Here is a 56,352-nt window from a genome sequence, read left to right as displayed (position 1 = left end):
CGCAATCAGTTCTGGAAGGAAGAGTCGGTGGCCGGCGGAGAGACACCCACCGGGCGCTGGGTGCACCTGGCGGTCACGCTCTCGGGCACTGTGGGCACGCTCTACATGGATGGCGCGCAGGTGGCCACCGCAGACGGCATCTGGATGAATCCTTTCCAGATGGGCAAGACCACCCGGACCTGGCTGGGGCGCTCCCAGTACGGCGGCGATCCGTACTTCAAGGGGCGCATGCAGGACTTCCGCATCTACAGCGGCGCGAAGGACGCAGCCTTCATTGCGGACCTCGCCCGCTGAGTGCCATCGGGCAGCAGCGCTGCCCGGAACACCCGCAACCCGAACCGGCGCGCGCATGCACGGGCGCGCCGGTGCTTGCTCGACTTCGACCTTTCGGATTTCTCTCATGGACATTCTTTCTCGGCGGTGCGCTTCCGCGCTGGTGGCTTCTCTGTTGCTCTTCGGTTGTGGCGGAGGAGGTGGCGGCGGAGGAGGTGGCGGCGGAGGAGGGGCCGGCGTTCCGCTGGTCGGCAGCCCGGCGGGCCAGGGCGGCACGGGCACTCAATCCGATGGCGGCCAGAGCAACGGCGCGCAGAGCGGAGGCGGTCAGAGCAGCGGTGACCAAGCGGCCGGCAACAACTCCGGCAGTGGCACCCAAGGCGGCAATGGAGGCACGAGCGGCGGCTCCGCACCTGTCGCGGCCACCGTCGCCCTGGCGAACAAGCTCGGCAAACCCGCCCGGGTGCTGGTTGGCCTGAGCGCCAATTCCACCGATGACTTGAAGAGCCAGGACATCCACCCCGACATCGTGGAGCACTACCTTGTGGGGATCGTGGGCTACAACGGAGGCTGGCCCGACTGGAACGCGGGCGGCGCCTACGTCACCATCTTTGCGCAGGCTGCGCAGGCCTACGGTGCGGTGCCCATGTTCACGCTCTACCAGATGACGGCGAACGGCGAGGGCAATGTCGGCACGACCGACGATGTGGCCTTCATGGACAAATACTGGGGCCAGGTCCGGCTGATGTATCAGCTCATCGCGAAGCTGGACAAACCCGTTCTGATCAACGTGGAGCCGGACTTTTGGGGCTTCGCTGCAGGGAAGCGGTCCGATCACGATCTGACGAAACTTCCCGCTCGCGTCAGCGGTCAGCCCGAATGCAGCACGCTGCCCGACACCGTCGCGGGCCTCGGCCAGTGCGTCGTGCAGATGGGCCGGAAGATCGCGCCCAAGGCGCTGATCGGGTTCCCGCCCGCGTTCTGGAACGGCACGCCCTCCGAGATCGGCGCGATGATGCAAACCGCCGGCGCGAACCAGGCGGACTTCATCGTCGCCCAGACCAGCGACCGCGACGCGGGCTGCCGGGAGGTGACGCCGAGGCCCGACGGATGCCAGAACGGAAGCGATCGTTACTGGGACGCGAGCAACAAGACCAGCCCGAACTTCCACGATTCGCAGAAGCAGTATTCGGACTATCGCGCAGCCTTGGGCAACGGCCTGCCCATCCTGTGGTGGCAGACGCCGATGGGCGTTCCTTCCGACACGCCCGGCGGCACCGACGGGCACTACCGTGACAACCGCGTCGACTACATGCTGACCAACACGCAGGAATACGGTGACATGCACACCTTCGGGATCGTCTTTGGCGCCGGCTGGGGCAACCAGACCACGATCGCTACCGATGGCGGCCAGTTCGCGCGCCTTTCCGCGCAATACCTCGCACGAGGCGGCGCTGCGCTGAAGTAGCGGATCAGCGCTCTAGCGGCTTCCTGTCTCCCTATCGCGCGGAAGCACCGCCATCGACCGGAATGATCGCCCCGGTCATGTAGCTGGAAGCAGGAGAGGCCAGCAGCAGGGCCAGCCCCTTGATCTCTTCGACCTGGGCCACGCGGCCGAGGGGAATGTGGGTCCGCATGCGCTCGGCCGACTCCGGAAGACGCAGGCGCCCGCCGTTGATGTTGGTGGCGAAGGGGCCGGGTGCGATGGCGTTCACCAGCACGTTGTGCGGTGCGAGCTCCATCGCGGCCTGCCTGACCAGGTTGTTCGCCGCCGCCTTGGACGCGACGTAGGCGTAGCCGGAGAGCGACTCCGAGCGCAGGCCCGCGATCGACGTGGTCACGACGATGCGTCCTTCCCTGCGCGGCTTCATGTGCCGCGCAGCCGCGCGCACCGTGTGCAGCACGCCGTCGAGGTTGATGCGCAGGACCTTGTCCCAGTGCGCGAGGTCGATGTTCTCCAGCTGGCCCGCCTCCACGACGAAGCCTCGCCCTGCGCTGACGCCCGCGTTCGCGAACACGCAGTCGATGGCGCCGTGGCGCGCTGCCATGCCGTCCACCAGCGCGTCGACCGCCGCGGCATCGGCGACGTCCAGCGTTGCGCCTTCGGCCAGCGGGTAGCGCGATTTCAGTCGCTGCAGCTGGGCATCGAGCGCCTGCGCATCCATGTCGGTCATGAGCGTGCGCGCACCGGCTTCCAGCATCGTCTCCGCGAAGGCCAGGCCGAGGCCGCTGGCGGCACCGGTGACCAGGACGCTGCGCCCGGTGAGGTCGAAGAGCGAAGCCAGGCTCATGCCGCCTCCGCGTTCTTCTTCACCGGCAGCAGGGCCTCCCAGTGCTCGGCCGCCTCGACCATGTAGTGGACGGTCAGCACCACCTTCTTGAAGAGCCATCGGCCGTCGATGCGCACGTAGGTGTCGTCGAAGCGCCCCACCACGTAGAAGCTCTTTCCGCCGTGCACGGGGCGGCCGTCCAGGTAGGACTGGCCGGTGCCCGTGTCGCCGTCGACACTCACCTCGTGCTGGTGAATGAACTGCCGCGCGTACTGCACGGGAAAGTTCTCGAAGAAGCTGCGGATGGCCTCGCGTCCGAAGACCTCGGGGCGCCCGTTGTAGATGACGCTCGCGTCTTCCGCGAACAGCTCGTGCAGGCGCGGGCCCTGGTCCTCGTTGACCAGCATGTGGTAGCGGGCGCGCAGCGCGCGGATCGCCTCGACGCTTTCGAGCTGGTCGACGCGGCGCTGCAGGGCCTGCAATTGCTGCGAAATCTGCGCGACCTGCGCGAGCGTGCCGTTGGCTTCGGTATTCATTGGGATTCTCCGGAAGAGGGTGCATGGCCCCGCGGTGGCGCAGGGCCGATATGGCAGTGGAGGAGGCGCGGCAGTCTCATCCCGCCTCGGGATGCTCCTTGCCGAAGTCGTCGAGGATCGCGTTCATGCGTCGCCGGACCGAGCCGCCGGTCTGGCTGTGCGGAATGACGTAGAAGCGCCCCGCGCGAACTGCCGCCAGCGTCGCTGCGGCAACGTCCGTCGCATCGATGGGGGACGCCGCCATGCCTTGGCGCACGCGCTCGTCATAGGCCGCGGCGGGTGCGACGGTGTCGGCGAGGGTGCTCGGCCGATTGCGCTGCGATGCATGGATGCCGGTGGGCAGCAGCGAAGGGCAGACGACGGTCACGCCGATCGGCGCGCCGGCCTGCTCCAGGTCGCGCGCGAGGCACTCCGAGAAGGCAACCACCGCGTGCTTGCTCGCGCTGTACACGGCGGAGCCGGCCAGCGTGGCGAGCCCGGCGGCGGACGCGGTGTTGATCACGTGGGCGGGTCGGCCCCGTGCGCGCATGCGTGGAACGAAGCTGCGCACGCCGTTGGCCACGCCCAGTACGTTCACGCCCAGCACCCACTGCCAGTCCGATTCGGTGGCGGCCCATGCGGGCCCGAGCACGGCCACGCCTGCGTTGTTGAAGAGCCAGTCGACGCCACCGAAGCGGTCGTCGCAGGCCTGCGCGAAGGCCTCGACATCGGCGGCGCGGCTCACGTCGCAACGCTGTGCGAGCGTGGGCACGCCCATCGATCGAACGAGTGCCTCGGTGCCAGCGAGCGCTTCCGTCTCGACGTCGGCGAGCGCCACGGCCATGCCCTCGCCCGCGCAGGCCAGGGCCAGCGCGCGGCCGATGCCGCTGCCGGCGCCGGTGATGGCGGCCACGGCGGGGGCGGCGAGCGTGTGCGGTGCGGTCGGCGCGGTCATTCCAGCGTCACTCCGGCCGTGCGCAGCACTTCCGTCCACTTGACGGCTTCGCGGCTCACGTAGGCCTGGAATTCGGCGTGCGGCATGTCGATGACGAAGCTGCCCGCGGAGTCGAGCGCGCTCCTGACTTCCTGCGACCGCAGCGTTTCCGAGGCTTCCGCCGACAGCCGCTTCACGATGCCGTCCGGCGTCTTCGCGGGCGCGAAGAGACCGCCCCAGCTCAGCGCCTCGACGCCCGCGAAGCCGGCCTCGGCCATGGTCGGAACTTCCGGCAGCATCGGCATGCGCTGGCCGCGCGTGACCGCCAGCGCGCGAAGCTTGCCGCTGCGGATGTGCGGCGCGGAGGTCTGCACGAAGTCGAACATCGCATCGACGTTGCCCGAGACCAGATCGACCAGCGCCGCAGAACTGGCCTTGTACGGAACATGGGTGAAGCGCGTGCCGGTGCGCGTCTGCAGCAGTTCGAGGCACAGATGCCCCGAGGTGCCGTTGCCGCCCGAGCCGAAGTTGAGCTTGCCCGGATTCTTCTTCGCGAGCTCGACCAGTTCGGCCACCGAGCCGATGCCCAGCCTCGGGTTGACCACCAGGACGTTCGCGTTGCCCGACAGGCCGTGGATGGCCACGAAGTCCTTCACCGGGTCATAGCGGATCGTCTTGTACAGCGCGCTGTTGGTGCCCTGGGTGCCTTGCGTGCCCAGCAGCAGCGTGTAGCCGTCGGGCGCGGCGCGCGAGACGAACTCGGCGCCGATCGAGCCGCTCACGCCGACCTTGTTGTCGATCACGATGGGCTGTCCCAGGCGGGTGGCGAGCACGCGTGCGATCACGCGGGCCTGCTGGTCGACGACGCTGCCCGCGGAGAACGGAACCACCAGGGTGACGGGCCTGGAGGGATAGGTCTCTGCACGCAGCACCGGGGCCAGCGAAGCCAGGCCGGTGGCAACGCAGAATTGCCGGCGGTTGAGGGTCATTACTGTGTCTCCCGGTTCAGTTCTGTCTCAGGATCTCGGCCCATGGGGCGTGGCCGGCGAGCACGTCGCTGCCTTCCAGGTCGACCTCGAAGTTCTCGAGCACGCGGCACACCAGCATGTAGTAGCCGATGGTCATCACGATCTCCATCAGCTGCTGTGGCGGCAGTTGCGCGGCCAGCGCGTCGAACATCTCGGGCGGCGCCTTGACCTGGCGCACCACGGCGTCGGTGAAGTCGAGCACGCGGCATTCGAGGCTGTCGAACAGGGTCCTGTCGACGCTGCCTTGCGGATGGTCGAGCACCGCCTCGACCTGGGTGGATGGCACGCCGGCCTGCGCAGCCACGCGGCGGTGCTGGGTCACCTCGTAGCCGGAGCCGCACAGCGCACCCACGCGCAGGATCACCAGCTCGCGCAGCGCCACCGGCAGCGAGGAGTGCCGCAGGATGCTGGAGCCCAGGGCCAGGAAACCCTGCGCGGTGGCGCCGCCGTGGGCGACCATGCGGTAGATGTTCAGCGGTGGGCGCCCGCCCAGCAGTGCGTGGAGTTCCGCGGGCGCCTCGGCGAGGTCGAAGTAGGGGATACGGGCCATGATCTTTCAGTCGAGTCGGATGGCGGCGGCGCGGATCACCTCGCGCCACCGGAGGGTTTCACTGCGCGCGAAGTCGGCCAGGGCCTGTGGCGTGCCGCCCTGGGGCTCGATCGTCAGTTCGCGCATGCGATCGGCCACTGCCGGGGTCTGCAGCGCGCGATTCACTTCCTGGTTGAGCCTGTCGATGAGGGGCGCCGGCGTGCCGCTAGGCGCCCACAGGCCGCCCCAGGCCGCGATCTCGCAGTCGGGCAGGCCCAGTTCCTCGAAGGTCGGCACCTGCGGCAGGAGCGGCAGCCGGCTGCGGGAGGTGACGGCCAGCGGGCGGATCTTCTCGCTGCGGATGTAGGCAAGGTTGCCCGCCACGTTGTCGAAGATCGCCGGCACCTGTCCGCCGAGAACGTCGTTGAGCGCCGGGGCGCTGCCCTTGTACGGGATGTGCGCGAGCCGTACCCTGGCCGCGCGATCGAGCAGCACGAGCGAGAGATGGCCGCTGGTGGCGTTGCCGGGCGTGGCGACGGCGATGCGCTCGGGCTTCGCCTTTGCCATCGTGATGAAGCTCCCGAGGTCGCGCGCCTCGAAGGCCGGGTTGACGCACAGCACGTTGTAGACCTTGCCTTCGAGCGCGATCGGTGCGAAGTCCTTCACCGGGTCGTAGTCCAGCTTCGGATAGAGGCTGACGTTCATCGCATGCGTCGCGTTGGTGCCGTAGAAGAGCGTGTAGCCGTCGGGTGCGCTGCGCGCCGCCACCGCGGCCGCGATGTTTCCGGAGGCACCCGGCCGGTTGTCGACGATCACCGGCTGGCCCAGCTGACGGGCCAGTTGATCGGCAAGGCGGCGCGAGGACTGGTCGGCCGATCCGCCCGCTGGAAAGCCCACGACCAGGCGCAGGGGCCGGCTGGGGTAGGCATCGTCGCGTGCCGCCATCGCGGCACCCAGGTGCGGCGCCGCGACGGTGCAGGCGGCTGCCTGGAGGAATCGGCGTCTCTGCAGTCGCTGCATGGTCGCACTCAGGCCGAGGCGCGCGGTGCCGCGATGCCGCCGGTCAGGCCGCCGTCGACCACCAGCGCGTGGCCGTTCACGTAGGAGGCCTCGTGCGACATCAGGAACAGGGCCGCATAGGCCACTTCCCAGCCCGTGCCCTGGCGGCCGAAGGGCAGCGGCATCGCGAGGCGGTCGGACCTTCGGCGCGTTGCCGCGCGGCCGATGGGCGTGTCCATCAGGCCGGGGAGGATGCTGTTGCAGCGCACCCCCCGCGCCTGCCCCGCCATCGCGATAGAGCGTGCGAGCGATACCTGCGCGGCCTTGGTCGTCTCATAGGCCGGGTTGAAGCTGGAGTTGCGCAGCGCGGCGATCGACGACAGCAGCACGATGGAGCCGCCGGGCGCCATGTGCCGCAATGCCTGCTGGCCGAACAGCATGCACGAGCGCACGTTGGTCGCGTGCTCGCGGTCCCAGGCTTCGGCGGTCTGGTTGTCCAGCGACAGCCCGCTGGCCACGCCCACCACCATCACGAGGCCGTCGAGGCCGCCCATCTTCTGCACCGCGCGTTCCACCGTCGTGGCGGCGGCCTCCGGCTGCGCGACGTCTGCCACCTCGGCATGGGCCGTCGCGCCCGATGCGCGCACCAGGTCGCAGGTCTTCTGCAGCGAGGCGGGGTTGATGTCGACGCAGGTCAGCGTCGCGCCCTCGTGGGCGAACAGCAGCGAGATCGCCCGGCCGTTGCCCACGGGCGGATCAGGGTCGTCGATGTCGCGCTGGCCCGCGCCCACCACCAGGATGCGCCGCTGCACGAGGCGGCCCGCGGAGGGCCGGAGGTCGCCGAGCGCTTCGGCAAAAAGCTGCTGCCCGGGCTGGATGGCTGGCGAGGACATGCGTGTCTCCTTGGTCGTCTTTCGTTGCGTTCATGGTTCAGTTTTGGAAACGTTTCCGAAATGGTGGAAACCCTCGGCCGCTGTCACCTAAGATTCACCCCGTCCCAGTCCCTCGTCTCCTTGTTCGCAAGGGAATCTCCATCCGAATGAATGCAGGAAAACAGAAGATCGATCTGCGCGACGTGGCGCGCCTGGCGGGTGTCTCGCTGGGCAGCGCGTCGCGCGCGATGAACGGCGCCGGCGCCTCGGCGGCCACGCAGGAGAAGGTCAACCAGGCGGCGGCGGCGCTGGGCTACCGCCCCAACCATGCGGCGCGCGTGCTGCGTTCGCGGCTCAGCCGCACCGTCGGCTGCCTGCTGCCCGACATCTCGAACCCGCTGTATGCGCAGGTGTTCCGCGCGCTGGAGGACGAGTTCCTGCGGCACGACTACCTGCTGCTGCTGGCCAACGGCGCCAACGACGTCGACCGCGAGACGAAGGCGTTGGGAACGTTCACGCAGCGCGGCATGGACGGCGTGATCCTCGCGCCCGGCAACGAGCGGAACGCGGCGCTGGTGGAGGCGCTGCGGGTGCTGCCGATGCCGGCCGTGGTGTTCGACCGCGAAGTCAGCGGTGCCCACGATGCCGTGCTCATCGATCACGCGGGCGGGGTGCGGCGCGTGGTCGAGCACCTGCTCGGCCTGGGGCACCGCGACATCGCCCTCGTGCTCTGGCAGGGCGATACGCGCCCAGTGCGCCGCCGCGTGCAGGGCTTCCGCACGGCGTTCCAGGCCGCGGGCCTGCCCGTGCCCGATCTGCTGGTGCAGGCGCGCAGCGTGACGGCCTCGGTCAAGGCGGAGGTCACCGAACTGCTTGCGCGACCGGAGCGACCCACCGCACTCATCGTGCAGGGCACCCACATGCTCAACAGCGCACTGCGCGCGATTGCTGCGCGCGGGCTCCAGGTGCCGCGCGACATCTCGGTGGTCGCCATCGGCGATACGCCCTTCGCCGCGGAGCACGACCCCGCGGTGAGCGTGCTCGACATCGACCAGTCCGAGACCGCGCGCTGCCTGGTCGACCTGCTGCTCACGCGGATCGCCGACAACGGCCTGCCGCAGCGCAAGGCGCGCGTCGGCCTGCGCTACGTGGAGCGCGATTCGGTGGCCAGGCCCGCGTCGGCCTAGGACCGATCAGCCGCCGCAGTGCCACGGTATTCCTCAACGAGCGCATCCACCAGCTCGGCGACCGTCGGCACGGCGCGCACGCCGGACACTGAATGCCCCGCGCTCCAGATGTCGGTCCAGCGCTGGTTGGGCGCCGCATTGGCGCCGCCGCCGTAGCGTCTTCTCGCTTCCTCGACCGAGATGCTCTCGTCGAGCGTCGAGATGTCGATGCCCAGCCGCCGCGCCGACGGCGCAAGAAAGCTGGCGGGCAGCCCGGTGAAGCCGCGCGTGAGAAGCACGTCGTCGATCGAGCTGTCGACCAGCATGTGCCGGTAGTCGTCGCTCGCCAGGCTTTCCTGCGTGGCGATGAAGCGCGTGCCCATGATGCCGAGGTCGCAGCCCAGTTCCCTGGCGGCGCGCAGGGCCACGCCGTCCGACAGCCCGCCCGCCAGCACGATGGGGCCGTCGAACACGCGGCGCACCGCGCGCACGAAGGCGAACGGGTTCGCCCAGCCGGTGTGGCCGCCGGCGCCCGCGGTGAGCAGCACGAGGCCATCGACGCCCGACTCGATGGCGCGCACCGCATGGTGCAGCGAGGCCACGTCGGCGAACACGCGGCAGCTGGCTTCGTGCAGGCGCGGCACCACTGAGGCCGGCGAGCCCACGCTGGTGATCACGAGCTGGGCGCGGTGCCGGGCGATGAGTTCGACCTCGGCCATCACCCTGGCGGGGTCGCGCCGCATGATGAGGTTGGGGCAGCAGGGCGCCGTGCGCTCGGGCGCGGCGGCGGCTTCTTCATCCAGGCGGGTGAGCCAGGCGTCGAATTCGTCGAGCGTCTGGCAGTTGGCCGTCGGAAAGGCGCCGATCACGCCGGCGGCGCAGGCGGCGGACACCAGTTCGATGCCAGAGACACGCAGCATGGGCGCGGCGATCAGCGGCAGAGCCAGTCGGTCGAGGAAGGGAAGGGCGTGGGTCATGGCAGCGCAGTGGATGCGTTCAGGTGCGCCAGGGCGGCGCGCGTTTGCAGGACGAGTTGCTCGACGATCGCGGCGAGCGGCTCGGTGCGCGTGGCGAAGCCGATGGCCGGGCCGAGTGAGAGCATGCCGTTGCGCCAGTCGCCGTCGCCGTAGCAGCGGTCGCGCGCCACGCGGCTGTCGAGCAGGGCGCCGAAGGCGGCGTGGTCGGCCGCGCCGGCGCGCTCGATGGTGTCGACCTGCGCGGCGGTGTCGTTGCGCAGCACGCGCCAGGTGTTGCCCAGCGTGTGCAGCAGGCGCACGGTGCTGTGCTCGTCGCAGTCCACCAGGTGGTTCTTGTAGGCCGCATGGGCCGAGACCTCGTCGCTCACGAGGAAGCGGCTGCCCATCAGCACGCCGTCGGCACCGAGCGCGAGTGCGGCGGCGAGCTGGCTGCCGTGGCCGATGCCGCCGCCCAGCACCAGCGGAACGTGGAGCTGCCCCCGCGCCATGGCCAGCGCGCCCATCAGCATGGTCGGAAGCTCGTTGGCGCCGGGGTGCCCGCCTTCCTCCATGCCGACCAGCGCGACCGCGTCTGCGCCGGCCGCCTGGGCGGCGAGGGCATGCCGCACGCTCGATGCCTTGTGGATCACGATGCCGCCGGCTGCGTGGATGGCCCGGATCAGCGCATCGGGCGCGTAGCCCGCGGTCTCGAAGTGGCGCACGCCGTGCGCCAGCGCGGTCTCCAGCGAAGCCTGCACGCCGGCATTGGCCTGCGGGCGTGCCGACAGCGTGAGGTTGACGCCGAAGGGACGGCCTCCGGTGATCTCGCTGCAGCGCCGCAGCTGCTCGCGCAGCGCGGCCTCGCCGTCGAAGGAGCGTGGGGTGATGAAGCCCATGCACCCTGCGTTGGTCAGCGCGCCCACATAGCGCGCGTCCGAGAGCCACATCAGCCCGCCGCCGAGGATCGGGTAGGCCAGGCCGAAGAGACGCGTCAGGCGGGTGGACAGCGGAGGCTGGCTCACGGCAGCAGCTGGCGTGCGTTGTCGAGGCCGGGCGCATCGCCAAGCGCCGACGGATCGACGCCCGCGAGCGGCACCGGAAAGCGCACCAGCGACAGCGCTTCGGTGCCGTTGACCAGGCCGCGCTGCGCGAACTGCGGCAGCGCAGCGAGCTCGGCGGGCGGCACCACGGGCGCGACGGGCAGGTCGTTGCGCGCCATCGTCTCGAAGGCTTCGGCCGAGTCGCGCGCGGCGAGCTGCTGCGCGATGCGGTCGTTGATGGCCTGGGCCTGCTTCTTGCGCGCGCCCAGCGTGCGGTAGGGCTCGCCCGCGAAGTCGCCCATGTCGAGCACGTCGCAAAGCCGCGCCCAGAAGTGGTCTTCGAGCGCGGCGACGCTCAGGTGCTGCCCGTCGCGGCAGCGGAAGCTGCCGTACGCGGGCTTCAGCTGCGTGGACGTGCGCTGGCGCTCGAGGCTGTTCGCGCCGTCGGCGCGGTAGGCGCCCAGGCGCGGGTTCATCCAGTGCAGCACGCAGTCGGCCAGCGCCACGTCCAGGTGCTGGCCCCGGCCCGTGCGCTCGCGCTGCAGCAGCGCCGCCAGCGTGGACGACAGCGCATACATCGAGCCGCACAGGTCCGCCACCGGCAGGCCGAATTTCTGGGTGGGCGGGCCGCCCGGTTCGCCCGAGACCGCGAGCGCGCCGGCCGCGGCGAGGTAGTTGATGTCGTGGCCGGGCAGCTGCGCCCACGGCCCCTCCTGCCCGTAGCCGCTGAGCGAGACGTACACGAGGCGCGGAAAGCGCTCGCGAAGGCTCGCGTAGTCCAGGCCCAGGCGCGCCATCACGCCGGGGCGGTACGACTCCACCAGCACGTCGGCCTGCGCCACCAGCTCCTGCACGCGGGCGCGCTGCGCCTCGTCCTTCAGGTCCGCCAGCAGGCTGAGCTTGCCGCGGTTCACGGCCTCGAAGCCGCCCGGGCCCATGCGCCGCGCGTTGTCGCCGCCGGGCGGACGCTCGATCTTGATGACGCGCGCGCCCATCTCCGCGAGGTTCTGCGTGAAGAAGGGGCCGGGCAGCAGTTCGCTGAAGTCGAGCACGGTGACGCCCGCCAGCGGGCCGGCGGCGCTCACGCGGCGCCTCGCTCGACGATCACCGCGTCCAGCGGCAGGGCGCCTTCGCCCCGGGCGCCGACCCAGATCGGGTTGAGGTCCATCTCCTCGATGCGCTGCGCATTCGCCGTCACGAACTCGGACACGCCCAGCAGCAGCCGCTCCAGCGCGGGCACGTCGGCCACGGGCCGGCCGCGCGCGCCATCGAGCACGGGGAAGCAGCGCATCTCGCGCACCATGGAGGCGGCGTCCTCGGGGCTCAGCGGCAGCAGGCGGCGCGTGACGTCGCGCAGGATCTCCACGTAGACCCCGCCCAGGCCGAAGGTCATCACATGCCCGAACACCGGATCGCGCGTGACGCCCGCCATCAGCTCCACGCCGCCGCCCGGTGCCATCTTCTCGATCAGCAGGCCGTCGATGGCGGCATCGGGCCTGTGATGCCCCGCCGAGGCCATGATGTCGTCCCATGCCAGCTCCAGCTGCGCGCCGTCGGCGATGCCCACGCGCACGCCGCCGATGTCGGACTTGTGCAGGATGTCGGGGCTGGCGATCTTCGCGACCACCGGGTAGCCCATGCCGTCGGCGAACTGGCGCGCTTCTTCCCGCGTGCGCGCCACTGCCACGGGCAGCAGCGGGATGCCGGCCTTCTCCAGCAGGGCCTTGGCCTGCAGTTCCGAGAGGTTGCGCAAGGCACCGGCCGGCGCTGCCAGCACGGCACTCGGAAGGCGGCGCGCTGGGCGGTCGGCCGCGCTGCGGCGCCAGCGGCCCCATTCCGTCCAGCGCCGGATCGCGGCGATCGCCTTGCCCACCGAGCGCGGCGGCGCGAAGCCTGCCGCGACCAGCATGCGGTATCCCTCGCCCAGCCTGTCGCTCATCCAGATCGGGACGATGGGGCTGCGCACGCGCTTCTGCGCCGCGATGATGGTCTGCGCCATGCGCACGGTGGTCTCGCCGTAGTCCAGCGCGATCGGCGCGATCACGCAGCCGGTGTTGGGGTCGGCGGCGACCGCGCCCAGCGTGCTTTCGACGAGGTCGGCGTCGCTGAGCACGGCGGCCGTCGTGTCGACCGGGTTGTTGACAGCCGCGTAGTCGGGCAGCTTGCTGCGAAGCAGCGCGATGGTCTCGGGTGCGAACTCGGCCAGCGTGAGGCCGGCCGTGCCCACCGCATCGGCCGTCAGCGCGGTGGTGCCGCCCGAGGAGCAGTACACGCCGATCTCCTCGCGCTCGCCGGGCATGGCGCGCGCGAAGAGCCAGGCCGTGTCGACCAGCTCGTCGATGTCGTCGACCTCGATCACGCCGTACTGGCGGAACACCGCGCTGTTGACCTCGGCCGAACCGGTCAGCGAGGCCGTATGCGACTGCGCGGCACGCTGCCCGTACTCCGACTTGCCGACCTTCAGCGCGATGACCGGCTTGCCGTTGTCCGCCGCGCACTGCAGCGCGGCCAGGAAGCGCGGGCCGTCCTTGATGCCTTCGAGCAAGGTCACGATCACCTTGATGTCCGGCGCGGTCGCCATGTAGTGGATGAAGTCCGCCACCTGCAGGTCGACCTCGTTGCCGGTGGAGGCCCACAGGCCGATGCCGATGCCGCGCTCCATCGCCTGCATCACGTTGCGCCCCAGCCCGCCGCCCTGCGTGGCCAGGCCGATCGGGCCCTTGACCAGGTCGTGCGGGAACGACGGCGAGAAGGTCATGCCCAGGCGGGCGTTGACGTTGGTCAGGCCGGGGCAGTTCGGTCCGTAGACGCGCATGCCGGCCTGCTCGGCGATCTCCTTGAGCCGGGCCTGGGCCCGCTCGCCCTCGGCGCCGGCCTCGCCGAAGCCCGAGGTGAGGATGATCGCGAAGGGCACGCCCCTGGCCGCGCATTCCTCCATCACCGCGATGACGCCCGATGCGGGCACGGCGATGACGGCGACGTCGGGCGTCTGCGGCAGCGAGGCGATGCTGGGCCAGCAGCGATGGCCGCGCAGTTCGCTCTTCGTGGGATTGACCAGGTATAGCTCGCCGTCGATCTGCGAATGGTCGAGCAGGTTGCTCAGGGTGCGCCCGCCGATGCTCTGCGGGCGCTCGGAAGCGCCGACGAGGGCGATGGCGCGCGGATGGATGAGGCGTGACAGGTCGGTGCCGAAGGCCGGATGGGTCATGCTGTGCAACTCCTGCGGCGTTCAGGCGATGGCCGAGATGCCGAGGATCTCGCGTCCGACGATCAGCGTCTGCACTTCGGTCGTGCCTTCCGGAATGGTCCCGCCGCGGGTGTCGCGGAAGATGCGCTCGATCGGGTAGTCGGTGGCGTAGCCCAGGCCGCCGTGCACCTGGAGCGCCATGCTGGCCACCTCGTGGGCAGCCTCGGTGGCGTAGAGCTTGGCGATGGACGCGGCGGTGCGCGCGTCGTGGCCCGAGTCGAGTGCGGCGGCGGCGCGCAGGCCCAGCGCGCGTGCGGCCTCCACGCGGATCGTCATGTCGACGATCAGCTTCTGCACCAGCTGGAAGCTGCCGATGGGCTTGCCGAACTGCGTGCGCGTGCGCGCGTAGTCGATGGAGAGGTCGAGCGCCGACTGCGCGGCGCCCACGGCGCCCATGGCGATGTTCACGCGCGCGCTGTCCAGGCCGATCAGCATCTTCTTGAGCGCGCCGCCTTCCTCGCCCAGCAGGTTCTCGCGCGGCACCTTGACGTTGTCGAAGCCCAGCTCGGCCGTGCCGGTGCTGCGCAGCACCATCGTGTCGACGCGTCGCATCTCGTAAGGGGACACGTCCCGCTCCACGAGGAAGGTGGAGAGCTGGCCCTGGCAGTCGGGGCTGAAGGTCCGCGCCACGACGATGCCGAAGTCGCCGAAGGCACCGTTCGTGATCCACAGCTTGCGGCCGTTGAGCACGTAGTGGTCGCCCTGCAGGTCGGCGCGCGTCTGCACCTGCGCGATGTTGGAGCCCGTGCCCGGCTCGCTGATGGCGCTGAAGCAGCGCCGCTCGTTGTTCAGCAGCGGCTTGAGGAAGCGCTCCTTCTGCGCGGGCGTGGCCTCGGCCGCGAGCTTGTTGATCGCCGCGTTGGTGATGTTGAGGATCGTGCGCAGCGAGAGCCAGGCGTAGCCCGCTTCCTCCATCAGCATCGCCCAGGTGAGCTGGTCCAGGCCCATGCCGCCTTCTTCCTCGGAGAGCCGCCCGCCCAGGTAGCCGAACTCCGACAGTGGCTTGAGCAGTTCGAAGGGAAAGGTCTTCTCCTGGTCGTGGCGCGCGACGATGGGAGCGACCTCGCTCTTCATGAAGCGGCGGATGCTGTCGCGCAGCATGGCTTGTTCTGCAGTCTGGGTGTACACGTTGTCTCCTGTTTGTTGGTGATGAGGATGGGCCGCGCTCAAGGCTCTGCGGGAGGCGAGGCCTTGGTGCCGCGGCGGGAAGAGGAAGAAGAAGCGGGGGAGGAAGATTGCGAGGAAGAGGCCGCTGCCGTTGCCGGCTGCTCGCGCGTCGCGCCCTCGGCGGCCTGCTTGCGAAAGACGATGGCCTTGACCTCCTGCAGCGCCTCCAGGCAGCGCTCGCGCTGGTCGCGCATGCGATGGGTGAGTCCGGCCACCGACAGGGCCAGCGTCTCGCCGCCGATCTGGCCGGCCACGGCCACCGCGGTCAGTCCTTCGCTGCCTTCGTTCTCGACCCAGATCCAGCCCTGTTCGCGCGCACGTTCCACCTGCGCCTCGAGCTGGGCCAGGTCCGTGAGCGTGCCGGAGGCCAGCACGCGCAGCGGCTTCAGGCGCAGCTGGCGCGCCGCCTCTTCCGGCGTGCCGGCCGCAAGGATCGCCTTGCCGAGTGCGGAGACGTGCAGCGCGAGCTTGTCGCCCACGTGCTGCATGTAGCGCAGCGCATGCCGGCCCTCGCTCAGCGCGATGACTTTCACGACGCCGTTCTCCAGCCTCCCGCACAGGCCGGTTTCCCCCGTGCGGTCGCGCAGCAGTTCGCACGCTTCCGCGCCCACGGCGTAGAGCGGGTCGCTCGCGGAGATCTCCTTGGCCACCGTGAGCAGGCGCGCGGTTGGATAGAAGCGCCGGCTGCGCGCGGTGCGCAGCAGATAGCCGAGCTCGTGCAGCGTGTGCAGCAGGTCGGAGCAGCTGCTCTCGGGCAGGTCCATGAGGCGGGCCAGGTCCGAGTTGGACAGCTCGCGCTTCTCGCGCGCAAAGACTTCGAGCAGGGTCATCGTGCGGGCGGCTGCAGGGACGATGGTTGGCATGAATCCTCCGATAGGTCGTAGAAGTTATCGATCATAGCGACGGGATTCATGCGTTTGCAGAAGATTCAGGTTGAAAAATCGCCTTCAGAGGGCAGAAAACACGGTTGTCAAACAACGACTGGTTGAAGTAGTCTACGTCTATTCGTAGAAAAAAGGCAATCGAACCGCGTTGCAAAAACCAGGAGACAACCCTTGAACACCTTCTTCAAAGCCATCGCCGCATGCGGCTGCGCGCTCTTCCTCTCCGCCGGCGGCCACGCCGCCGACGAGGCCCAGGGCTGGCCTTCCAGGCCGCTGACCTTCGTCGTGCCGTTTCCGCCCGGCGGCATCACCGACAACACCTCCCGCCTTCTTGCGCTGAAGCTGGGCGAGAAGCTCGGCCAACAGGTGGTCGTCGACAACCGGCCCGGTGCCGGCGGCTCCATCGGCGTGGAATACGCGGTGCGCCAACCGGCGGACGGCTACACGCTGATCTACGGCACGCAGGGCACGCATGCGGCCAACCTCGCGCTCTACAAGAACGTGCGCTACGACCCGGTCAAGGACTTCACGGCCGTGCACGGCATGTCGGAGTCGCCGCTGATCTTGGTCATCAACCCGAACAAGCCGTTCAAGACGGTGCCGGAGCTGGTGGCATACGCAAGGCAGAACCCCGGCAAGCTCAACTTCGGCTCCGCGGGCGCAGGCACGGCCACGCACCTGACGGCGGAGCTCTTCCAGACCACCGCGGGCGTCAAGATGACGCACGTGCCCTACAAGGGCAGCAGCCCCGCGTTGACCGACCTGATCTCCGGCAACCTCGACCTGGCCTTCGACTACGCCGCGGTGGTGCTGCCCTTCGTGCAGTCGGGAAAGCTCAAGGCGCTGGCCGTCACCGGCAAGTCGCGCCTGAGCAGCGCGCCCGACCTGCCGACCGTGGCCGAGCTGGGCTACCCCGGCGCCGAGTCCAGCGCGTGGGGCGCGATGTTCGTCTCGTCGAAGACGCCTGCGCCCATCGTCAAGCGGCTCGCCGACGCCATGGCGGAAGTCATCGTGAACCCGGAGCTCCTGGCCGCCACCGAGAAGTTCGGCAGCGTGCCGATGCGCGGCATGCGCGGCGAGAAGCTCGACGCCTTCGTCAAGTCCGAGATGACGCGCTGGCGCGAGGTGGTGCAGAGCTCCGGCGCCAGGCTGGAGTAGCGCACGCACCGCATCCCCCTCTTTTTTTCGACAACCGGGAAATCCGTTTCTATGACCACTGACCTGCGTGGCCTGCAGCCACAGCATCCGACGCTCTACCAGCTCGCGCCCGACGGCGAGTCGCTGGAGTTCCTCTTCGCGCAATGTCCGGCGTGCCGCAAGCTCGTCTTTCCCGCCAACGTTCCCGGCTGCAGCCACTGCGGCGATCCGCTGCACGGTGCCGAGAAAGTGGCGCGCCCCGGCGGCGGCAAGCTGCTGGAGTACGTCACCCTGCACGTGCCGCTGCTGCCCGGCATGGAGGTGCCGCGCATCGCCGCCGACATCCTCATCGAGGACGGGCTCATCGAGGACGGGCTCATCGAGGAGGGCGTGATCGCCGGAACCGACGAGTCGGCCCTGCGGGTGGGCATGGCGCTGCGCGCCGTCGGCGTGGCGCAGCCCGGCGGCGAGACCTTCGCCTGCCGCTTCGTTCCGGTTGAAGGAGGGGCGCGATGAGCAACTGGATCGATGACAACGAAGGCGTGTACGTGGCCGGCATCGGCATGCATGCGTACCAGTTCCCGAGCGAGACGCCCTACACGCACCTGGGCCTGACCGCGGTGCGCGCCGCACTGGCGGATGCGGGGCTGGCCTGGCCGCAGGTGAACAGCGCCTATGTGGGCACCACCTCCATCGGCATGGCGGCCGGGCGCGTGATGCTGCGGCATCTCGGCTCGAGCGGGCTCGCGGTCACCCAGGTCGAGAACGCATCGGCATCGGGCTCGTTCGCCTTCCGGCAGGCATGCATGGAGGTGGCGGGCGGCGTCAGCGACGTGGTGCTGGCGGTGGGCGTGGACAAGCACGGCGATGGCCGGCGCGCGGCCGACAAGGAAGGCCTCGCCCGCTTCAGCGAGACGGCCAACGTTCCTGCCGTGAAGTTCGCGATGATGGCCCGCACCTACCTGCGCGAACGCGGCGCGGACCCCGCGTCGATGGCGCAGGTGGCGGTGAAAAACCACGGCAATGCATCGCGCAACCCGTTCGCGCAGTTCCACAAGCCGCGCACCCTCGAACAGGTGCTCGCGTCGCCGCTCGTCGCGGGCGACCTGACGGTGCAGCAATGCTGCCCGCGCGGCGAGGGCGCTGCGGCCGTCATCGTCGTGTCGGGCCGCGCGCTGCGCCGGCTCGGCCTGGATCCAGCGCGCTGCGTGCGCGTGCGCGCGTCGGCCGCGTGCAGCGAAACCCCGGAGACTTCCTACGGCGCCGCGGCGGTCGACCTCGTGCGTGCCAGCGCCCGCGCGGCGCTCGAGCAGGCGGCGATTCCCGCCAGCCGGCTGGACCTGCTGGAACTGCACGACGCCTTCTCGGTGGAGGAGCTGCTCTACAGCGAAGCCATCGGCGTGTGCGAGCCGGGCGAGGGCGCCGCCTACCTGCTGCGCGGCGACTCGCGGATCGGCGGGCGCTGCGCGATCAACGCATCCGGCGGCCTCATCGGCATGGGCCATCCGCTGGGCCCCACCGGCATCGGCCAGATCGCGGAGATCACGCGGCAGCTTCGCGGCGAGGCCGGCGACCGGCAGCACGAGGGTGCCAGCTGGGGCATGGCCCACATGATCGGGCTCGGGTCGGTGGCCATCGCGCACGTCCTCTCCCGCGCCACGGCATGACAGAGCAAGAACTTGCAAGGAGACACCATGCCTGAAAACAGCTGCCTCGATCACGTCGAACTCTCGACGCTCACCTACCGCGTCGAGGGCCACGTGGCCATCGTGACGCTCAACCGGCCCGACCGCATGAACACGCTGGGCGGCACGATGAAGCCCGACCTCGCCCGCGCGTTCTTCGAACTGGCCCGCGACGACCAGCGCGTGCGCGCGGTGGTGCTCACGGGCGCCGGCGAGCGCGCCTTCTGCGCCGGCGCCGACATCAAGGAACGCGCCGATCACCAGATCTGCGCCACCGACTTCTTCGTCGCGCAGAAGGCGACGCACGACCTGTTCCGCGGCATCGAGGAATTCGAGAAGCCCACCCTCGCGGCGATCAACGGTGTCGCGCTCGGCGGCGGCCTGGAGCTGGCCCTGTGCTGCGACCTGCGGCTGGCGGCCGACCACGCACGGCTGGGCCTTCCGGAAGTGCGCCTGGGCGTGATCCCCGCAGCCGGCGGCACGCAGCGGCTGCCGCGCCTGATCGGCGAGGCGCGCGCCAAGGCGCTGATGCTGACGGCCGCGCAGATCGATGCGGCGCGCGCGCTCGACTACGGCCTGGTCACGCAGGTATTGCCGGGTGCCGAGCTGCTGCCGGCGGCCGTCGCGCTCGCACAGCAGATCGGCGAGATGCCGCCGCTGGCGGTGCGCTTCGCCAAGCGCGCGGTGAACCGCGGCATGCAGACCGACCTCGACAGCGGCCTCGAGTACGAGCGCTATGCCGCGGCCCTGCTGGTGGACAGCGAGGACCGCAAGGAAGGCATGCGCGCCTTCGTCGAGAAGCGCAAGCCCGTGTTCCAGGGGCGCTGAACCCACCCGCATCTCCATCCATTCAAAAGACAAGCAAGCAAGGAAACACACACATGAAACTCGGTTTGGAATCCCAGGTTGCCCTGGTGACCGGCGGCGGCCAGGGCGTCGGCCGGCAGATCTGCATCGAACTCGCACGCGAAGGCGCGCGCGTCGTCGTCAACGACCTGTTCCCCGAGCGGGCGCAGGCCGTGGCGCGCGAGATCGAGGCGCAGGGCGGCAAGGCGCTGGCCGCACCCGCCGACATCACGCAGGCCGACCAGGTGCAGGCCATGATCGAAGCGGCCACGCGGCACTTCGATGCGCCGGTGCAGATCCTGGTGAACAACGCCGGCATCATCCCCGAGCGCCGCGAGAAGGGCGGGCGCACCCCGGCCTTCGTCGACATGCCGGTGGCCGACTGGGCCAAGATCGTCAACCTCAACGTGTACGGCACCTTCCACTGCTGCCACGCTGTGCTGCCCGGCATGGTGGCGGCCAAGCGGGGGCGAATCGTCAACATCATTTCGGAGGCCGGCCGCATCGGCGAGGCCAACATGGCCGTGTACTCCGGAGCGAAGGCCGCCATCGCGGGCTTTGCCAAGGCCCTGGCGCGAGAGCATGGCCGGCATGCCATCACCGTCAATTCGATCGCCCTCGGCGCGGTCTCGCACGAAGGCATCAAGGACGGCCCGCTGCATCCCGACGCGACTGTCCAGAACAACGAACTGCTCGCGAAGATGGTGAACCTCTATCCCATCTCCAAGGGCGTGGGGCGGCTGTCGCGGCCGGACGATGTCTCGGGGCTCGTGGCGTTCCTCGCATCGGACCGCGCCTTGTTCGTCACCGGCCAGACGATCGGCGCGTCGGGTGGATTCGCGATGATCTGACGAGGCGGGCTGTGCCGCGGCGCCGAGCGGCTGCGCGGCGCTAGAGATTCACCACGATCCGATGGATCTGGATCCGCTGGGGCAGCTCGATCAGCAACTCCTTGTCGCGCGGCAGGTGGTGCACCGCCTGCGGGTCGCCCTTCGTGAAGGCGGTCATCGACGCCATGTCGGGCCAGTAGGAGATCGTGGTGAACCAGGTTTCGTTTTCCCGGTCTTCGCGAAGGAGCTGGACGGCGAGCGCGGTCTTTTCGAGCGGAGGGACGCCTTCGGCTCGGTTGTAGGTCTCGTACTCGTCGGCGAGCTCGGGACGCGTGCGGCCTCGCCAGATGCGGGCAATGGTGGCTTCGGTGTTCATGATTGCCTGGTCCTTCGTCGATGCAGATTTGGGAACAAGGGCGTGCGCCATCGGCATTCTTGGAGATGTTTCTGCTGGCGATTGCACAGTCGCGGGTTTGAGCATCTTGGCGTTTTTGAGAGCCTTGGGTAGGAGGACCGGGCCTTCCGGTGACAGAACTTCGACCGCCTCGATGCGCGCTCCCCCACGCTGCAGATCGTGAAGGGCTTATGCCTCCCTGTCCGTCCTGCAGGGCTGCTCCAGCGAGTCTGATCTGAAAGAAAAAGTAAGATGCGCGCTTCCGCCCCGTGCCGCAGAATCCATCCCAACCGGCCGCGGGAGCCGGCGAGTCGATGGTGTCCAGGGGCATGGAACCCGAGTGCGACGAGGAGGAGCGATGAACGACGGTCATTCCAAGCACCCCGGCGTGCGAGCGCATGCGATGCCGCGAAGCCTCCCATGAGCGCGAGGGCTCGGACGGCTCATTGCACGGCGCCCGACTGAGGCGTCACCCAGCCCACAGCGCGTGCACGTGGCCAGCCCGTTCCCGTTCGTCGAGTGTCTCGTCGCGATTCGCGCACGCATTGCCGCTGTCTTCATCCTGTTGACGTGCCTTGCACTCGCGAGCCATGCGCAGCAGCAACAGCAGCCGCACCCCCTGACACTCGATGCCCGATCGACCCTTGCAGAGCGCAGCTTCATCGGACGCATACAGGCCTATTACGACGAAAGCGGAAAGCTCACGCGCGAGCAGGTGGATTCGCCTGCCTTCCGGCAGCAGTTCAAGACGGTCGAGGGCACCTTCAACGGCGGCTATGTCAGGGGCGCCTGGTGGGTGCGGTTCCAGGTCCGGGCCTCGCCCGAACAGGTCGCCCGTCCGCTGGAGAACGGCTGGTGGCTGCGGCTGAACGCGCCTTACGCCGACTACATCGACGTGTGGTGGCGCGGCGCCGACGGCGGGTTCGAGCATCGCGCCCTCGGCGGGATGCGGGCGGGTTCCAAGCGCGAACTGCCCTGGTCGATGCCCACGGTGCGGCTGCCGGAGTGGCCCGATACCGAGCCGCGCTGGATCTGGGTGCGCCTGGCGGGCGACCGTACCCTGAGCCTGGTCGGCGGCGTGTCGCCGCTGCGCGAGCAGGCCGAGGTTCAGCAGGAACTCAATTTCGTCGATGCGGGCGTCACCGGGATGGCCCTGCTGATGGCGGTGGTCAGCCTGATGATGGGCATCGCTTTGCCCGACCGCCGGTTTGTCGCCTACGCCGGCTACCTGGTCACGCTCGGCATGGTGTTCGCGAGCTCCGAGGGCCTGCCGGCGTCGTTCTGGCTGCGCGACAGCCCTCTGGCGGCGGTCCGGCTGCACAACTTCTCGGTCTGCCTGCATACGGCCGCGGCCTTCGCTTTCGCACGCGTCCTCCTCGACATGGAGCGGCAGTTCCCGCGCATGAACCGTGTCTTCCAGGTGATGACGCTCGCCTGCCTCGCGGCCTGCGCGGCGGCCATGGCGGGCTTGTACGGCCGTGTCGCCCGGCCGCTGAACCTGGCGTGGGTGCTTTTCGCGGCCTGCATCGTGCCCATGTGCATCGTGGCGCTGCGCCGCAACATGCAGGCCTGGCCGGGGCTGGTGGGCTATGCGGTCTACCTGATGATGGGATCGGTGCACTTCGCCAAGAACCTGCAGTGGCTGCCCTTCACGCTGGCGGCCCAGGCGAGCTATGCGATCGGCAGCATCCTCCACATCATGGCTTTCTTCTTCGCGCTGGGCTGGCGCGTGCGCCAGCGCGAGCGGCGTGCGCTGGCGCTGTCGCTTCGGCATCGTGCGCGGCTCTCACGGCGCGTGAACGAGCGCACCCGCGATCTGCGTCAGGAGATCGAACAGCACCACCGTACGCACGACCAGCTCGCGCTGGCGCTGCGCGAGCAGCGCGGCCTGCTGGCCATGGTCTCGCACGAGTTCCGCACGCCGCTGGGAACGATCGGCGGCGCGGCGCAGCTCCTCACCGACGACCGGCTCGGCCTGGCGCCCGAGGAGGTCAAGAAGGAGGCCGAGAAGATCGGCCGCACGGTGCTTCGCATGCGCGACCTGGTCGACACCCTGCTGGCCGACGAATGGCTCGATGCGTCGAGCGGCAACGTGCATCCGGTGCCCATCGATCTGGCGGTATTCCTGCGCGAGAAGATCGAGGAGCACAACGAAGGCAGCGGCGGCGGACGCATCGCCCTGCAGCTCGATGCGAGCGCGCTGCCGGCGCTGGTGGACGAGATGCTGCTGCACATCGCCATGGACAACCTGCTGAGCAATGCCATCAAGTACGCGCCATCTGATTCGCCGATCCGGGTCCGCGCAGGCATCCGCGCCCGGCCGTCCGAAGACCTTGCGCCGGGTGCAGCGGGGCCTTGCATCTGCATCCAGGTATGCGACAAGGGGCCAGGCTTCGCCTCGGACGACCTGCCGCATGTCTTCGAGCGCTTTTATCGCTCGGCCGGCACGCGGCGCATTCCGGGCATCGGGCTCGGCCTGCACATGGTGCACCGCATCGCCGCGGTCCATGGCGGCAGCGTGGCCGCCGCCAACGGGCCCGGGGGCGGTGCCGTGCTGACCCTGACCCTGCCGCTCCACGCAGGCAGCACGCCGGCGGAACATCCCGGGCACGAAACACGCACTGCGCTCGCCGGCCCGGGAGGCGTCCGATGAGCGGCCTCGCCCGCGTGCTGGTCATCGAGGACGATGACGACCTGCGCGACACCGTGGTGCGCTACCTGCGCGGCGTGGGCATGCTCGTCAGCGGCCTGGAGAGCGCCGAGCAGCTCGACGGGGAACTGGCACGGCAGGACTTCGATGCCGCGGTTTGCGACGTCAACCTGCCGGGCGAAGATGGATTCAGCGTGCTGGCGCGGCTGCGTGCGCGCGGCGCGATGCGCGTCGTGATGCTGACGGCGCGCGGCATGTTGAACGACCGCCTGCACGGACTGGGACTGGGCGCCGACTACTACCTCGTCAAGCCGGTCAACCTGCGCGAGCTCGAGATGGTCCTGCACAACCTGCTGCAGCGCAGCCAGGAGGTCCAGGCCCCATCCCCGGCCCCAGCCGCGCAAGAGCCGTCGGCGATGGACGCTGGCGACGCCTCCGCCCAGGCCCCCTGGCGCTATCAACTGACCTCCTGGCTGCTGCTGTCGCCCGGCGGCGAGCGCGTGCAGCTCTCGAACGCGGAAGCACGGCTGCTGCAGTGCCTGATCGAACAACCGCGCGAAGTGGTCGGCCGGGCCGCGCTGCTCGCGGCGATGGGGCGTCCGGGCCTGGAGGCGTACGAGCGCAACCTCGACGTGACGGTTTCGCGCCTGCGCCGCAAGGTGGAGCAGGCCAGCGGCGAGAAGCTGCCGGTCGTCGCGGTGCGCGGCGAAGGCTACAGCTTCCAGGGCCAGGTGCGCATCGAACTCTGAGCACTTCGGACTGCGGTGTGGCGCCGCACGAACACCAATGCATTCATTCGGTGGCGTAGACCTACCGATTTCCGTAGGTGCCCACTGTGCATTGCAAGAAAACGCAAGGTGCAAATTCGATAGCGCCATTTGAGAATTTCCCTCCGAAGCGGCACCACGGTGATGCCGCTCTCCGCCACGGCGGGACAGGAGGAGAACTCATGAAGAACGACGCGAAGACCACCATCGATCAAGGGGCGCCAGCCCCACGGACCGCCGCAGGCCCAGGCTCTTCGCCAGGTCGCTAGCCGGGCTTCCCCGCGCCCGGCGCGGGAACGGACCGCCCAGGTCCCACCGCTTCCATTCCATTTTCAGACGCAGCGTCGCCCATGCGCGCTGCGCAGGGAGAACCGTTGCCATGAATACCGCCTACAAGACCATCTGGAACGCCGCGCTCGGTGCATGGGTGGCCGTCTGCGAAACGACGCGCGCCCGCGGCAAGCGCAGCAGCGGCCGGCGCACACCGAGCGGCGCCCGCCTGTTGATTCCGTTGGTGGGCGTGCCGGTCTTCATGCTGAGCGGAACGGCCTGGGCGGCCTGCACCGCTGCGGGCAACACGCTCACCTGCACCGGCGACACGCCCGGCTGGGTCGGCGTCGCGGACGGCGGCACGATCAACAACACCGGGAACATCGCCACTTTCGGCGATGGCACCTGGGGCATCTATGTCGGGCCCAACGTCACGATCAACAACTCCGGCACGATCAGCGGCACGTCGGGCGTGGTGGCCGGGGCCAACGCGGTGATCAACAACGACGGCGGCACGATCCAGAGCCCCGATCGCGCGATCCAGGTGACGGGCGGGCCACTCACGCTGACCAACTCGAACGGCGGCGTCATCGAGGGCCTCGCCGGCGCGCTTCTGTATGGGGGCGGCACGATCGTCAACACCGGCAACAGTCGCATCAGCAGCACGGGCAACTACCTGGGTCTGGGCTTCGGCGGCGGCAATGCGAGCGTCACCAACACGGCCGGCTCCACCATCTCGGGCGCCGTCAGCATCTACGGTCAGGCCACCTCGATCACGCTCGACAACGGCGGCCTGCTGCAAGGCAGCGTTGCCCTCGACGGCGGGCTGGTGCAACGGGTGACGCTGCGCACCGGCAGCAGGATCGCCGGCGACCTCGGCATCGGCTCCGCGGTGGGATCGACGCTGACGCTCGCGGGCGCGGGCAGCCAGATCTACTCGCAGGCTGCGACGGGCACCACCAGCTTCGGCGGCGACCTGATCAAGAACGACAGCGGCGACTGGCTGATCAACCGCGCCATGGCGCCACGGACGGCGGTGGTCAACGAGGGCGCGCTGGGCTTCGCGTCGGGCGGCACCTTCGGCACCGGGACGGCGCTCAGCCTGGATGCTTCGGGCACGCTGCTGTACACGGCGTCGGGCACCCCTGTCATCGGCAACCTGAGCGGCGTGGCGGGCAGCAAGATCTCGCTTGCGGCGGGCTCCTCGCTGACGATGGCCGACGACAGCAGCACCACGGTGGCCAGCGACTTCAGCGGCGGCGGCACGCTGATCAAGAACGGCGACGGCGTGCTCACGCTCAGCGGCAACAACAGCGCCTTCGCCGGCAGCTTCACGGCCTATGCGGGCACCTTGCAGGCAGCGAGCGCGCAGGCCATCGGCGGGGCCGCGCTCGGCGTCGGCGGGCCGGTCGCACTCGCGAGCCCGTTCGCGCTCTCGCTCAACGATGTCTCCTTTCTGTCGAACGCCGGCGCCCTTGCGGTGCAGACACCCGGCGCGGTGAGCTTCAACGGCGTGGTCTCGGGCGGCGGCTCGTTGGACCTGCGCGCCGTCGGCGGCACCGTCGCGCTGCTCAACAACAACGGCTACGCGGGCGGCACGCGCTTCGCGAACAACACGGTCGTGCTCGCCAGCAATACCGCGCTGGGCAGCGGCGTGGTCTCGATCGAGGGAAACACCGCGATGTCGGCCACGACGGCGCTGACACTGGGCAACGCCTTCGCCATCGGCAAGTCGAACACGCTGACCGTTTCCGGCCCGGCACTCGCGTTCAACGGCCAGATCTCGGGCGATGGCAGCATCGTGAAGCTGGGCGCCAACGCGCTCACGCTGACTGGCGCCAGCACCTACACGGGCGGCACGCAGGTGGCCCAGGGCACGCTGCGAATCGCCAACAGTTCGGGCAGCGCCACCGGCCAGGGCGCAGTCAGCGTGCTCGGCGGTGCCACGCTCGCAGGCAACGGCGCGATCGCCGGTCCGGTGAACGTGGCGGCGGGCGCGCGCCTGTCGATCGGCAACAGCGGCGTGGGTGCGCTGAGCACCGGCTCGCTCACGCTCGCCGCGGGTTCGACGCTCGAGATGGAACTCGGCAAGGCGGGCGTGGTCGGCGGCGCGTTCAACGACTTGCTCACCGTCAACGGCGATCTCTCATTGGGCGGCACACTCGATCTCGCACCATCGGCTGGCGGTACCTTCGGCGCGGGCCTCTACCGGCTCATCAACTACACGGGCGCGCTGACGGCCAACGCGATGACCATCGGCAACGCCTCGGTGCCGCTGAGTTACTTGTCGCTGCAGACCGGTGTGGCCAACCAGATCAACCTGGTGAACACCGGCGGGCTCGCGCTCAACATGTGGGACGGCGGCAACGCCTCGGCCTTCAACAATTCCACGGTCGAAGGCGGCAGCGGCACTTGGCGCGCAGGCTCGCCGGGCGACAACTGGACCGACGCCAACGGCATCGTCAATGCGGGCTGGATCCAGGACGGCTTCGCTGTCTTCACCGGAAAGGCAGGCACCGTCACAGTCGACAACAGCGGCGTGGGCGGTCCGGTGCGCATCGGCGGCGCGCAGTTCGCGGTGGACGGCTATGCGGTCAACGGCGACGCACTGACCATCGGTTCGCCCGCCACGGCAGTGCGCGTGGGCGATGGCACCGGCGCGAGCGCCGGCATGACCGCCAGCATCGCCGCTGCCATCGGCGGTGCAGGCGGGCTGGTCAAGGAAGACGGCGGCACGCTGATCCTCAGCGGCAAGAACACCTACCTGGGTGGCACGACGGTCAAGGGCGGCATCCTGCAGATTTCGGCCGACAACAACCTCGGCGCGGCGGGCACGGGCCTGGCGCTGGACGGCGGCACGCTGCGCATCGCGGCGGGCAGTGCACCGTTCTTCAGTGCGCGTGCGATCGCACTGGGCGCGGGCGGCGGCACCATCGACCTGAGCAACGCCCTCTGGGGCCTGAGCGGCTCCATCAGCGGAGCCGGTTCGCTCACCGTCACAGGCAACGGCGGCTCGATCAACCTGGTGGCGGCCAGCAGCTACAAGGGCGGCACGGTGGTGCAGGGCGGCGCGACGATCACTGCCGGTGTCGGCTCGGCCTTCGGCAGCGGCGCGGTGCAGCAGCAGGGCAGCGGCACGCGCGTGACGCTCTACGACACGGCCAGCGCAGGCGGTAACACCTACACCGTCGGGCGCGCCGGCATGGCCGACAACGACAATCGCCTGGGCTTCATCCAGAACGCGACGGCTGACAGCGCGAGCATCACCGTCAACGGTTCGGGCTGGAATTCGCCAACGGCGAACGCGCTGCAGTTCGGCGACAGCGCTACCGCTGGCAGCGCCGTCATCACCAACCAGGGCGGCGCGGTGTACTTCCAGCAGGGGTCGAACGCGGCCAGCGCAACGATCGGCAACGGTACCGACAGCCTGCTGAGCTTCCTCGGCTCGGCGAATGCGGGCAGCTCGAAGATCGTCAATGCCTCCGGCGGCATCGTGCACTTCGCGGAAGCCTCCAGCGGCGCGAACGCGACAGTGAGCAACGCAGCGGGCGGCGTGGTCGACGTCTCGGGCTCGACCGCCAAGGGTGGCGTCGAACTGGGCTCGCTCTCGGGCGAAGGCAATGTGGTGCTGGGTGCCACGCGGCTCACGCTGGGCGGACTGAACGCGAGCGACACGATCTCCGGCGTCGTGAGCGACAAGGGCAGCGTCTTCACGCAGCCCGGCGCAGGCACCGGGGGCTCGGTCGTCAAGGTCGGCAGCGGCACGCTGGTGCTGAGCGGAGCCAACACCTACACCGGTGGCACGACGGTGTCGGCCGGCACGCTGCGCGTGAACAACATCGTGGGCAGCGCCACCGGCACCGGCGCAGTCCTGATCCAGTCGGGCGCCACGCTGGGCGGCTCGGGCACGATCGCAGGCGCAGTCACCGTCGCCAACGGCGCCTCGGTGAACCCGGGCAACAGCCCCGGCACGCTGACCGTCGGGAGCTTGAGCCTGAATGCGGGCTCGGTGCTCAACTACGAACTTGGCCAGGCCGGTGTGGCAGGCGGACCGCTCAACGACCTGATCAACGTCAACGGCAACCTGCAGCTCGACGGGACGCTCAACGTGGCGCAGTCGGCCGGCGGCACGTTCGGCGCGGGCGTCTACCGCCTGATGAATTACGGCGGCACGCTGACCGACAACGGTCTGGACGTCGGCACCGCGCCCACCGACGCGAGCCAGATGTTCGTGCAGACCTCGGTGGCCAATCAGGTCAACCTGGTGAACAGCAACGGGCTGGTGCTCAACCTGTGGGACGGCGTCGATCCCGCCAGCTTCAACGACGGCACGATCGCCGGCGGTTCGGGCACGTGGCGCGCGGGCACGCCGGGCGACAGCTGGACCGATGCCAACGGCATTGCCAACGGCAGGTGGGTGCAGGACGGGTTCGCGATCTTCGGCGGCAAGGCGGGCACCGTCACCGTGGACGGCACGGGCTCGGGGGGACCGGTGCGCATCGGCGGCGCGCAGTTCGCCGTCGATGGCTACACCGTCGTGGGTGACGCGCTGACCGTGAACGCCGCAGGCTCCGTCATCCGCGTCGGTGACGGCAGTGCCGCTGGCGCCGGGATGACCGCAACCATCAACGCCGAGATCGCCGGCACGGGAAGCATCGTGAAGGACGACCTGGGCACGCTCGTGCTCGGCGGCAGCAACAGCTACGCGGGCGGCACGACAGTCCGAAGCGGCATCCTGCAGATCTCGTCCGACGCCAACCTCGGCGCGGCCACGGGCAAGCTCGCGTTGCAGAACGGCGCCACGCTGCGCGTGACCGGCGACGCCACCAGTGCGCGCGCGGTGAGCGTGGGCGCCGGCAGCAACAGCTTCGAGATCGCCGCAGTGCGCACGCTCACGCTGAACGGCTCCATCAGCGGTGCCGGCAGCCTGCGCAAGACCGGCGCAGGCACCCTGCGGCTCGGCGCGGCCAACGACTACTCTGGCGGTACTTTCGTCGATGCGGGCACGCTCTCGACCGATGTCACCGGCGCGCTCGGCAGCGGCCCGGCGAGCGTGGCCTCCGGCGCCACGCTGCAGCTCGGAGGCAGTTTCGATGCCGGCACCGTGGCCATCGCGAATCAGGGCACCGTGCGGCTGCAGGGCACGGCGAGCGCGGGCAGCACGACGCTCACCAACTCAGCGGGCGGCGTTCTGGCTTTCGCGGACAGCGCATCCGCCGACAAGGCCACGGTGCTCAATCAGGCGGGCGCGCAGTTGCGCATCGACCAGGCAACCACTGGCGTCAGCGTCGGCGCCCTCGCGGGCGAAGGCGATGTGGTGCTGGGTTCCAAGGCGCTGACCACCGGCGGCTTGAACACGAGCACCATGCTTTCGGGTCTGGTCAGCGGCACGGGCGGCTCGCTCGTCAAGGTGGGCGGCGGTACGCTCACGCTGACCGGCGCCAACACCTACACGGGCGGCACCACCGTCAGCGGCGGCACGCTCAGCGTCGACAACCAGAGCGGCAGCGCCACGGGCACGGGGGCGGTGCAGGTCCAGAGCGGCGGAACGCTCGCGGGCAGCGGCAGTATCGCGGGGGCGGTCACCATCGGCAAGGGCGGCGTCCTGTCCGCTGGCAACAGCCCCGGCACGCTGACGCTCGGCGCGCTCACCCTCGCCGGCGGTTCCACCTTGAACTACGAACTCGGCCAGGCGGGCGTGCCCGGCGGTGCGCTCAACGACCTGATCAACGTCACGGGCAATCTGCAGCTCGACGGCACGCTGAACGTCGCGCAGTCGGCTGGCGGCAGTTTCGGCCCTGGGCTGTACCGGCTCATGAACTACGGCGGCAGCATGGTCGACAACGGCGTGGACATCGGCACCGTGCCCACGGGTGCCAAGGCAGCCGACCTGCAGCTGCAGACCTCGGTGGCGAACCAGGTGAACCTGGTCAACCGCGCGGGCCTGTCGCTGAACTTCTGGGACGGTGGGGACAGCAGCAAATACAACGACGGCCAAGTGGCCGGCGGCTCGGGCATCTGGCGCGCGGGCAACCCGCAGCCTTCGCTGGACGGCTGGACCGACATGGACGGCAAGCTCAACGCCAACTGGGCGCAGGGCGAGTTCGCCGTCTTCGGCGGCAAGGCCGGCACCGTGACGGTCGACGGAGCCGGCGGCGCGGTGCGCATCGCCGGGGCGCAGTTCGCGGTCGACGGCTACGTGGTTCAGGGCGACGGCCTCACGCTGGACAACCCGGGTTCGGTGGTGCGCGTGGGCGACGGCACCGCCGCGGGCGCGGCCATGACGGCCAGGCTCGATGTCGCGCTCTCGGGTGCGGGCGGGCTGTCCAAGGAGGACGCGGGCCGGCTGATCCTGGGCGGCGTCAACAGCTATACGGGCGGCACCATCGTGAAAGGCGGCGTGCTGCAGGGCGCCTCCGCCAGCCTGCAGGGCAACATCGTGAACAACGCCGAGGTCGCGTTCGACCAGGACAAGACCGCCGGCACTTATGCAGGCGTGATGAGCGGCACCGGCAGGCTGCGCAAGATCGGCAGCGGCACGCTGACACTGGCAGGCGCCAACAGCTACAGCGGCGGCACGCTGGTGGATGCGGGCACGCTCGCCACCAATGCGAGCGGCGCACTCGGCACCGGTGCGGTGAGCATCGCGTCGGGCGCGACGCTGCAGTTCGGCGGCAAGGCGGACGCGGGCCCGCTCGCCATGGCGAACCAGGGCACGTTGCGGCTGCAGGACGGCGCGAACGCCGCGGGCGCCAGCGTGACCAACGCGGCCGGCGCACAGGTGCGCATCGACCTGGCCACGACCGGTGCGAGCATCGGCGCACTGGGCGGCGCGGGCGATGTGGTGCTCGGCGCGAAGACGCTCACTACGGGCGCAGTCGGCAGCGACACGACGATCTCGGGCGCCATCACCGGCACCGGCGGCTCGCTGGTCAAGGTGGGCGCAGGCACGCTCACGCTCGCGGGCACCGCCAGCTACAGCGGCGAGACCCGCGTCGCCGCGGGCACGCTCAAGGCAGGCGCCGCCAACGCATTCAGCGCGGCCTCCAGCACCGTGGTGGCCGGCGGCACCACGCTCGACCTGGCGGGCTTCAGCCAGACGGTGGCGAGCCTGAGCAACAGCGGCACCGTCACGCTCGCAGGCGCCGCAGCCGGCACCACGCTCACGGTCAACGGCAACTACGTCGGCAACAACGGCGTGCTGAAACTGGCCACCGTGCTCAACTATGGCGCGGGGCCCTCGGACCGGCTGGTGATCAAGGGCGGCGCGGCCAGCGGCATGACCACCGTGCAGGTCACCAACCTCGGCGGCTTGGGCGCGCTCACATCGGGCAACGGCATCGAGGTGATCAGCGCGATCGACGGCGCGACCACCACTGCGCAGACCACGAAGGACGCGTTCACCCTCGCAGGCGGCCATGTCGACGCCGGCGCCTTCGAGTACCGGCTGCATGCGGGCGATGCAGGCGGTGCCGGCGAGAACTGGTACCTGCGCAGCGAGACGGACGCCGCCACCCCAGGCGCGGCCAGCCCCGGTCTGCCGACCTACCGCGCCGAGGCCTCGTTGTTCGCCGCACTGCCAAACCAGCTGCGCCAGGGCAACCTGGCCATGCTCTCGAGCCTGAGCCAGCGCGTGGGCGACGACGACGTGCGCGGCAGTGCCGCAGCGACCGCGCGGGCCGACGGCAACAACCGCCGCGCCTGGGGCCGCGTGATCTCCACCGACATGGACATCCGCCAGGGCGGCACCGTCTCGCCGCGCGCCGAGGGCCGGCTCAACGGACTGCAGGCCGGCACCGATCTGCTGGCCACGCCGGACTGGCGCGCCGGTCTCTACGTGGGCCAGCTCGAAGGCCATACCCGCGTGAGCGGCTTCGGCAGCGGCATCCTGAACAACGCAGCTGGCGGCAGCGACCTGCGCAGCCAGTACCTGGGCCTGTACGGCACCTACGCCGATGACTCCGGCTTCTATGCCGATGTGGTGCTGCAGGCGGGCCGGCATCGCTACACGGTGCAGCCGGTTCTCAGCGCGGGCTACTCGGGCAAGGGCAACAGCCTGCTGGCTTCGCTCGAGGTGGGCAAGGCCTTCGCGATCGGCGCGAGCGGCTGGTCGATCGAGCCGCAATTGCAGCTGATCCACCAGCGGCTGCGGCTGGACGACGTGTCCATCCCGGGCGCGCTCGTCAAGCAGGATGCCGACAGCGGCTGGATCGGCCGCGCGGGCGTGCGCGTCAAGGGCAGCTTCGCGACCGGCGCCGGCACGCTGCAGCCCTATGCACGCGTGAACGTCTATCGCAGCGCCAAGGGCAACGACGTCGCGCGCTTCGTGAACCCCGCGGCGATCACACCGATCGGTACGCCCATCGGCGGCACCAGCACAGAACTGGCTTCGGGCTTCACGCTGGATGTGAGTCCGAGCACGAGCCTGTACGGCGAACTCGGCAAGCTGTGGGCCTCGGGCGGCGCGGCGCGCGTGGGCAGTTCGATCAACGCGGGTCTGGGGGTGAGGGTGAAGTGGTGAGGCTTCATGCGCTCGCCTTCCAGCATCTCGAAGGAGGCCAAGGTGCCCCGCACGAGCGGCCGAGCGCGGACCGATTGACTCTTACTAGCGCCTACCGGCTCTGACGAGCGCGCCGCCCCGGCGTCCCGTTCCGGTCCGCACCTTCGTCGCTGGAGACGAGGCGCTCGCATCGCCAGGTCCATCCAGCCGCACCTGAGACAGGACGCGTCTGGCGTTGGCGTCGCACGCCATGTCATCCGGCTTGGCCTCGATCTGCGCGATCAAATCGACGAGCTGGCTCTTGCTCTGGGCGAGTTGTGCCTGGAGCGCTTCGATGTCCTGCACCTTGCGTTCCAACGCTTCCATGAGCGTGCCGTGCTGCCATTGCGCGAGATCGCCCGGGAGCAGGGCGCGCAGCTCGTCGAGGCTGAAGCCGGCGCGCTGTCCTGCGGTGATCAGCTGGAGCACCAGTACCGCGTCGGCGGGATAGCTGCGGTAGCCGTTCGCCTCGCGCTCGACCATCCTGAGCAGGCCGATGCGCTCGTAGAAGCGGATGCGCGAGGACGCGAGGCCCGTGCGCTGAGCGAGTTCTCCAATCTTCATGTTCACCTTGCCCGGAGCGGAATTGGAGTTTGACATTGAAGTTGACTTCAAGGTCAAACTCCTGCGGCATGGCCATGCGGAACTTCTATGGGGCGAACGTAATGCAGACGATATTGGGCGCGAACGGGCAGATCGCCATCGAACTGGCGCGAGAACTGCGGCGCAACCACACGAACGACGTGCGGCTCGTGAGCCGCAATCCCCGCAAGGTCAACGACACCGATGTGCTGGTGTCCGCCGATCTTCTCGATGCGAGGCAGACCCTGGATGCGGTCAAGGGCAGCCGCATCGTCTACTTCACTGCAGGCCTGCCGCCGGATACCGAACTGTGGGAACGGCAGTTTCCCGTGATGCTCAAGAACGCGCTGGATGCGTGCCGGGCGAAGGGCGCAAGCTTTGCCTACTTCGACAACACCTACATGTACCCCCAGGACGACCGGGTGCAGACGGAGGACACGCCCTTCGCGCCGGTGGGCCGCAAGGGCAAGGTGCGTGCGGCCATGGCGTCGATGGTGCTCGAGGAGATGGCGCGGGGAGACATCCCGGTGTTGATCGGCAGGGCGCCCGAGTTCTACGGGCCGGGCAAGACGCAGAGCTTCACCAACGCACTCGTCATCGAGAAGCTCCAGAAGCAGGCGACGCCCCTGGTGCCCGTGCGTGACGACACGCGCAGAACCCTCATCTGGACGCCCGATGCAAGCCGCGCACTGGCAACGCTGGGCAACGCATCGGATGCCTTCGGACACACCTGGCACCTGCCGTGCTGCGACGAACGGCCGACGTACAAGGAGTTCGTCGAGATGGCCTGCCGGGCATTCGGGCGAGAGACCTCCTATCGGGTCATCGGGAAGTGGGCTTTTTCCGCAGCAGGCCTCTTCTCGCGGCAGGTACGCGAGATCAGGGAGCTGCTGCCCCGGTACGCGCACGACAACCTGTTCGATTCGACGAAGTTCAAGCAGAGGTTTCCTGGCTTCGAGGTGACGAGCTATCGGCAGGGTATTCAGAGAATTCGACAGGAGAGATGAAGACGGCTTGGTCGCGTGCATGTTCTCTTCGCTCTAGCGTTGATGAAACAAGCCGCAAGAGATCTCTGCCGGCTGCCCGCCAAACCTTTCCGTGTCGCGGTCGACGACCGTAGAAGGTCAGCTTGCTGAGTAGACCGGCGCCGTGGTCATCAGGCATTGAGCTTGTCTATATCGCCGGTGTGGAGGCTGCGTGTCTGAAGGGGGCCTGCGGAAGTCTCAAGCAACTCTTCTCCTTGCTCGGCTTCGAGGAGGCGTCGAACGCGTCCCACGTGAAGCGGCGCGTCGTCAGGAACACTCAGGTCGGGCGTATCAGTTGGCCGCGTACTGTGGCATGTGCGTCGCGATCAGTTCCTCGACGAGTTCTGCCTGGAGACGATCCTTGGAGCGCTTCAAAGGATCTCGCGCCGGATACTCAGCCAACTTTCTCTTGATTCTTGCAAAGTCCGGCGGCGCCATGGTGTGCATGATCGCCATGGCGCCGTTGGTCGCGACCACCATCTGGCTGAAGCGTGGCGCGTTGAGAATACTGTCCCCCGTGGAGGCTTGGACCGCCCAGACGTCGTCCTCGCCGTCACTCAGCTGCATCGGGTAAGGGTCGCCATCCTTGGCCGTCCGGCGAATCACGTCAACTTCGAAGCCGGTTGCATTTCGCACGGTTTCTTTCCTGTCCTCGAGGCGTTCGAAGGTCTTGTCGGCCTTTTTCAGCAGTCCAACGAAGGAGGCGTCGGACTCCCTCATGCGCGAGAAAAAAGCCAGGCGCTTGCGCGTATCGAACAGGAGGTCGATGTCGCGTGTCGCCATCGCAGACGGGGTGAAACGCACACCGCATGCGCTTTCGTAGGCATACAGCGAATGCGTGCCCACCACCATGAAGTGCTCGGCCAGGCCGGCCGCATCGAGCGCGTTCAGCACATCGATCACTATCGTCGGTTCGCGCCCGACGCGTAGAGCCCGATTCAGCCGCCGTTGTTCATCGAACGTGGCCTCGATCGCTGCGAGCCGTTGTGCGATCTGGGTCTTGCGTTCGGTGAAGCTGGCATATATGCGCTGCGTCTCGTCGCTCTTCGGTCCCAGCGACTTATGGGTGCCCTTGGGGCTGGTTCGGATCAGATAGGTTCGGCCCTTGATCTCCCGCCAGATCATTCCCCCACGAGTCTGCGCGGCCTCTTTGCGTACACGGCGCAACTCATCGAACACGCTCTCGGCGTCGATGTATTGACGCTTTTGGCTGTCGTTGTTTTCGATGAATCCGGGCATTTCACTGCCTTTTTGGGATTTTATATTTTATGGTGAAAATGCATTAAAAACAATGACTTAGATGATGATAGAGGGTGTTGGTTGTAGGGAGGCAGCCTCACGGCGATGTGCTTTCAGCGGACGATTACCAACACATTCCAAGTGTGCGTGCGCGATCTCCATCCTGTCTCGTCAACGGCCAAGCGCGGCAATGCCGCACCGACGCCAAGGGCGCGTGCGAAGCGAGCGTTCAAGCTCGACGCGGTGCAGAGGCCGCTCGCAGCGTTTAGGCGTACGAGAGTTCGCCTGCCCGCCGCTCGCCCGCACGCCGCGCGCGAAACTCCCCAGGCGTCATCCCCTGGATCCGCCGGAAGTGCCGGTTGAAGTTCGAGATGTTGTTGAAGCCGACCTCGTAGCAGATGCTGCTCACCTGCTGGCGCGTGGACACCAGCAGGCGGCAGGCCTCGGCCACGCGCAGCCCGATCACGAAGTCGGTGAAGGTCTGGCCGGTGGCGCGGCGGAAGCTGCGCGAGAAGGTGTTCTCGCGCATGCCCACGATCGCGCCGACCTCGGGCAGCGACAGCGCGTCGGCAAAGTGTTCGCGGATGTGATCGAGCGCCTTGTCGATGCGCAGGCTGCGGGCGTCCTCGCCGAGGTCTTCGCCGGACGGGGCCACGCCGCAGAGCAGCCGGTAGTCGGGCCACTGCGCCAGTTCGTTCAGCAGCGCGGTGAATTCGGAGAAGCGTGCAAGCCCGTGCAGCGTCGCGATGCGCCGCAGGCGTGCGAGCGTGTCGGCCTCCAGGCCGATGAACTGCACGCCCAGCCGTGCCCGGGTCAGCATCGGCCCGGCATCGGCGAGTTCGGGGAAGAGCGCCATGCCGCGTTTCAGCGGCTCGTCGCCGAAGCGCAGCACCAGTCCCTGCGTATCGCCGCCGCCGGGCTGCATGCGGTACTCGAAGGCGAGGCTGCGCGGCAGGTGGGGCCCGAGCAGCACGACGGTATGGGGCGCGAAGCTGTGCGTTCTTTCGTCGTCGCCGCTGCCGATGCGAAGCCGCCCCGGCGCCGCGCCGATCAGGTGCAGTTCGTGATCGTGCAGGCAGCGCGCGGGGCTCGCCTGGGAAGACGCGGTGGCGACTTCACAGCGGACGGTGGTGGACGCCGCGCACGCTTCGAAGGGCGCCGGTGCATGCCACGTGCGCGGCTCCATGCGACGCGGAGCCTGCCGCGTCACCTGCGGCACGGGAGGCAGGGGCCGCGGGGGCACGCGGGGAGCGAAGGCCGGGGACATCGTATTCAGCAAGACCGGGTTTCCTCCAGCAAATCTTCGATGGACGACGGCGACCCTCGGGTCGTCAGCTTCGACGTGCCGGCGGCGGCACGGCTGTCTGCTGCTGGAACGCGGCAAGCAGCTTGTATTCCTCGCTCAGCTTGCGCGGCAGCGACAGATATACCGGCAGCAGTTGGCGGTAGAGGGCCGCGTTCTTGGTGTTGGGCGTGTGGCGATGGGTGGCGCCGACCATGCCCGCGACCGCGTCGAGCGAGTCGACGTGGCCCAGCGCGTAGAGCCCGAGCACTGCAGCGCCGAGGCAGGAGCTCTCGAAGCTCTCGGGCACGACCACCTCGCGGTCGAACACGTCGGCCATCATCTGGCGCCACATGCCCGAGCGCGCGAAGCCGCCGGTGGCCTTGATGCGGGCGCTGCGCCCGGCAATGGATTCGACCGCCGGCAGGATGCTGTGCAGGTTGAAGATCACGCCCTCCAGCACCGCGCGGATCATGTGCTCCTTGCGGTGGTGGATGCCCAGCCCGAAGAAGGAGCCGCGCAGGTCGGCGTTCCAGTAGGGCGCGCGCTCGCCGGTGAGGAAGGGGTGGAACACCAGCCCTTCGGAGCCTGCCGACACGCGCTCGGCGATGCGCGTGAGCACCTCGTAGGTGTCGATGCCCAGGCGCTTGGCGGTCTCGGCCTCGGCCGACGCGAACTCGTCGCGCACCCAGCGCAGGATGATGCCGCCGTTGTTCACCGGGCCGCCCACCACCCAGCGGCCCTCGGCGAGCGCGTAGCAGAAGGTGCGGCCCTCGGGGTCGGTCATGGGGTGGTCGACCACGGTGCGCATGGCGCCGCTGGTGCCGATGGTCACGGCCACCTCGCCGGGCGCCATCGCGTTCACGCCGAGGTTGGAGAGCACGCCGTCGTTGGCGCCGATGACGAAGGGCGTATCGCGCGACAGGCCCAGCCGCGCGGCCACGTCGGGCGCGAGACCCTCGACGTGCCAGGTGGTCGGCACCGGCTGCGAGAGCTGCCCGGCGCGCACGCCCGCGAGCGCGAGCGCGCCCTCGTCCCAGTCGAGCCGCTCGATGTTGAAAAGCCCCGTGGCCGACGCGATCGAGTGGTCGACCTGCCACTGGCCGAAGAGCCTGAAGAAGACGTACTCCTTGATGCCGACGAAGCGCGCGGCGCGCGAGAAGAGCTCGGCGCGCTCGTGGCGCAGCCACACCAGCTTGCCCAGCGGCGACATCGGATGGATCGGCGTGCCCGTGCGGCGGTAGATCGCGAGGCCGTCCCACTCGTCGCGGATGCGCGTGGCCCAGGCCGAGGCGCGGTGGTCGGCCCAGGTGATGCTGTTCGTGAGCGGCACGCCTTCGTCGTCGACCAGGATCAGGCTGTGCATCGCCGCGCTGAAGGACACGGCGAGCACGTCGCCAGGCGCGGCCTTGGTCTGCTTCACGCAGCTGGCGATGGCCGAGAGCACGGCCTCGAAGATCTGCTGCGGGTCCTGCTCGGCGGCGGCAGCCTCGGGCTGCAGGAGCGGGTATTCGGTCGCGTCGTGCGCCAGCACCCGGCCCGCGGGCGTGAAGGCCACGGCCTTCGTGCTGGTGGTTCCGATGTCGACGCCGATGACGATGCGACCCATGCTTTTTTCTCCTCAGACAACCATGCTCAGCAGCATGATGAAGATGATGGCCACGACCGAGATCAGCGTTTCCATCACGGTCCAGGTCTTGAAGGTCTCGGCCACGCTCATGTTGAAGTATTGCTTCACCAGCCAGAAGCCCGCGTCGTTGACGTGCGAAAGAATCAGTGAACCCGCGCCGGTGGCCAGCACCAGCAGCTCGCGGTTCACGCCCGGCACCATGGTCGCCAGCGGCGCGACGATGCCCGCGCCGGTGATGGTCGCGACGGTGGCCGAACCGGTGGCGATGCGGATCAAGCCCGCCACCAGCCAGGCCAGGAGGATCGGCGAGACCTGCGCATGCAGCGCCATCTGCCCGATCGCGTTGCCCACGCCGCTGGCCACCAGCATCTGCTTGAAGCCGCCGCCCGCACCGATGATCAGCACGATGGCCGCGGTGGGTGCGAGGCTGTCGTCGACGAACTTCATGATCTGCTTGGCCGTGAAGCCGCGCGCGGTGCCGAAGGTGTAGAGCGACAGCAGCAGCGCCGCCAGCAGCGCGGTGATCGGGTGGCCGATGAAGTCCATCCACTGGCGCACGATGTTCTTCTCGTCGAGCGCCACGTCGGCGAAGGTCTTCAGCAGCATCAGCGCCACCGGCAGCAGCACGGTGATGAGCGTGATGCCGAAGCCGGGCAGCTCGCGCGCCTCGGGTTCGCGCGCCAGTTGCTCCATCAGCTCGGGCGAGGCCTCGCCGGGGACGTACTTCGAGATGAACTTGCCGAAGATCGGGCCCGCGATCATCGCGGTGGGCAGGCCGACGATCAGGCCGTAGAAGATGGTCTTGCCGATGTCGGCGTTGAACACGCCGATCGCCAGGAGCGGCCCCGGATGCGGCGGCACCAGGCCGTGCACCACCGACAGGCCCGCCAGCAGCGGGATGCCGATGCGGATGAGCGACACGCCGGTACGCCGCGCCACGATGAACACCAGCGGGATCAGCAGCACGAAGCCGATCTCGAAGAACAGCGGGATGCCCACCAGGAAGGCCGCGAACATCATCGCCCAGTGCACGCGCTCGCGGCCGAAGGCGTCGATCAGCGTACGTGCGATGCGGTCGGCGCCGCCCGACTCCGCCATCATCTTGCCGAGCATGGTGCCCAGGCCGAGCACGATGCCCACGAAGCCCAGCACGCCGCCGAAGCCGTCCTGGAAGGACTTCATCACCTTGTCCACCGGCATGCCCGAGGTCAGGCCCAGGAAGCCGGCGGCCAGCGTCAGCGCGATGAAGGGGTGCACGCGCCAGCGCGTGATCAGAAGGATCAGCCCGACGATCGCCACCAGGGCGTCGACGAGCAGGAAGATCTCTTGGCTCATTCCGAACATGGTTGTCTCCTGGAACCGGGCCTTCCGGCAAAGAAAGGAAGGCGAGCAAGGCGGTGGCCCGGCGATGCGGGAAGCGTTTGGATAGCGCTGTCCCACACAATTCAAAAAATGCCAGCTCGACATGCGCTCGGGTTTTTCCGAACCTGCCCTGGGCTGGGATAGCGCTATCCTAGGACAGCGCTATCCAAAGCCGGATTGGTATTAACCCTGAGAAAAATTCACCATGGCCGACACACCCGACCGCCCGCGATCCCGCTCCTCGAGCCACGTCACCCTCGACGACGTGGCCCGCGCCTGCGGCGTGAGCCCGATCACCGTGTCGCGCGCCCTGCGGGGTGCGCGCAACGTGGCGCCCGAACTGCGCGCCCGCGTGCAGGCGGCGGTCGACCAGCTCGGCTACGTGCCCAACGTGGCGGCGCGCGCGCTGGCCTCCGCGCGCAGTTCGCATGTGGCGGTGCTGATCCCCTCGCTGACCAACCAGCTTTTCGTGGAACTGCTCGAGGCGGTGCAGGACGCGTTGTCGCCGCACGGCTTCCAGTCGCTGATCGGCGTGACGCATTACGACCCGGCGCAGGAAGAGGCGCTGCTGCGCAGCTATCTGTCGCAGCGGCCCGCGGGCCTGCTGCTGGCGGGTTTCGACCGCAGCGCGGCCGCCAGGCAGATGCTCGAGCAGAGCAGGGCGCCCTGCGTCTACCTGATGGAAAACTCGAACGAGCCCGGGGTGCACAGCGTGGGCTTCTCGCAGCAGGACGCCGGCCGTGCCATCGTCGAGCATCTGCTGCAGGGCGGCCGCCGCCGCATCGCGTATGCCGCCGGCCAGCTCGATCCGCGCGTGATGATGCGACTGGAAGGCTACCGCGAGGCGCTGCGCGCGGCCGGCTGCCACGATCCGGCGCTCGAACTGCTGGAACCCGGCCCGACATCCCTGGCGCTGGGCGGCCGCCAGTTCGAGGACCTGCTCGCGCGCCACCCCGACGTGGACGCCATCTTCTATTGCAACGACGACCTCGCCCAGGGCGGGCTGCTGGCCGCGCTGCGTACCGGCGTGCCCGTGCCGCAGCGCGTGGCGATCGCCGGCTTCAACGATCTCGGCGGCAGCGACCAGATGCTGCCGCCGCTGACCACCGTGCGCACCCCGCGCCGCGAGATCGGCGAGCGTGCCGCCGCCATGCTGCTGGCGCTGATGCGCGGAGAGACGCTCGCGCAGCGCCGCGTCGACCTGGGTTTCGAACTGATGGTTCGGCAAAGCAGCTGAAGTGCGGCGCCGGCCACGCGCGACACCGGCGCAGCCTTCGAGCGCCAGGGCAATCGACTGCAGCAACGCCGCCGCACGGCGCCGGGAGCGTCGCGCCTGGTTCATGAAGCGCAGGCCTCAGCGAGAGCGCCCGTCGATCCGCGCCTCGGCCTGCAGCCAGTCCTGTTCGGCGTCGCCGGGTCCATCGCCGCGGCGCACGTAGGCGTCGTAGGCGGCACGGCGGATGCGTTCTTCGCGCGAGGCGGCGTCTTCGCGCCCATCCTGTGCCGACTGCTCCGACCGTTGCTCCTGTTGCGGTGCGGGCGTGTCGGTCGGGGGGGGCGGCGTCTGTTCTTGCGCGGCGCCGACGGCAGTCGCCGCTGCTTCGCCGCTGTTCCTGCGCAGGTTCGTTCTCGGCATGGTCGTCTCCATGGAAGTCGTCGCTGGACGGTTGATGAGAAAGAGAAGGGCCACGCTAGGCAATGTGCGAAGCGGCGGTGTCGGACGGACGCCCGAACTCGCGCGGATTCGCAGGAAGAACGAAGAGGAAAGGAATGAAAAAGGCGAAGGACTGTTCGGGCACATCGATCAGTTCCTTCTCCTACACCGGCCGCGATGCACGGCGGGGAGCGTCGAAGACTCGATCCACCCAGCCAGGAGTGCACCCCATGACACGCTCACAACGCCGATTCGCAGCCAGCCTCGCCATCGTTTCCTCCTTGCTCGCAGTGCCTGCCGCGTGGGCCGCCGACAAGCTCGCGGGCGCGGACGCGTCGATGCTCAAGGACATCGCCCAGGCCAACATCGCCGAGGTCGAGAGCGGCAAGATGGCCCTCGAAAAGAGTTCCAATGCCGAGGTCAAGAAGTTCGCGCAGATGATGGTCGACGACCATTCCAAGGGGCTGGCCGACGTGAAGACGCTGGCTTCCGCCAAGGGCACCGAGCTGCCCGACAGCCCCGATGCGAAGCACAAGGCCGTCGCGCTGGAGTTCAAGGCCCTGTCGGGCGGCATGTTCGACAGCCGCTACGTGAAGCAGGCCGGCGTCGGCGACCACGAGGCCACCGAGAAGCTGCTGAAGAAGACCCAGGCCGAGGCGAAGGACGCAGACCTCAAGGCCCTTGCCGGCAAGATGCTGCCGGTCGTGCAGACGCACTTGCAGCACGCCCGCACGCTCGAAGCCGGCCTGGCGAAGAAGTAAGGCGGACATCGTCGTGCAACCGCCAAAGGAAATCCGATGAGCGATTCGGTGAACAGGGCTGGCCGGCCAGGCCGCAGGCTGATGGCCGCGCTGGTGACTCTTATCGCGGTCCTCGTGGTCGGCACGCTGTTCTTCTACGGCCTGCGCAGGCCCGAGCAGGGGCCGGGCAACGTGCCGGCCCAGGGCGAGGCGCCGCCGCTGCGGGACAACGGAAGTCCGCCCGCATCGAAATAGCGAAATCGCGCAGGCAGCCCTGGCTCTCCGACGCCGCGCAGCTGTGCAAACGGCTCGCGAAGCGAGTGCCGCAGGGCCACCCGTGCGGGGCGGCGCCCTCAGCGCGCAGGCGGTGGAGGCACCGGCCGCAGCAGGTGCGTGAGGATGTCGGCCAGCCGCTCCACGTCCACCGGCTTGGTGAGGTGGCTGTGGAATCCGGCCTCGTAGCTCGTCTCCCGGTCGCTCGCCTGCCCGTAGCCCGTCACTGCGATGGCCACGGGCGGGTCGACCAGTTCGGCGCGCAGCCGGCGCACCACCGCATGGCCGTCGAGGTCGGGCATGCCGATGTCGATCAGCATCACCTCGGGCCGCAGCTCCTTCGCCGCCTCCAGGGCCGCGACGCCGCCGTGGACCACCCTGGTGTCGTAGCCGAGGGCCTGCACGAGCAATGACAGCGTCTCGGCCGCGTCCTTGTTGTCGTCCACCACCAGCACCAGGCTGTCGCCGGCCGAGCGCAGCGCGCCGCCGCCGGGCTCGGGCTTCGCTGCGGAGGGCAGCTGCACCAGGAATTCGCTGCCCTCGCCGGGGCGCCCGCTGGAGAACACGCTCACGCGTCCGCCGTGGAGCGCCACCAGCTGCTGCACCAGGCTCAGCCCCAGGCCGAGCCCGCCGCTGCTGCGCGCGACGTCCTGCTCGCCCTGCACGAAGAGGTCGAAGATGCGCTGCAGGTCCTGCGGCTGCACGCCCATGCCGTTGTCGCGCACGGTGATCTCCGCCTCCGGCAGCCCGGACGCGGCGTTGGTGGCGCCAAGGCCCAGCGAGACGCAGACCTCTCCGCCGATGGGCGTGAACTTGCAGGCGTTGTGCAGCAGGTTGCTCACCACCTGCACGATGCGCGCGCGGTCGCCGGTGATCCACGGGTCCGCGGCGTCGACCTGCACGTCGAGCCGCTGCTCCTTCTGCGCCGCCAGCGCGCGCACCGCGTCGGCCGCGTCCATCACCGCATCGCGCAGCCGCACCGGCTTGGCCTCCAGCTGGATCTTGCCGCTGGTGATGCGGCCCACGTCGAGCAGGTCGTCGATCAGCCGCGTCATCTGCTTGAGCTGGCGGTCGATGATGTCGCGCGTCATGCGCAGCACGCGCGACTCGGTCTGCTCGCGCTTGAGCAGCTCCACCGCATTGGAGATCGGTGCGAGCGGGTTGCGCAGCTCGTGGCCCAGCATGGCCAGGAAGGTGGTCATGCGCCGCCCCTCGTCCTCCAGCGTGGTGATGCGGCGGCGCTCGGTGAGGTCGCGCGTGACCTTCGCGAAGCCCCTGTGGCGGCCTGCGCGGTCGTACACCGCCGTGATGACCACGCTGGCCCAGAAGCGGCTGCCGTCCTTGCGCACGCGCCAGCCTTCGTCCTCGAAGCGCCCGTCGCGCAAGGCGTTGCGCAGCTCCTCGGCAGGCCATCCGCGCGCGGCGACCTCGGGCGGGTAGAACTTCGAGAAGTGCTGGCCGATGATCTCCTCGGCCGTGTAGCCCTTGTTGTGCTGCGCGCCGAGGTTCCAGCTCACGATGTGGCCGCCGGGGTCGAGCATGAAGATCGCGTAGTCCTTCACCCCCTCGATGATCAGGCGGAAGCGCTCCTCGCTCGCGCGCAGCAGTTCCTCCTGCTGGCGACGCTCGGTGAAGTCGCGCGTGATCTGGGCGAAGCCCCGCAGCGTGCCGTCGGCGCCGTGCAAGCGCGTGAGCGTCGTCTCGCCCCAGAAGCGCGTGGCGTCGTGCCGCGCGAGCCAGCCTTCGCCGCGAAAGCGGCCGCTGTCGCGCGCCTGTTGCAGCTCCTTCGGGAGATTGCCCTCGTCGAGCGCCTCGACCGGATGGAAGCGCGAGAAGTGCTGCCCGACGATGTCGTCGCTTTCGCAGCCGTACAGAAGCTGCGCCGCCCGGTTGCCTTCCACGATGGCGCCCTCGGGGTCGAGCAGCAGAATGGCGTGGTCGTCGAGGGTTTCCACCAGCAGGCGGAAGTCGGCGTCGGTCAGTGTCGCGGGAGAGAGCGGCGCTCCGGACGGGGACCGGGGAGCCGAAGCAGAGGGCTCACCGGCCATGGCGCATGGCCTCGGGGACGGTGCTGGCGGGGCGCTCGGGCAGGTGATCGGGCATGGTAGAAAAATGTAGCAAAGCAAGCCCCGGGCGTGTGTCGTCTTTCTTCCCGCGCTTGATCCGCCGGGCCAGGGGCCGCTGCCGCGGCCTGGACGTTCTTGCCGCAGCGCCTGCTCGCGGCTGCGGGTCGAAATCTGTGCGGCCCCTCCTACAAGCGAAGTGGCGTTGCTTACCGTGGCGTCAGGCGTGCGGGTGTCCCACGATGAACATCGATGGAGTCATCCATCCCCGCCTTCCTCCCTGAGCGGGACCTGGTGCGTGACAGCACGAGGTTTGAAGCCCGGCACCTTGCCGGGTTCTTTTTTTGCTCCGCATCGTGCGGCAAGACGGGCCTGCGCTCTGCGCCACGTCCTACCCGGTGCGGCCACGATCGATCGCGAAATCCGGTGTCATGGCGAACCGATTGACCCACGCCTTGCTGCTTCTGCAGCGGCTGGCCTATGCGCGCATCCTCTGCGAATTCCATCGCCAGAGGCAGATGCATGGGGGCGGTGCGATGTCGCCGCCCGAGGCGGTGATCGCCTGCCGCCGGCTGAGGTCGTGCGAGGCCAACTGGGAGCACTGCCGTACGGAACTGGTCGATTCGCCGCTGGCTGCGTCGGTGCGCGTGGCGCGTGCCCTGCATCTGCAGCGGATGCTCGGCAGCGCCGCAGCCCGCCTCGCGCCATGGAACGACCGCAGCGACCTGGCGAGCAGTCCTCCATCGCACCTCTTCGAGTGGGTCTCCCACGACTACGAACGACTGGAACTCGCCGAGCTCGAGGACGCGATGACGCCCGAGGAGACGGCGCTGTATGCGCAATCGCTGGAGAGCCTGCTGCGTTGACCGCGCACGGCGGCGGCTACGAAGCGCGAGCGTCTCAACCACCGCATCACTGCGGAGAGTCCTACAAGCGCTGCATTGACAACGGCCTAGCTTGAACACATCGAGACGCCGGCTCAAGACAAGCCAAGCTCATCCCGACCCTGGCCGGTTCTCCCTTCATTTCCGGCCCTGCCTTGTTCGAAGCCTCCACCAAGTCCGCCATGCCCAAGACCCTCAGGACCCGCCCATCGGCTGCTGCCAGAAGCCGGCAGCGCGATCTGCCCGCGCGCAAGGCGATCGAGTCCCATGATGCGTAAGAGACCCACGGCACGTCAGTTGCGTGCGGCGAACTATCTGAATCTGCTCGAAGCGCTGTCGACGCAGACGCTGCCCGCGGTGTGCTCGAAGCCTGAAGACATCGATTGCATCCTGGCGCTGAGAAGTGCCTCCTTGCTGGAGGCCCAGACCGAGCCGCCGGTGATCCTTCGCACGGGCGAGCGCTTCATTCCGCGTGCGGTCGTCACCGGCATCACGCCGGAGGGACGCATGGCGCTTCTGAAAGGCCGGCGTGGCATGCCGCGCGAGATGCCGCTGACGCCTCGGCGCTGAAGCCCCGCCTGGCTGGTCGCATGCCCTCTGCCATGCATACCCGGATCAGCATGGTCCGTCAGTTCGAGGGCGGAGGTTTCAGTCGCTCGGCGGAGCCTCGAGTTCCCGGTGGGCCATCTCGATCAGCTCGGGCTGCGCCGCGGATCGCGCAGTGACGACCGGGGCAGCAACGGTGGCTTGGCGAAAGACGGCTTGCATGCTCGTGCCGGATGGCCCGACCGCGGCCTCCTGGAGCGCCACTTCGAGCATGCTGCCGCCGCCGCAATCGAGCAGCACCGCGTCGCGCGAGATCGATGCGATCGTGGCGCCCGGTTCCACGTCCTGCCCTTTCTGCAGCGGCATCGCGCTCCCGCCGTCGAGCGACACGAGCGCGATGCCGTAGCTGCGGTCCCGCGACTGGACCACGCCGGAAAGCCGGATGTTCCCTGCGCACGACGAAGGCTTCGCAGCGGAAGCCGGCGACGCTGCCGTCCTGGACTGTTCTCCAGCGTAGGGGGCAAGGGGCGGTGTCGGCGTTCGGTGGTCCTCCTGCCCGCAGCCGTTCATCAGGCATGACGCACATGCCGACAAGACGAGAAGAAGACGACGCATGACCTGAAGAGTGCGAAAGCAGTGGCTGGGACGGGACGAGTCTGCGTCGGCGGCGAAGGGGCACGCGCGTGGGTTTTCCCTCGTCGGAATTGACAGCCAACTGACAGCACCACGCAAGTAGCCTCCACGCGCCATGCGAGTTCCTTCGCATGCAGCAGCCAAAAGACGGAGACAACAGATGAAATATTCCAAACGCGTTCTTGCGATCGCGGCCGGCGTCGTGTGCGCATCCTTGCTGGGGTGCGGCGGAAGCAGCGGCGGCGGGTCGGGGGGCTTTCTGGGCGTTCCTCCCAGCAGCAGCGGCGGTGGCGCAACGCAAGGCCCCGACGCTTCGAATCCGCCGCCACCCGCCCCGCCCGAAGACCCCTTGAAGGGCGCACCCGAGTTCGCGCGGATGACCTGGTTCGGCATCACCAACTGGCACTACCAGATCGGCGACAAGGGCGTGCTGCTCGATGGCGAAGTGGTCAACAGCGGCAGGGACGCCAACCCGGCCGCAGTGACGAAGGCTCTCGATGCACTCGTCGCTTCTCCCGTTCCCCCGCTGGGCAAGGATGCCGACGCCGCCTCGAAGCTCTCCGTCGACGTGATCCTGCTCGGCCACATCCACCCTGACCACTCGGTGCAGCTTCCGGAGTGGGCGAAGCAGACGGGGAAGATGGTCTACGCGCCTCCTGCCGAATGCGCGACGCTGGTGAGCAAGGGCATTCCCGCGGAGCAATGCGTGGGCCTGAAGGGCGGCGAGGTGATCAAGCTCGGCGAGTTCGCCTCCGTGCGCGCGGTTCGATGGGTGCACAGCGTGGACTGCGACGAGTACAGCAACGGCACGGGCGGCCCGGAGACCTTCGGCTTTCTCTTCACCGTCAAGACCCGAAGCGGCAAGGTCCTGAGCTGGTACACCTCCGACAGCGGTGCGGGCGGGCCCGACCTGACGACGCCGCGCAAGGTGACGACCGTCGACGGGCAGGGGGTCAGCACCACGACGACCTACGGTTCACCGCTGGCCAATCTCAAGTCCGCGATCAAGGACGCGGGCCTCGACGGCTTCGACATCTGGCAGGGCGGCCCGGAGTCCCGCATGGTCTACCAGGCCCGCACGGTGATACCGGCGTTCGGTGTGAAGACCTTCATGCCGCACCACCTCAACTCGCGTGCAGCCAACGGCCAGTCCTTCGCGCTGACCTACGGGATGCACTACGCCTATTCGGTCGACGATCAACCGAAGCTCAAGGAACTGCTGTCGACCCTGGATGTTCCGCAGATCTACCCGACCAACTATTTCGATGCGTGGGTCTACGACAAGGATGGCGTCCGGCCTGTCGACAACGCGGCGATGAAGGCTGTCTACGGCCTGCCGGCGCAAGGGGCCGGTCCGGGGCAGCAATATCCCAATCCTCGCGCGGGCAGCCTCGAATGTCCGGCCGATTGAGCACATGAGCGCAGCGGCCGATCGCATGCGGCGGATCGCCGCGTCCGTGCGGGCGCCGGGCCGGGGGCTTCGAATGCCACTGGCTCAGGGCGTCTTCGCGGTCGTCCTCGTTCTTCTCCCGGGCGTCGTCGGCCGCACGGCCTGGGCGCACGGCGATTGGCCGCCGCGGCATGGCGGAATCATGAACGAGGGAGGGGAGACCTCCTTCGAGCTGGTGCAGGGCGCCAGAGGCGTGTACTTCTACCCCAGCGACCATGGAGAGCCGCTGTCCGCGCAAGGCGCGGTCGGCAAGCTCACCCGGGTTCATGGGGGTGCGGCACTCACCCATGACGCGAAGGCCGACGGCAAGGAGCGGCTGCTCGTGCAAGGGATTCGCGTGAAGGCAGGAGAAAGACTCACCTTGCGTGTCGTCTTCGCCGCAGGGAACATCGCCGTCGGGCGGTTCGTGGTTCCCCAGCCGGGGTTGAGCGTCCGCGAGGTGTCTACATCCTCAGCATCTTCCCGGGGTTCATGATGCCGAGCGGATCGAGTGCGCGCTTGATGTCGCGCATGAGATCGATGGCTTCGCCATGCTCGATCTCGATCTGCCCGATGCGATGCAGGCCGACGCCGTGCTCGCCGGTGCAGGTGCCGCCAAGGCGGATCGCGCGCAGCGCCACGTCCTCGGCCAGGGCCTCCGCCTTGCGCCGTGCCGCAGGATCGGTGTCGTCGTAGATGATGCCCAGATGGAAGTTGCCGTCGCCCACGTGGCCGACGATGGGCGCGTACAGGCCGCTTTCACGGATGGCGGCCTCGGTCTCGGTGATGCATTCCACCAGCGCGGAGATGGGCACGCATGCGTCCGTACCCATGGAGCTCCAGCCGGGGTGCATCGCAAGGTTGGCGTGATAGCAGGAGTGCCGCGCCTTCCACAGTCTGGAGCGGTCCTCGGGCCGGTGGGCGTAGCGAAAACCGCTGCCGCCGTTGTCGAGCGCGAGCGATTCCACGGTCGCGACCTGTTCCGCCACGGCGCTCTCGCTGCCGTGGAACTCGATGAACAGGGTGGGGCGGGGCTCGAATTCGTCGAGCTTCGAGTAGCGGATGCAGGCGTCCATCTGCACGTCGTTGAGAAGCTCGATGCGCGCGACCGGCACGCCCAGCTGCAGGGTGGCGATCACGGTGTCCATGGCCGCGCGCAGGCTGTCGAACTGGCACACGGCCGCCACCACGTGCTCCGGCAGGCCGAACAGGCGAAGCTGCACCTCGGTGATGATCCCCAGCGAGCCTTCGCTTCCGACGTACAGCCGTGTCAGGTCGAGCCCCGAGGCCGACTTGCGCGCGCGCGTGCCGGTACGCACGATGCGCCCGTCGGGTGTGACCACCGTCAGGCCCATGACGGTTTCACGCATGGTGCCGTAGCGCACCGCGGCAGTGCCGGAGGCCCGCGTCGAGGCCATGCCGCCCAGCGACGCGTTGGCGCCGGGGTCCACCGCGAAGAAAAGTCCGCTGGCGCGCAGGTGCTCGTTGAGCTGCTCGCGCGTCACGCCCGCCTGCACGCGGCAGTCCATCGATTCGGTGGAGACTTCGAGCACGCGGTCCATGCGCGATACGTCGATGCAGACGCCGCCGTGGATCGCCGCGACGTGGCCCTCCATCGATGTGCCGCTGCCGAAGGCGATGACCGGCACCGCCTCGCGGTGGCACAGCTTCAGGGCTGCCGCCACTTCCTCGTTGCTCAGCGGGAACAGGACCACGTCGGGCTGGCCGGGGTCCGGCAGGCCCTCTCCATGGCTGTGGTGCGCCCGCACCGCCGCGGACGTGACGGCGCGATCTCCGAAGATCGCGCGGAACTCGGGCATGAGGGACTCGACTGCGGCTGCAGTCTGGGCGAGTGTCTGGTGAAAGGCCATGGTCTCTGATGGGTGGTCGTGTCAGGCCCCGAGGTAGGCGTCCCGCACATGGTCGTCGTGCAGCAGCTGCGCGGCGGAGCCTTCGAGGGCGATCCGCCCGCCCTCGAGCACGTAGCCCTGGTCGGCCACGCTCAGCGCCGCGAATGCGTTCTGCTCGACGATCACGACAGTGCGGCCGGCGCGCGCGATACGGCGGATGTCGAGGAACATCTCGGTCGTGAGCTTGGGCGACAGGCCCATCGACGGTTCGTCCAGCAGCAGGATGCGGGGACCGGCCATCAGGCCGCGCGCGATCGCCAGCATCTGCTGTTCTCCGCCGGACAGCACCCCGCCCATTTCGCCGGCCTTGCGCTTGAGCACCGGGAACAGCTCGTAGATCTCGTCCAGCGTGGCGCTGACCGCGCCCTTGTCGCGCCGGCGCACATAGGCGCCGACCTCCAGGTTCTCCCTGACGCTCAGGGTGGAGAAGATGCGCCGGCGCTGCGGCACGCAGGCGATGCCCGATGCCACGATCTGCTCCACCGAAAGCCCGCCGATGTCCCGGCCTGCGAATTCCACGCGCCCCGCACCGGCCTTGAGCCGGCCAACGATCAGGTTCAGGGTGGTCGACTTGCCCGCGCCGTTCGCGCCGATGACCGCGACGATCTGGCCCGCATAGGCGCGGATCGACAGGTCGAACAGGATCTGCACCTTGCCGTAGAACACGTCGACGTGCGAGAGCTCGAGTTCGGGCCGTTCGGTGACCATGGCACGCGGCAGGTCTGCTTGCATCATGGGGTTCCTCGCTGCGCCGGGGCTCAGAACTTCACCGCCGAGCGAACGACCGGCTGACCGCCCTTGATCTCCACGATGTTGACCTGACGGTTGCAGTCGCCGGCCTTGTCGCACTTGTAGTCCGCGAGCAGGCCGCTGTAGCTCACCCTGGAGAACGCTTCGCGGATCTTCTCCACGTCGGGGGACCGTGCTTCGTTGATGGCCCTGGCGGCGAGGATGGTCGCGTCGTAGTAGGTGGCGGACCAGACGTCGGGCGCCATCCTGTACTTCGCCTCGTACTTCTTCACGAAGGCCTGCACGGCGGGGTTGGGATCCGTCGGCACGAAGTAGGAGGCGCTCATCGAGCCTTCCGCGGCACTGCCGGCCAGCTTGAGGAACGCTTCCTCGGACAGCACGGCGCCCGCGAACTTGAAGGGCAGGCCGAACTGCTTGGCCTGGCGCAGGATCAGCGCCGCATCCGTGTCGTGCGCCCACAGGATGACCAGCTCCGCGCCGGCCTTCTGCAGCTTGGCGAGCTGCGCCGAGCAGTCCTTGTCGCTGGGGTTGTGGCTTTCCACGGCGACGGGCTTCAGCCCCAGCGAAGCCATCTGGGCGACCACGCGCGCCTGCCCCGACTTTCCGAAGTCGTCGTTGGCATAGAAGATGGCCGTCTTCTCCCCGGCCTTGAGTTCCTTCTGGGCATAGGCGATCAGCGCCTTGGCCTGCACGTCGTCGTCGGAGCGCGTGCGGATCACGTAGTTGCAGCCGCTGTGCGTGATGGCCACCGAGGTACCGCCGGTGAGCGACACCACCTTGCCGTTGCAGTAGGTCTTCTGCGTGGCCATCTGGGTGACCGAGTAGTGGGGGCCGATCATCACCGGCACCTTGCTGACCTGCATCAGCTTGTTCACCGCGTTGATCGCGCCGTTCGGGTTGTCGCCCTGGTCATCCTCGAACACGACCTCCAGCGGCTTGCCCAGCACGCCGCCCGCGGCATTGATCTCCGCGACCGCGAGCTCCACGCCCTGCTTGAAGTTGCGCCCGACGAGCGCCTTGGGGCCCGTCTGCGGCAGAGAGACGCCGATGAGCGCATCGGCCATCGCGGGCAGCGAGAGCGCGAGCGACGCTGCGGCGATCCATGCGCGGCGTGACGAGGGAACGGTGGTCTTCTTCATGCTTTTGTCTCCAGTGGATGGCGCGGTGCGCATTGATCTGAGAGGGAACGAAAACGGGAAGGGCGCGGGGCCGGCGGCTCAGCCCGCCACCGGCTGGGCGGCGAGCGGGGGCGAGGTCTCGTCGGGCACGCGTTCGCCCAGGTAGGCCTCGATGACTGCCGGCGTGTTCATGACCTCGGCCGGCGCGCCGTCCGCGATCTTGTGGCCCAGGTTGAGCACCACGACGCGGTCGCACATGTTCATGACCAGCTTGATGCGGTGCTCCACCACGAGGATCGACATGCCCTGCGCGCGCAGGTGCTGCAGGATCTGCGCGAGTTCGAGGATCAGCCCGCCGCGCAGTCCCGCGGCAGGCTCGTCGAGCAGCAGCAGGCGGGGCCTGTTGACGATCGCGCGCGCCATCTCCACCAGCCGGCTCTGCCCGAAGGACAGGTCGCCGCCGCGCCGGTATGCGAGGTGCGCGACGCCCATGCTGTCCAGGGCTTCGAGCGCCGCCGTGCGGCAGAGCGCTTCGCGCGGGCCGGACGCGCCCTTCGGCGGCTGCCACGCGACCATGACGTTCTCCAGCACCGTCATCGATTCCCACAGCCGCACGTTCTGGAAGATGCGGGCCACGCCTTTCGCGTGGATCGCCCATGGCGCATGGTTGTCGATGCGCTCGCCTGCGAGTTCGATGCCGCCTTCCACGCCCACGGTGCCCGAGCAGGCGTTGATCATGGTCGACTTGCCCGATCCGTTCGGGCCGATCAGACCGAGAATCTCGCCGCGGCGCACGTCGAAGGCGACGTCGTCGAGGGCCTTGACGCCGCCGAAGCTGCGCGACACGCGGCGCACCTGGAGCAGGGGTTCGCCGCTCACGGGCACCGGCGTGCGGCCGGCCAAGGCCGCGCTCGCGGCGGAGGCGGCCGCACCGAGGTTCAGCGGCGCGGCGGGCGTTTCGCCCACCGGCTCGCGCCGGCCCGTCAGGAATGCGCCGAGCAGCCAGTCGCCGACCACGCCGAGGCCGCGCGGCGCAAGCAGCAGGATCGCCACCACGCCGATGCCGAACGCGGCCAGGTAGTAGCTCTGGAGGCCGCGCAGTGCCTCGGGCAGCACGGTGATCACCACCGCGCCAAGGAAGGTGCCGGCGATCGAACCGAGGCCGCCGAGCACCACCATCAGCATCATCTTGATGCTCTCGAAGACCGTGAAGTTGTTCGGTGCCGCGAACCCGACCAGCAGGACGTAGAGGCCGCCTGCGAGCGATGCCCAGACGCTGCACACCGCGAAGGCGATGGTCTTCACGCGGCGCGAATCGACCCCCATGGCCTCGGCGGCGATCTCGTCGTCGCGCACCGCACGCATGTCGCGGCCGATGCGCGAGCGCTGGAGCCAGACCATCGCGGCGTAGGCCGCCAGGCTCAGCACGAGCAGCGGAAAGTACAGCTGCTTGTCGATGTGATCGCCCAGCGCGGGGATGTTCAGCGTCGGGATGTCGCGCATGCCCATCGGCCCGCCGGTGAGGGCTTCCTCGTTGAGCGCGACCATGCGGAAGATCTCGTTGAGCGCGAGCGTCACGATGGCGAGGTAGTGGCCCTTGATGCGCGTGCTCACCGCGCCCAGCAGCACGCCCACGGCGGCGCTCAGCAGCATGGCGGCGGGAAGCGCCACGAACCAGGGCAGCGACAGGCGCATCATGAGCAGCGCCGTCGCATACGCGCCGAAGCCCACGAGCGCGGCCTGCCCGAGCACGATCTGCCCGGTGATGCCGGTTGCCACCTGCAGGCCCAGTGCGGCGATCGCGAAGATCCACGCCAGGTTGAGCACGTGCAGGTAGTAGATGTTGAGATCGAGTGTGATCGGCAGCGCCAGTGCGGCGAGCACGGCGACCCACGCCAGGGGGCGCATCCAGGTGTTGTGCATGGTGGAGTCCTCAGGCGCGGTCGGCGTTGCGTTCCGGAAGAATCCCCTGCGGGCGCAGCAGCAGGAAGATCAGCAGCACGCCGAACGCGATCGCATCCTTGTAGGTGGAGGAGATGGTGAACGCGCCGACGTTCTCGATCACCCCGAGCAGGACGCCGCCGAGGATGGCCCCCGGCACGCTGCCGAAGCCGCCGATGATCATCGCGACGAATCCCTTCAGCCCCACGAGCGTGCCCATCTCGGTCGTCACGTAGAACAGCGGCGCAAGCAGGATGCCCGCGAGCGCGGCCAGCACCGAGGAGAACGCGAACGTGCCGGCCAGCACGCGGTTGACCGGAATGCCCATGAGCTGGGCGGTCTCGCGATCCAGCGCGGTGGCGCGCATGACCTTGCCGATGGTGGTGTAGCGCAGGGCCAGGTATTGCAGCACCATCACCAGCACCACGATGACCATGATTACGAGCTGCTGCACCGGAATGCGCAGGCCGCCCACGTCGATCACGCCGTCGCCGAACGGGCTGGCGTACAGCAGCGGCTCGGGCCCGTAGATGATGCGGGCCATCTCCTTGAGGAAGATGCCGAAGCCCACGGTCGCGATGATGGCCACCAGCGCCTTCTGGCGCTGCAGCCGGGCGAACACGAGCCGCGAGAACAGCGCCCCCAGCAACGCCATCACCGCGGCGGTCAGCAGCGCAGCGAGCCAGAAGGGCAGGTGCATGCTCGTCGTGAAGGTGGCGACGAAGACGAACGCGGAAAAGGTCAGGAACTCGCCGGCCGCGAAGTTCACGATCGCCATCGTGTTCCAGACGTAGGCGTAGCCGAGCGCGATCAGCGCGTAGATGCAGCCCATGGCGAGGCCGCTGACGATCACTTGTCCGAGCATGTCGTTCTGTCTCCGTGTTCGTTTTTCTTTGGCGAGGGGCGCGGGCGGGTGCCGTCAGAGCGCCTCGACCATGCGCAGCAGCGCGACCATGCCGGGGTCGTCCAGGCCGATGGTCTTGTCCGCGAACATGCGGGCACGGCCCATGCGGTTGGGCTTGTCGCGGAATGCATCGAGCGATTCGCGCACCGCCGCGCCGGCGAGCGCGAGGGCGGGAGCATCGGCCGCGGCACCGGACAGGGCGCGCTGGATCGCATCCAGCCCGTCGAGCACGGTCTTGTCGCCGAGGGCGGCGCCGCCGCGCGCGGACAGCGTCGCGATCACTTCGGACAGCAGCGCCGCGACGTCCGGCGTCGAGAGCGACTCCCTGCCGGCACAGTGCTTGCCGGCCGTCATGAGCGCGACGGTCAGCAGCGTGCCGAAGCTCGAGCCGGAGGCCTTCGCCGAGGCCTGCGCGCAGCGCTTGAAGATGCCTTCGAGCGAGTCGGGCAGCTCGGGCAGCGCCTGCTCCATCAGCGTGGCGCACTTGTCGAGCGTGGCGCCGAGATCGGCGTCGCCGAGGCGGCCGTCGAGGGCATTGAGTTCCGGGGCGGCGGCATGCATGGCGGCGCACCAGCGCGGCACCGCGCGGGCCAGGACGATGGCATCGAGCATCAGCGCACGCTCCAGAACGGGCAGGTTGCGGGCGCCGCCAGCAGCGCCTCGAGGTCGGGGTCCAGCTTCATCACGCTGAGGGAGGCGCCGGCCATTTCCATCGACGTGGCGTAGCGGCCCACGAGCGAGAAGGCGATGTCGACGCCGCGCCCGGCGAGCACGGTCGCGATGCGGCGATAGAGGATGTAGAGCTCCTCGGACGGTGTGGCGCCCAGGCTGTTGACCAGCACTGCCAGGCGGTCGCCGCGCGAGACCGCCAGTTCGGGCAGCACCCGCTCGAGCATCTCGTCGGCCAGGGCGTCGGCGGTCTTGAGCGGACCGCGCCAGATGCCCGGTTCGCCGTGGATGCCCATGCCGAACTCCACTTCGTCGTCGGCGATCTCGAACGAGGGCTTGCCGGACTCCGGCACCACGCAAGGCGTGAGCGCGACGCCGATCGTGCGGCAGGCGTCGTTGGCCTTGCGCGCCGTGGCAGCCACCTCCTCCAGCGTCGCGCCCGCGGCCGCCCTGGCGCCGGCGGCCTTGTAGACGAGCACCAGGCCTGCCACCCCGCGGCGCTTCTCGCGCTGCTCGGGCGGCGCGCTCGCGACGTCGTCCGACACGCGCACCGAGGCCGTCTTCATGCCTTCGAGTTCGAGCATCTCGGCGGCCATCTCGAAGTTCATGCGGTCGCCGCCATAGTTCCCGTACAGCTGCAGCACGCCGGCACCGCCGTCGGCCGCACGCATCGCCTCGATGCAGTCGTCCATGCGCGGTCCGGCGAACACGTTGCCGACG

Annotated in this window: 48 protein-coding genes (2 of these 48 running past the window's edge); 19 read left to right on the top strand and 29 right to left on the bottom strand. The window is 68.9% G+C overall.

Annotated elements, in window-relative coordinates:
• Both ACTJLF_RS09130 and ACTJLF_RS09125 read left to right on the top strand, forming a co-directional pair.
• Window positions 1-294, top strand: the end of a protein-coding gene (locus ACTJLF_RS09130) for a LamG-like jellyroll fold domain-containing protein (protein WP_019655230.1). 1,923 nt of this gene lie to the left of the window's left edge; the window shows 294 of its 2,217 coding nt (coding positions 1,924-2,217); the start codon falls outside the window, past its left edge; its stop codon occupies window positions 292-294.
• 106 nt (window positions 295-400) lie between these two features.
• Window positions 401-1,741 carry a hypothetical protein gene (locus ACTJLF_RS09125; RefSeq protein WP_440882934.1) on the top strand — a complete coding sequence of 447 codons (1,341 nt, stop codon included), beginning with the start codon at window positions 401-403 and terminating at the stop codon, window positions 1,739-1,741.
• Window positions 1,742-1,772: 31 nt separating this feature from the next.
• On the opposite strand, the gene ACTJLF_RS09120 is transcribed toward ACTJLF_RS09125, so the two are convergent.
• The 7 genes from ACTJLF_RS09120 to ACTJLF_RS09090 all read right to left on the bottom strand — a co-directional run bounded on the left by ACTJLF_RS09120 (window position 1,773) and on the right by ACTJLF_RS09090 (window position 7,441).
• Window positions 1,773-2,564, bottom strand: coding sequence for an SDR family NAD(P)-dependent oxidoreductase (locus ACTJLF_RS09120; protein ID WP_019655232.1), 792 nt, complete (start codon window positions 2,562-2,564; stop codon window positions 1,773-1,775).
• The gene (locus tag ACTJLF_RS09115) at window positions 2,561-3,079 is read right to left on the bottom strand and encodes a nuclear transport factor 2 family protein (protein ID WP_019655233.1); all 519 of its coding nucleotides are present in this window, start codon (window positions 3,077-3,079) and stop codon (window positions 2,561-2,563) included. Before ACTJLF_RS09115 ends, ACTJLF_RS09120 begins: the two co-directional genes overlap by 4 nt.
• Window positions 3,080-3,155: 76 nt before the next feature.
• A complete protein-coding gene (locus tag ACTJLF_RS09110; protein ID WP_126185215.1) occupies window positions 3,156-4,013 on the bottom strand; it encodes an SDR family NAD(P)-dependent oxidoreductase in 858 nt (285 codons plus the stop codon).
• A complete protein-coding gene (locus tag ACTJLF_RS09105; protein WP_440882933.1) occupies window positions 4,010-4,981 on the bottom strand; it encodes a Bug family tripartite tricarboxylate transporter substrate binding protein in 972 nt (323 codons plus the stop codon). Before ACTJLF_RS09105 ends, ACTJLF_RS09110 begins: the two co-directional genes overlap by 4 nt.
• A gap of 16 nt (window positions 4,982-4,997) precedes the next feature.
• Window positions 4,998-5,570, bottom strand: coding sequence for a carboxymuconolactone decarboxylase family protein (locus tag ACTJLF_RS09100; RefSeq protein WP_440882932.1), 573 nt, complete (start codon window positions 5,568-5,570; stop codon window positions 4,998-5,000).
• Between the two features lie 6 nt (window positions 5,571-5,576).
• Window positions 5,577-6,569, bottom strand: coding sequence for a Bug family tripartite tricarboxylate transporter substrate binding protein (locus ACTJLF_RS09095; RefSeq protein ID WP_019655237.1), 993 nt, complete (start codon window positions 6,567-6,569; stop codon window positions 5,577-5,579).
• An 8-nt stretch (window positions 6,570-6,577) separates the two neighbouring features.
• Entirely contained in the window at window positions 6,578-7,441 is an 864-nt protein-coding gene (locus ACTJLF_RS09090; protein WP_440882931.1) for an SDR family NAD(P)-dependent oxidoreductase, read from the bottom strand.
• Window positions 7,442-7,587: 146 nt separating this feature from the next.
• Here ACTJLF_RS09090 and ACTJLF_RS09085 point away from each other — a divergent pair, with 146 nt between their 5' ends.
• Complete coding sequence (locus tag ACTJLF_RS09085; protein ID WP_019655239.1) at window positions 7,588-8,607, top strand: substrate-binding domain-containing protein; 1,020 nt, start codon at window positions 7,588-7,590, stop codon at window positions 8,605-8,607.
• Here the strand turns inward: ACTJLF_RS09085 and ACTJLF_RS09080 are convergent.
• The 6 genes from ACTJLF_RS09080 to ACTJLF_RS09055 are packed head-to-tail and all read right to left on the bottom strand — an operon-like array spanning window position 8,604 to window position 15,859.
• Window positions 8,604-9,563, bottom strand: coding sequence for an NAD(P)H-dependent flavin oxidoreductase (locus tag ACTJLF_RS09080; RefSeq protein WP_440882930.1), 960 nt, complete (start codon window positions 9,561-9,563; stop codon window positions 8,604-8,606). The two genes, ACTJLF_RS09085 and ACTJLF_RS09080, sit on opposite strands and share 4 nt — an antisense overlap.
• Entirely contained in the window at window positions 9,560-10,564 is a 1,005-nt protein-coding gene (locus ACTJLF_RS09075) for an NAD(P)H-dependent flavin oxidoreductase (protein ID WP_440882929.1), read from the bottom strand. The genes ACTJLF_RS09080 and ACTJLF_RS09075 overlap by 4 nt, the downstream gene beginning before the upstream one ends.
• Window positions 10,561-11,667, bottom strand: coding sequence for a CaiB/BaiF CoA transferase family protein (locus ACTJLF_RS09070; RefSeq protein WP_440882928.1), 1,107 nt, complete (start codon window positions 11,665-11,667; stop codon window positions 10,561-10,563). Before ACTJLF_RS09070 ends, ACTJLF_RS09075 begins: the two co-directional genes overlap by 4 nt.
• Window positions 11,664-13,790, bottom strand: coding sequence for an acetate--CoA ligase family protein (locus tag ACTJLF_RS09065; RefSeq protein ID WP_440882927.1), 2,127 nt, complete (start codon window positions 13,788-13,790; stop codon window positions 11,664-11,666). The genes ACTJLF_RS09070 and ACTJLF_RS09065 overlap by 4 nt, the downstream gene beginning before the upstream one ends.
• A gap of 21 nt (window positions 13,791-13,811) precedes the next feature.
• Entirely contained in the window at window positions 13,812-14,957 is a 1,146-nt protein-coding gene (locus ACTJLF_RS09060) for an acyl-CoA dehydrogenase family protein (protein ID WP_026346441.1), read from the bottom strand.
• Between the two features lie 38 nt (window positions 14,958-14,995).
• On the bottom strand, window positions 14,996-15,859 hold the full coding sequence (locus tag ACTJLF_RS09055) for an IclR family transcriptional regulator (protein WP_440882926.1): 864 nt from the start codon (window positions 15,857-15,859) through the stop codon (window positions 14,996-14,998).
• A gap of 192 nt (window positions 15,860-16,051) precedes the next feature.
• Here ACTJLF_RS09055 and ACTJLF_RS09050 point away from each other — a divergent pair, with 192 nt between their 5' ends.
• Genes ACTJLF_RS09050 through ACTJLF_RS09030 form a run of 5 tightly spaced genes read left to right on the top strand, consistent with a single transcriptional unit; the run spans window position 16,052 to window position 20,399 of the window.
• Window positions 16,052-17,038 (top strand): Bug family tripartite tricarboxylate transporter substrate binding protein, encoded by a 987-nt coding sequence (locus ACTJLF_RS09050; protein WP_019655246.1) that lies wholly within the window; start codon window positions 16,052-16,054, stop codon window positions 17,036-17,038.
• A gap of 51 nt (window positions 17,039-17,089) precedes the next feature.
• Complete coding sequence (locus tag ACTJLF_RS09045) at window positions 17,090-17,533, top strand: Zn-ribbon domain-containing OB-fold protein (RefSeq protein ID WP_440882925.1); 444 nt, start codon at window positions 17,090-17,092, stop codon at window positions 17,531-17,533.
• The gene (locus ACTJLF_RS09040; protein ID WP_440882924.1) at window positions 17,530-18,684 is read left to right on the top strand and encodes a thiolase family protein; all 1,155 of its coding nucleotides are present in this window, start codon (window positions 17,530-17,532) and stop codon (window positions 18,682-18,684) included. Before ACTJLF_RS09045 ends, ACTJLF_RS09040 begins: the two co-directional genes overlap by 4 nt.
• Window positions 18,685-18,711: 27 nt before the next feature.
• On the top strand, window positions 18,712-19,530 hold the full coding sequence (locus tag ACTJLF_RS09035; protein ID WP_440882923.1) for an enoyl-CoA hydratase/isomerase family protein: 819 nt from the start codon (window positions 18,712-18,714) through the stop codon (window positions 19,528-19,530).
• A gap of 53 nt (window positions 19,531-19,583) precedes the next feature.
• Window positions 19,584-20,399 (top strand): SDR family NAD(P)-dependent oxidoreductase, encoded by an 816-nt coding sequence (locus ACTJLF_RS09030; RefSeq protein ID WP_126185204.1) that lies wholly within the window; start codon window positions 19,584-19,586, stop codon window positions 20,397-20,399.
• Window positions 20,400-20,439: 40 nt separating this feature from the next.
• On the opposite strand, the gene ACTJLF_RS09025 is transcribed toward ACTJLF_RS09030, so the two are convergent.
• Window positions 20,440-20,754 (bottom strand): antibiotic biosynthesis monooxygenase family protein, encoded by a 315-nt coding sequence (locus ACTJLF_RS09025; RefSeq protein WP_440882922.1) that lies wholly within the window; start codon window positions 20,752-20,754, stop codon window positions 20,440-20,442.
• Window positions 20,755-21,337: 583 nt separating this feature from the next.
• Between ACTJLF_RS09025 and ACTJLF_RS09020 the strand changes: the two genes are divergently transcribed.
• The 3 genes from ACTJLF_RS09020 (at window position 21,338) to ACTJLF_RS09010 (ending at window position 32,980) form a co-directional block, all read left to right on the top strand.
• Complete coding sequence (locus tag ACTJLF_RS09020) at window positions 21,338-23,425, top strand: sensor histidine kinase (protein ID WP_440882921.1); 2,088 nt, start codon at window positions 21,338-21,340, stop codon at window positions 23,423-23,425.
• A complete protein-coding gene (locus tag ACTJLF_RS09015) occupies window positions 23,422-24,171 on the top strand; it encodes a response regulator transcription factor (RefSeq protein ID WP_132752627.1) in 750 nt (249 codons plus the stop codon). Before ACTJLF_RS09020 ends, ACTJLF_RS09015 begins: the two co-directional genes overlap by 4 nt.
• A gap of 397 nt (window positions 24,172-24,568) precedes the next feature.
• The gene (locus tag ACTJLF_RS09010; protein ID WP_440882920.1) at window positions 24,569-32,980 is read left to right on the top strand and encodes an autotransporter-associated beta strand repeat-containing protein; all 8,412 of its coding nucleotides are present in this window, start codon (window positions 24,569-24,571) and stop codon (window positions 32,978-32,980) included.
• Window positions 32,981-33,064: 84 nt separating this feature from the next.
• On the opposite strand, the gene ACTJLF_RS09005 is transcribed toward ACTJLF_RS09010, so the two are convergent.
• The gene (locus ACTJLF_RS09005) at window positions 33,065-33,562 is read right to left on the bottom strand and encodes a MerR family transcriptional regulator (protein WP_440882995.1); all 498 of its coding nucleotides are present in this window, start codon (window positions 33,560-33,562) and stop codon (window positions 33,065-33,067) included.
• A gap of 101 nt (window positions 33,563-33,663) precedes the next feature.
• On the opposite strand from ACTJLF_RS09005, the gene ACTJLF_RS09000 reads away from it, so the two are divergent.
• Window positions 33,664-34,587, top strand: coding sequence for an SDR family oxidoreductase (locus ACTJLF_RS09000; protein WP_440882994.1), 924 nt, complete (start codon window positions 33,664-33,666; stop codon window positions 34,585-34,587).
• Between the two features lie 309 nt (window positions 34,588-34,896).
• Here ACTJLF_RS09000 and ACTJLF_RS08995 read toward each other — a convergent pair whose 3' ends face one another.
• The 4 genes from ACTJLF_RS08995 to ACTJLF_RS08980 form a co-directional block, all read right to left on the bottom strand.
• The gene (locus ACTJLF_RS08995) at window positions 34,897-35,844 is read right to left on the bottom strand and encodes a GSU2403 family nucleotidyltransferase fold protein (RefSeq protein ID WP_440882919.1); all 948 of its coding nucleotides are present in this window, start codon (window positions 35,842-35,844) and stop codon (window positions 34,897-34,899) included.
• A 265-nt stretch (window positions 35,845-36,109) separates the two neighbouring features.
• Complete coding sequence (locus ACTJLF_RS08990) at window positions 36,110-37,030, bottom strand: helix-turn-helix domain-containing protein (RefSeq protein ID WP_440882918.1); 921 nt, start codon at window positions 37,028-37,030, stop codon at window positions 36,110-36,112.
• A 145-nt stretch (window positions 37,031-37,175) separates the two neighbouring features.
• Entirely contained in the window at window positions 37,176-38,735 is a 1,560-nt protein-coding gene (gene gntK / locus ACTJLF_RS08985) for a gluconokinase (protein WP_440882917.1), read from the bottom strand.
• Window positions 38,736-38,747: 12 nt separating this feature from the next.
• The gene (locus ACTJLF_RS08980; protein WP_019655259.1) at window positions 38,748-40,100 is read right to left on the bottom strand and encodes a GntP family permease; all 1,353 of its coding nucleotides are present in this window, start codon (window positions 40,098-40,100) and stop codon (window positions 38,748-38,750) included.
• Between the two features lie 223 nt (window positions 40,101-40,323).
• Here ACTJLF_RS08980 and ACTJLF_RS08975 point away from each other — a divergent pair, with 223 nt between their 5' ends.
• Window positions 40,324-41,355, top strand: a complete 1,032-nt coding sequence (locus ACTJLF_RS08975) for a LacI family DNA-binding transcriptional regulator (RefSeq protein WP_145761114.1) — start codon at window positions 40,324-40,326, stop codon at window positions 41,353-41,355.
• 117 nt (window positions 41,356-41,472) lie between these two features.
• Here the strand turns inward: ACTJLF_RS08975 and ACTJLF_RS08970 are convergent, their stop codons facing one another.
• Entirely contained in the window at window positions 41,473-41,754 is a 282-nt protein-coding gene (locus tag ACTJLF_RS08970) for a DUF2934 domain-containing protein (protein ID WP_440882916.1), read from the bottom strand.
• 248 nt (window positions 41,755-42,002) lie between these two features.
• Between ACTJLF_RS08970 and ACTJLF_RS08965 the strand changes: the two genes are divergently transcribed.
• Window positions 42,003-42,533, top strand: a complete 531-nt coding sequence (locus ACTJLF_RS08965; RefSeq protein WP_145761116.1) for a DUF4142 domain-containing protein — start codon at window positions 42,003-42,005, stop codon at window positions 42,531-42,533.
• A 36-nt stretch (window positions 42,534-42,569) separates the two neighbouring features.
• Window positions 42,570-42,767: a hypothetical protein gene (locus ACTJLF_RS08960; protein ID WP_440882915.1), complete on the top strand. Its 198-nt coding sequence runs from the start codon at window positions 42,570-42,572 to the stop codon at window positions 42,765-42,767.
• A 98-nt stretch (window positions 42,768-42,865) separates the two neighbouring features.
• Here the strand turns inward: ACTJLF_RS08960 and ACTJLF_RS08955 are convergent, their stop codons facing one another.
• A complete protein-coding gene (locus ACTJLF_RS08955) occupies window positions 42,866-44,833 on the bottom strand; it encodes a hybrid sensor histidine kinase/response regulator (RefSeq protein ID WP_440882914.1) in 1,968 nt (655 codons plus the stop codon).
• A gap of 470 nt (window positions 44,834-45,303) precedes the next feature.
• Here ACTJLF_RS08955 and ACTJLF_RS08950 point away from each other — a divergent pair, with 470 nt between their 5' ends.
• Together ACTJLF_RS08950 and ACTJLF_RS08945 are read left to right on the top strand one after the other, a co-directional pair.
• Window positions 45,304-45,714: a hypothetical protein gene (locus tag ACTJLF_RS08950; RefSeq protein WP_440882913.1), complete on the top strand. Its 411-nt coding sequence runs from the start codon at window positions 45,304-45,306 to the stop codon at window positions 45,712-45,714.
• A 315-nt stretch (window positions 45,715-46,029) separates the two neighbouring features.
• On the top strand, window positions 46,030-46,302 hold the full coding sequence (locus tag ACTJLF_RS08945) for a hypothetical protein (RefSeq protein ID WP_019655266.1): 273 nt from the start codon (window positions 46,030-46,032) through the stop codon (window positions 46,300-46,302).
• A 78-nt stretch (window positions 46,303-46,380) separates the two neighbouring features.
• Here ACTJLF_RS08945 and ACTJLF_RS08940 read toward each other — a convergent pair whose 3' ends face one another.
• Window positions 46,381-46,848 (bottom strand): type II secretion system protein N, encoded by a 468-nt coding sequence (locus ACTJLF_RS08940; RefSeq protein WP_440882993.1) that lies wholly within the window; start codon window positions 46,846-46,848, stop codon window positions 46,381-46,383.
• 412 nt (window positions 46,849-47,260) lie between these two features.
• On the opposite strand from ACTJLF_RS08940, the gene ACTJLF_RS08935 reads away from it, so the two are divergent.
• On the top strand, window positions 47,261-48,322 hold the full coding sequence (locus ACTJLF_RS08935) for an MBL fold metallo-hydrolase (protein WP_019655268.1): 1,062 nt from the start codon (window positions 47,261-47,263) through the stop codon (window positions 48,320-48,322).
• Between the two features lie 4 nt (window positions 48,323-48,326).
• Window positions 48,327-48,836, top strand: a complete 510-nt coding sequence (locus ACTJLF_RS08930; RefSeq protein WP_440882912.1) for a hypothetical protein — start codon at window positions 48,327-48,329, stop codon at window positions 48,834-48,836.
• Here the strand turns inward: ACTJLF_RS08930 and ACTJLF_RS08925 are convergent.
• The 7 genes from ACTJLF_RS08925 to ACTJLF_RS08895 form a co-directional block, all read right to left on the bottom strand.
• Window positions 48,805-50,211 carry an FAD-binding oxidoreductase gene (locus ACTJLF_RS08925; protein ID WP_019655270.1) on the bottom strand — a complete coding sequence of 469 codons (1,407 nt, stop codon included), beginning with the start codon at window positions 50,209-50,211 and terminating at the stop codon, window positions 48,805-48,807. The genes ACTJLF_RS08930 and ACTJLF_RS08925 overlap by 32 nt on opposite strands.
• A 21-nt stretch (window positions 50,212-50,232) precedes the next feature.
• Window positions 50,233-50,985 carry an ABC transporter ATP-binding protein gene (locus ACTJLF_RS08920; protein ID WP_019655271.1) on the bottom strand — a complete coding sequence of 251 codons (753 nt, stop codon included), beginning with the start codon at window positions 50,983-50,985 and terminating at the stop codon, window positions 50,233-50,235.
• 23 nt (window positions 50,986-51,008) lie between these two features.
• A complete protein-coding gene (locus tag ACTJLF_RS08915) occupies window positions 51,009-52,139 on the bottom strand; it encodes an ABC transporter substrate-binding protein (RefSeq protein ID WP_440882911.1) in 1,131 nt (376 codons plus the stop codon).
• Between the two features lie 78 nt (window positions 52,140-52,217).
• The gene (locus ACTJLF_RS08910; protein WP_440882910.1) at window positions 52,218-54,041 is read right to left on the bottom strand and encodes a branched-chain amino acid ABC transporter ATP-binding protein/permease; all 1,824 of its coding nucleotides are present in this window, start codon (window positions 54,039-54,041) and stop codon (window positions 52,218-52,220) included.
• Window positions 54,042-54,051: 10 nt separating this feature from the next.
• On the bottom strand, window positions 54,052-54,924 hold the full coding sequence (locus tag ACTJLF_RS08905) for a branched-chain amino acid ABC transporter permease (RefSeq protein WP_019655273.1): 873 nt from the start codon (window positions 54,922-54,924) through the stop codon (window positions 54,052-54,054).
• 54 nt (window positions 54,925-54,978) lie between these two features.
• Entirely contained in the window at window positions 54,979-55,575 is a 597-nt protein-coding gene (locus ACTJLF_RS08900; protein ID WP_132752601.1) for a DAK2 domain-containing protein, read from the bottom strand.
• Window positions 55,575-56,352: the 3' portion of a dihydroxyacetone kinase subunit DhaK gene (locus tag ACTJLF_RS08895; protein WP_440882909.1), read on the bottom strand. 221 nt of this gene lie beyond the right edge of the window; only the last 778 of its 999 coding nucleotides appear in the window; its start codon lies beyond the right edge, outside the window — the gene reads right to left on this strand; its stop codon occupies window positions 55,575-55,577. Before ACTJLF_RS08895 ends, ACTJLF_RS08900 begins: the two co-directional genes overlap by 1 nt.

It is taken from the genome of Variovorax sp. 22077 (genome assembly GCF_052044195.1).
Lineage (GTDB): Bacteria > Pseudomonadota > Gammaproteobacteria > Burkholderiales > Burkholderiaceae_C > Variovorax > Variovorax atrisoli.
Note: the sequence above shows the minus strand (reverse complement) of the source record. Positions and strands in the feature narration are given on the sequence as shown.

What these genes read in the sequence shown, in the direction of transcription:
- ACTJLF_RS08980 (WP_019655259.1), bottom strand. Translation starts at nt 40,100, where the DNA reads ATGTTCGGAATGAGCCAAGAGATCTTCCTGCTCGTCGACGCCCTGGTG.
- ACTJLF_RS09035 (WP_440882923.1), top strand. Translation starts at nt 18,712, where the DNA reads ATGCCTGAAAACAGCTGCCTCGATCACGTCGAACTCTCGACGCTCACC.
- ACTJLF_RS09115 (WP_019655233.1), bottom strand. Translation starts at nt 3,079, where the DNA reads ATGAATACCGAAGCCAACGGCACGCTCGCGCAGGTCGCGCAGATTTCG.
- ACTJLF_RS08970 (WP_440882916.1), bottom strand. Translation starts at nt 41,754, where the DNA reads ATGCCGAGAACGAACCTGCGCAGGAACAGCGGCGAAGCAGCGGCGACT.
- ACTJLF_RS09080 (WP_440882930.1), bottom strand. Translation starts at nt 9,563, where the DNA reads ATGACCCACGCCCTTCCCTTCCTCGACCGACTGGCTCTGCCGCTGATC.
- ACTJLF_RS09125 (WP_440882934.1), top strand. Translation starts at nt 401, where the DNA reads ATGGACATTCTTTCTCGGCGGTGCGCTTCCGCGCTGGTGGCTTCTCTG.
- ACTJLF_RS08955 (WP_440882914.1), bottom strand. Translation starts at nt 44,833, where the DNA reads ATGGCCGGTGAGCCCTCTGCTTCGGCTCCCCGGTCCCCGTCCGGAGCG.
- ACTJLF_RS09000 (WP_440882994.1), top strand. Translation starts at nt 33,664, where the DNA reads ATGCAGACGATATTGGGCGCGAACGGGCAGATCGCCATCGAACTGGCG.
- ACTJLF_RS09030 (WP_126185204.1), top strand. Translation starts at nt 19,584, where the DNA reads ATGAAACTCGGTTTGGAATCCCAGGTTGCCCTGGTGACCGGCGGCGGC.
- ACTJLF_RS08915 (WP_440882911.1), bottom strand. Translation starts at nt 52,139, where the DNA reads ATGAAGAAGACCACCGTTCCCTCGTCACGCCGCGCATGGATCGCCGCA.
- ACTJLF_RS09005 (WP_440882995.1), bottom strand. Translation starts at nt 33,562, where the DNA reads ATGAAGATTGGAGAACTCGCTCAGCGCACGGGCCTCGCGTCCTCGCGC.
- ACTJLF_RS08940 (WP_440882993.1), bottom strand. Translation starts at nt 46,848, where the DNA reads ATGAACGGCTGCGGGCAGGAGGACCACCGAACGCCGACACCGCCCCTT.
- gntK (WP_440882917.1), bottom strand. Translation starts at nt 38,735, where the DNA reads ATGGGTCGCATCGTCATCGGCGTCGACATCGGAACCACCAGCACGAAG.
- ACTJLF_RS08995 (WP_440882919.1), bottom strand. Translation starts at nt 35,844, where the DNA reads ATGCCCGGATTCATCGAAAACAACGACAGCCAAAAGCGTCAATACATC.
- ACTJLF_RS09095 (WP_019655237.1), bottom strand. Translation starts at nt 6,569, where the DNA reads ATGCAGCGACTGCAGAGACGCCGATTCCTCCAGGCAGCCGCCTGCACC.
- ACTJLF_RS08925 (WP_019655270.1), bottom strand. Translation starts at nt 50,211, where the DNA reads ATGGCCTTTCACCAGACACTCGCCCAGACTGCAGCCGCAGTCGAGTCC.
- ACTJLF_RS09015 (WP_132752627.1), top strand. Translation starts at nt 23,422, where the DNA reads ATGAGCGGCCTCGCCCGCGTGCTGGTCATCGAGGACGATGACGACCTG.
- ACTJLF_RS08930 (WP_440882912.1), top strand. Translation starts at nt 48,327, where the DNA reads ATGAGCGCAGCGGCCGATCGCATGCGGCGGATCGCCGCGTCCGTGCGG.
- ACTJLF_RS08910 (WP_440882910.1), bottom strand. Translation starts at nt 54,041, where the DNA reads ATGCACAACACCTGGATGCGCCCCCTGGCGTGGGTCGCCGTGCTCGCC.
- ACTJLF_RS09065 (WP_440882927.1), bottom strand. Translation starts at nt 13,790, where the DNA reads ATGACCCATCCGGCCTTCGGCACCGACCTGTCACGCCTCATCCATCCG.
- ACTJLF_RS08965 (WP_145761116.1), top strand. Translation starts at nt 42,003, where the DNA reads ATGACACGCTCACAACGCCGATTCGCAGCCAGCCTCGCCATCGTTTCC.
- ACTJLF_RS09100 (WP_440882932.1), bottom strand. Translation starts at nt 5,570, where the DNA reads ATGGCCCGTATCCCCTACTTCGACCTCGCCGAGGCGCCCGCGGAACTC.
- ACTJLF_RS09025 (WP_440882922.1), bottom strand. Translation starts at nt 20,754, where the DNA reads ATGAACACCGAAGCCACCATTGCCCGCATCTGGCGAGGCCGCACGCGT.
- ACTJLF_RS09105 (WP_440882933.1), bottom strand. Translation starts at nt 4,981, where the DNA reads ATGACCCTCAACCGCCGGCAATTCTGCGTTGCCACCGGCCTGGCTTCG.
- ACTJLF_RS09010 (WP_440882920.1), top strand. Translation starts at nt 24,569, where the DNA reads ATGAATACCGCCTACAAGACCATCTGGAACGCCGCGCTCGGTGCATGG.
- ACTJLF_RS08900 (WP_132752601.1), bottom strand. Translation starts at nt 55,575, where the DNA reads ATGCTCGATGCCATCGTCCTGGCCCGCGCGGTGCCGCGCTGGTGCGCC.
- ACTJLF_RS08990 (WP_440882918.1), bottom strand. Translation starts at nt 37,030, where the DNA reads ATGGAGCCGCGCACGTGGCATGCACCGGCGCCCTTCGAAGCGTGCGCG.
- ACTJLF_RS09085 (WP_019655239.1), top strand. Translation starts at nt 7,588, where the DNA reads ATGAATGCAGGAAAACAGAAGATCGATCTGCGCGACGTGGCGCGCCTG.
- ACTJLF_RS08960 (WP_440882915.1), top strand. Translation starts at nt 42,570, where the DNA reads ATGAGCGATTCGGTGAACAGGGCTGGCCGGCCAGGCCGCAGGCTGATG.
- ACTJLF_RS09040 (WP_440882924.1), top strand. Translation starts at nt 17,530, where the DNA reads ATGAGCAACTGGATCGATGACAACGAAGGCGTGTACGTGGCCGGCATC.
- ACTJLF_RS09120 (WP_019655232.1), bottom strand. Translation starts at nt 2,564, where the DNA reads ATGAGCCTGGCTTCGCTCTTCGACCTCACCGGGCGCAGCGTCCTGGTC.
- ACTJLF_RS08905 (WP_019655273.1), bottom strand. Translation starts at nt 54,924, where the DNA reads ATGCTCGGACAAGTGATCGTCAGCGGCCTCGCCATGGGCTGCATCTAC.
- ACTJLF_RS08975 (WP_145761114.1), top strand. Translation starts at nt 40,324, where the DNA reads ATGGCCGACACACCCGACCGCCCGCGATCCCGCTCCTCGAGCCACGTC.
- ACTJLF_RS09110 (WP_126185215.1), bottom strand. Translation starts at nt 4,013, where the DNA reads ATGACCGCGCCGACCGCACCGCACACGCTCGCCGCCCCCGCCGTGGCC.
- ACTJLF_RS08920 (WP_019655271.1), bottom strand. Translation starts at nt 50,985, where the DNA reads ATGATGCAAGCAGACCTGCCGCGTGCCATGGTCACCGAACGGCCCGAA.
- ACTJLF_RS09055 (WP_440882926.1), bottom strand. Translation starts at nt 15,859, where the DNA reads ATGCCAACCATCGTCCCTGCAGCCGCCCGCACGATGACCCTGCTCGAA.
- ACTJLF_RS09090 (WP_440882931.1), bottom strand. Translation starts at nt 7,441, where the DNA reads ATGTCCTCGCCAGCCATCCAGCCCGGGCAGCAGCTTTTTGCCGAAGCG.
- ACTJLF_RS09045 (WP_440882925.1), top strand. Translation starts at nt 17,090, where the DNA reads ATGACCACTGACCTGCGTGGCCTGCAGCCACAGCATCCGACGCTCTAC.